The 55002-nt window shown below is 72.2% G+C and carries 52 protein-coding genes and 5 pseudogenes (1 of these 57 only partly in view); 29 read left to right on the forward strand and 28 right to left on the reverse strand.

The window, feature by feature from the left end:
• Positions 1-151, reverse strand: a pseudogene (locus ABZ570_RS08315) (ABC transporter ATP-binding protein); the annotation flags it as partial.
• Between the two features lie 237 nt (positions 152-388).
• On the opposite strand from ABZ570_RS08315, the gene ABZ570_RS08320 reads away from it, so the two are divergent.
• The 6 genes from ABZ570_RS08320 to ABZ570_RS08345 all read left to right on the forward strand — a co-directional run bounded on the left by ABZ570_RS08320 (position 389) and on the right by ABZ570_RS08345 (position 7916).
• Entirely contained in the window at positions 389-937 is a 549-nt protein-coding gene (locus ABZ570_RS08320; RefSeq protein WP_358058813.1) for a Uma2 family endonuclease, read from the forward strand.
• A gap of 59 nt (positions 938-996) precedes the next feature.
• Positions 997-2427, forward strand: coding sequence for a TldD/PmbA family protein (locus ABZ570_RS08325; RefSeq protein WP_358058816.1), 1431 nt, complete (start codon positions 997-999; stop codon positions 2425-2427).
• Positions 2424-3851 carry a metallopeptidase TldD-related protein gene (locus ABZ570_RS08330; protein ID WP_358058819.1) on the forward strand — a complete coding sequence of 476 codons (1428 nt, stop codon included), beginning with the start codon at positions 2424-2426 and terminating at the stop codon, positions 3849-3851. The genes ABZ570_RS08325 and ABZ570_RS08330 overlap by 4 nt, the downstream gene beginning before the upstream one ends.
• 265 nt (positions 3852-4116) lie before the next feature.
• A complete protein-coding gene (locus ABZ570_RS08335) occupies positions 4117-4923 on the forward strand; it encodes a hypothetical protein (protein ID WP_358058822.1) in 807 nt (268 codons plus the stop codon).
• 12 nt (positions 4924-4935) lie between these two features.
• Positions 4936-6849, forward strand: coding sequence for a fumarate reductase/succinate dehydrogenase flavoprotein subunit (locus ABZ570_RS08340; RefSeq protein WP_358058825.1), 1914 nt, complete (start codon positions 4936-4938; stop codon positions 6847-6849).
• Positions 6849-7916, forward strand: coding sequence for a succinate dehydrogenase/fumarate reductase iron-sulfur subunit (locus ABZ570_RS08345; protein WP_358058828.1), 1068 nt, complete (start codon positions 6849-6851; stop codon positions 7914-7916). Before ABZ570_RS08340 ends, ABZ570_RS08345 begins: the two co-directional genes overlap by 1 nt.
• A 78-nt stretch (positions 7917-7994) precedes the next feature.
• Here ABZ570_RS08345 and ABZ570_RS08350 read toward each other — a convergent pair whose 3' ends face one another.
• Positions 7995-8435 carry a (deoxy)nucleoside triphosphate pyrophosphohydrolase gene (locus tag ABZ570_RS08350; RefSeq protein ID WP_358058831.1) on the reverse strand — a complete coding sequence of 147 codons (441 nt, stop codon included), beginning with the start codon at positions 8433-8435 and terminating at the stop codon, positions 7995-7997.
• Between the two features lie 184 nt (positions 8436-8619).
• Between ABZ570_RS08350 and ABZ570_RS08355 the strand changes: the two genes are divergently transcribed.
• From ABZ570_RS08355 to ABZ570_RS08375, 5 genes are all read left to right on the forward strand, one after another.
• Positions 8620-8928 (forward strand): 4a-hydroxytetrahydrobiopterin dehydratase, encoded by a 309-nt coding sequence (locus tag ABZ570_RS08355; RefSeq protein WP_358058834.1) that lies wholly within the window; start codon positions 8620-8622, stop codon positions 8926-8928.
• Between the two features lie 34 nt (positions 8929-8962).
• Entirely contained in the window at positions 8963-9325 is a 363-nt protein-coding gene (locus ABZ570_RS08360) for a PH domain-containing protein (RefSeq protein ID WP_358058837.1), read from the forward strand.
• An 18-nt stretch (positions 9326-9343) separates the two neighbouring features.
• A complete protein-coding gene (locus ABZ570_RS08365; protein WP_358058840.1) occupies positions 9344-9721 on the forward strand; it encodes a DUF1801 domain-containing protein in 378 nt (125 codons plus the stop codon).
• A 5-nt stretch (positions 9722-9726) separates the two neighbouring features.
• A complete protein-coding gene (locus tag ABZ570_RS08370) occupies positions 9727-10452 on the forward strand; it encodes a methyltransferase domain-containing protein (protein WP_358058843.1) in 726 nt (241 codons plus the stop codon).
• A 102-nt stretch (positions 10453-10554) separates the two neighbouring features.
• Positions 10555-11256, forward strand: coding sequence for an ElyC/SanA/YdcF family protein (locus ABZ570_RS08375; RefSeq protein ID WP_358058846.1), 702 nt, complete (start codon positions 10555-10557; stop codon positions 11254-11256).
• A gap of 20 nt (positions 11257-11276) precedes the next feature.
• On the opposite strand, the gene ABZ570_RS08380 is transcribed toward ABZ570_RS08375, so the two are convergent.
• Positions 11277-11534, reverse strand: coding sequence for a hypothetical protein (locus ABZ570_RS08380; RefSeq protein ID WP_358058849.1), 258 nt, complete (start codon positions 11532-11534; stop codon positions 11277-11279).
• Positions 11534-11851 carry a DivIVA domain-containing protein gene (locus ABZ570_RS08385; protein ID WP_358058852.1) on the reverse strand — a complete coding sequence of 106 codons (318 nt, stop codon included), beginning with the start codon at positions 11849-11851 and terminating at the stop codon, positions 11534-11536. The genes ABZ570_RS08380 and ABZ570_RS08385 overlap by 1 nt, the downstream gene beginning before the upstream one ends.
• A gap of 263 nt (positions 11852-12114) precedes the next feature.
• Here ABZ570_RS08385 and ABZ570_RS08390 point away from each other — a divergent pair, with 263 nt between their 5' ends.
• Positions 12115-12531 carry a winged helix-turn-helix domain-containing protein gene (locus tag ABZ570_RS08390; RefSeq protein WP_358058855.1) on the forward strand — a complete coding sequence of 139 codons (417 nt, stop codon included), beginning with the start codon at positions 12115-12117 and terminating at the stop codon, positions 12529-12531.
• Positions 12532-12689: 158 nt separating this feature from the next.
• Here ABZ570_RS08390 and ABZ570_RS08395 read toward each other — a convergent pair.
• Both ABZ570_RS08395 and ABZ570_RS08400 read right to left on the reverse strand, forming a co-directional pair.
• A pseudogene (locus ABZ570_RS08395) lies at positions 12690-12953 on the reverse strand (glyoxalase/bleomycin resistance/dioxygenase family protein); the annotation flags it as partial.
• 28 nt (positions 12954-12981) lie between these two features.
• Entirely contained in the window at positions 12982-13422 is a 441-nt protein-coding gene (locus tag ABZ570_RS08400; RefSeq protein WP_358058857.1) for a nucleotidyltransferase domain-containing protein, read from the reverse strand.
• 116 nt (positions 13423-13538) lie between these two features.
• Here ABZ570_RS08400 and ABZ570_RS08405 point away from each other — a divergent pair, with 116 nt between their 5' ends.
• Positions 13539-13721 (forward strand): hypothetical protein, encoded by a 183-nt coding sequence (locus ABZ570_RS08405; RefSeq protein WP_358058860.1) that lies wholly within the window; start codon positions 13539-13541, stop codon positions 13719-13721.
• A gap of 18 nt (positions 13722-13739) precedes the next feature.
• On the opposite strand, the gene ABZ570_RS08410 is transcribed toward ABZ570_RS08405, so the two are convergent.
• The 4 genes from ABZ570_RS08410 to ABZ570_RS08425 form a co-directional block, all read right to left on the reverse strand.
• Positions 13740-14531, reverse strand: a complete 792-nt coding sequence (locus ABZ570_RS08410; protein ID WP_358058863.1) for an alpha/beta hydrolase — start codon at positions 14529-14531, stop codon at positions 13740-13742.
• A gap of 134 nt (positions 14532-14665) precedes the next feature.
• Positions 14666-15751 carry a redox-regulated ATPase YchF gene (gene ychF / locus ABZ570_RS08415; protein WP_358058866.1) on the reverse strand — a complete coding sequence of 362 codons (1086 nt, stop codon included), beginning with the start codon at positions 15749-15751 and terminating at the stop codon, positions 14666-14668.
• Between the two features lie 103 nt (positions 15752-15854).
• Positions 15855-16601: a peptidase E gene (locus ABZ570_RS08420; protein ID WP_358058869.1), complete on the reverse strand. Its 747-nt coding sequence runs from the start codon at positions 16599-16601 to the stop codon at positions 15855-15857.
• A 30-nt stretch (positions 16602-16631) separates the two neighbouring features.
• Positions 16632-17144, reverse strand: coding sequence for a MarR family transcriptional regulator (locus tag ABZ570_RS08425; protein WP_358058872.1), 513 nt, complete (start codon positions 17142-17144; stop codon positions 16632-16634).
• 92 nt (positions 17145-17236) lie between these two features.
• Between ABZ570_RS08425 and ABZ570_RS08430 the strand changes: the two genes are divergently transcribed.
• Positions 17237-18217, forward strand: coding sequence for an EamA family transporter (locus ABZ570_RS08430; RefSeq protein WP_358058875.1), 981 nt, complete (start codon positions 17237-17239; stop codon positions 18215-18217).
• Here the strand turns inward: ABZ570_RS08430 and ABZ570_RS08435 are convergent.
• On the reverse strand, positions 18120-18575 hold the full coding sequence (locus ABZ570_RS08435; RefSeq protein ID WP_358058878.1) for a hypothetical protein: 456 nt from the start codon (positions 18573-18575) through the stop codon (positions 18120-18122). The genes ABZ570_RS08430 and ABZ570_RS08435 overlap by 98 nt on opposite strands.
• Positions 18576-18932: 357 nt before the next feature.
• Between ABZ570_RS08435 and ABZ570_RS08440 the strand changes: the two genes are divergently transcribed.
• The 3 genes from ABZ570_RS08440 (at position 18933) to valS (ending at position 23572) form a co-directional block, all read left to right on the forward strand.
• Positions 18933-20423, forward strand: a complete 1491-nt coding sequence (locus ABZ570_RS08440; RefSeq protein WP_358058881.1) for an AlkA N-terminal domain-containing protein — start codon at positions 18933-18935, stop codon at positions 20421-20423.
• Complete coding sequence (locus ABZ570_RS08445) at positions 20420-20929, forward strand: methylated-DNA--[protein]-cysteine S-methyltransferase (RefSeq protein ID WP_358058884.1); 510 nt, start codon at positions 20420-20422, stop codon at positions 20927-20929. The genes ABZ570_RS08440 and ABZ570_RS08445 overlap by 4 nt, the downstream gene beginning before the upstream one ends.
• A 72-nt stretch (positions 20930-21001) precedes the next feature.
• A complete protein-coding gene (gene valS, locus ABZ570_RS08450; RefSeq protein WP_358058887.1) occupies positions 21002-23572 on the forward strand; it encodes a valine--tRNA ligase in 2571 nt (856 codons plus the stop codon).
• A gap of 246 nt (positions 23573-23818) precedes the next feature.
• Here valS and ABZ570_RS08455 read toward each other — a convergent pair whose 3' ends face one another.
• The 4 genes from ABZ570_RS08455 to ABZ570_RS08470 are packed head-to-tail and all read right to left on the reverse strand — an operon-like array spanning position 23819 to position 27269.
• Positions 23819-24529, reverse strand: coding sequence for an ABC transporter permease (locus tag ABZ570_RS08455; RefSeq protein ID WP_358058890.1), 711 nt, complete (start codon positions 24527-24529; stop codon positions 23819-23821).
• A gap of 1 nt (position 24530) precedes the next feature.
• Complete coding sequence (locus ABZ570_RS08460) at positions 24531-25484, reverse strand: ABC transporter ATP-binding protein (protein ID WP_358058893.1); 954 nt, start codon at positions 25482-25484, stop codon at positions 24531-24533.
• Positions 25481-26362, reverse strand: a complete 882-nt coding sequence (locus ABZ570_RS08465; protein ID WP_358058896.1) for an ABC transporter permease — start codon at positions 26360-26362, stop codon at positions 25481-25483. The genes ABZ570_RS08460 and ABZ570_RS08465 overlap by 4 nt, the downstream gene beginning before the upstream one ends.
• On the reverse strand, positions 26355-27269 hold the full coding sequence (locus ABZ570_RS08470) for an ABC transporter ATP-binding protein (RefSeq protein WP_358058899.1): 915 nt from the start codon (positions 27267-27269) through the stop codon (positions 26355-26357). The genes ABZ570_RS08465 and ABZ570_RS08470 overlap by 8 nt, the downstream gene beginning before the upstream one ends.
• A gap of 472 nt (positions 27270-27741) precedes the next feature.
• Here ABZ570_RS08470 and cysC point away from each other — a divergent pair, with 472 nt between their 5' ends.
• The 3 genes from cysC to galT all read left to right on the forward strand — a co-directional run bounded on the left by cysC (position 27742) and on the right by galT (position 31318).
• Positions 27742-29271, forward strand: coding sequence for an adenylyl-sulfate kinase (cysC, locus tag ABZ570_RS08475; protein WP_358058902.1), 1530 nt, complete (start codon positions 27742-27744; stop codon positions 29269-29271).
• A 185-nt stretch (positions 29272-29456) separates the two neighbouring features.
• Positions 29457-30248, forward strand: a complete 792-nt coding sequence (locus ABZ570_RS08480; RefSeq protein ID WP_358058905.1) for a DeoR/GlpR family DNA-binding transcription regulator — start codon at positions 29457-29459, stop codon at positions 30246-30248.
• Positions 30245-31318, forward strand: coding sequence for a galactose-1-phosphate uridylyltransferase (gene galT / locus ABZ570_RS08485; protein WP_358058908.1), 1074 nt, complete (start codon positions 30245-30247; stop codon positions 31316-31318). The genes ABZ570_RS08480 and galT overlap by 4 nt, the downstream gene beginning before the upstream one ends.
• Before the next feature lie 337 nt (positions 31319-31655).
• Here galT and ABZ570_RS08490 read toward each other — a convergent pair whose 3' ends face one another.
• Positions 31656-32873 carry an NADP-dependent isocitrate dehydrogenase gene (locus ABZ570_RS08490; RefSeq protein ID WP_358058911.1) on the reverse strand — a complete coding sequence of 406 codons (1218 nt, stop codon included), beginning with the start codon at positions 32871-32873 and terminating at the stop codon, positions 31656-31658.
• Positions 32874-33090: 217 nt separating this feature from the next.
• Positions 33091-33324 (reverse strand): annotated as a pseudogene (locus tag ABZ570_RS08495) (VOC family protein); the annotation flags it as partial.
• Here ABZ570_RS08495 and ABZ570_RS08500 point away from each other — a divergent pair.
• Positions 33301-33957 (forward strand): annotated as a pseudogene (locus tag ABZ570_RS08500) (TetR/AcrR family transcriptional regulator); the annotation flags it as partial. The pseudogenes ABZ570_RS08495 and ABZ570_RS08500 overlap by 24 nt on opposite strands.
• A gap of 104 nt (positions 33958-34061) precedes the next feature.
• Here ABZ570_RS08500 and mdh read toward each other — a convergent pair.
• A complete protein-coding gene (gene mdh, locus ABZ570_RS08505) occupies positions 34062-35012 on the reverse strand; it encodes a malate dehydrogenase (RefSeq protein ID WP_358058914.1) in 951 nt (316 codons plus the stop codon).
• Positions 35013-35112: 100 nt separating this feature from the next.
• Complete coding sequence (locus ABZ570_RS08510; RefSeq protein ID WP_358058917.1) at positions 35113-35976, reverse strand: bifunctional methylenetetrahydrofolate dehydrogenase/methenyltetrahydrofolate cyclohydrolase; 864 nt, start codon at positions 35974-35976, stop codon at positions 35113-35115.
• 416 nt (positions 35977-36392) lie between these two features.
• On the opposite strand from ABZ570_RS08510, the pseudogene ABZ570_RS08515 reads away from it, so the two are divergent.
• The 5 genes and pseudogenes from ABZ570_RS08515 (at position 36393) to ABZ570_RS08535 (ending at position 41955) form a co-directional block, all read left to right on the forward strand.
• A pseudogene (locus ABZ570_RS08515) lies at positions 36393-37993 on the forward strand (ABC transporter substrate-binding protein).
• 91 nt (positions 37994-38084) lie between these two features.
• On the forward strand, positions 38085-39023 hold the full coding sequence (locus ABZ570_RS08520) for an ABC transporter permease (RefSeq protein ID WP_358058920.1): 939 nt from the start codon (positions 38085-38087) through the stop codon (positions 39021-39023).
• Positions 39016-39900 carry an ABC transporter permease gene (locus tag ABZ570_RS08525; RefSeq protein ID WP_358058923.1) on the forward strand — a complete coding sequence of 295 codons (885 nt, stop codon included), beginning with the start codon at positions 39016-39018 and terminating at the stop codon, positions 39898-39900. The genes ABZ570_RS08520 and ABZ570_RS08525 overlap by 8 nt, the downstream gene beginning before the upstream one ends.
• Before the next feature lie 5 nt (positions 39901-39905).
• Positions 39906-40943, forward strand: coding sequence for an ABC transporter ATP-binding protein (locus tag ABZ570_RS08530; RefSeq protein WP_358058926.1), 1038 nt, complete (start codon positions 39906-39908; stop codon positions 40941-40943).
• Positions 40927-41955 carry a dipeptide ABC transporter ATP-binding protein gene (locus ABZ570_RS08535; protein ID WP_358058929.1) on the forward strand — a complete coding sequence of 343 codons (1029 nt, stop codon included), beginning with the start codon at positions 40927-40929 and terminating at the stop codon, positions 41953-41955. The genes ABZ570_RS08530 and ABZ570_RS08535 overlap by 17 nt, the downstream gene beginning before the upstream one ends.
• Before the next feature lie 99 nt (positions 41956-42054).
• Here ABZ570_RS08535 and ABZ570_RS08540 read toward each other — a convergent pair whose 3' ends face one another.
• The 4 genes from ABZ570_RS08540 to purN all read right to left on the reverse strand — a co-directional run bounded on the left by ABZ570_RS08540 (position 42055) and on the right by purN (position 47783).
• Complete coding sequence (locus ABZ570_RS08540) at positions 42055-44688, reverse strand: glycosyl hydrolase (protein WP_358058932.1); 2634 nt, start codon at positions 44686-44688, stop codon at positions 42055-42057.
• Between the two features lie 177 nt (positions 44689-44865).
• Positions 44866-45333 carry a hypothetical protein gene (locus ABZ570_RS08545; protein ID WP_358058935.1) on the reverse strand — a complete coding sequence of 156 codons (468 nt, stop codon included), beginning with the start codon at positions 45331-45333 and terminating at the stop codon, positions 44866-44868.
• Positions 45334-45594: 261 nt separating this feature from the next.
• Positions 45595-47166 (reverse strand): bifunctional phosphoribosylaminoimidazolecarboxamide formyltransferase/IMP cyclohydrolase, encoded by a 1572-nt coding sequence (gene purH, locus ABZ570_RS08550; RefSeq protein WP_358058938.1) that lies wholly within the window; start codon positions 47164-47166, stop codon positions 45595-45597.
• Entirely contained in the window at positions 47163-47783 is a 621-nt protein-coding gene (purN, locus tag ABZ570_RS08555; protein WP_358058941.1) for a phosphoribosylglycinamide formyltransferase, read from the reverse strand. The genes purH and purN overlap by 4 nt, the downstream gene beginning before the upstream one ends.
• Before the next feature lie 241 nt (positions 47784-48024).
• On the opposite strand from purN, the gene ABZ570_RS08560 reads away from it, so the two are divergent.
• Positions 48025-48492: a hypothetical protein gene (locus tag ABZ570_RS08560; RefSeq protein ID WP_358058944.1), complete on the forward strand. Its 468-nt coding sequence runs from the start codon at positions 48025-48027 to the stop codon at positions 48490-48492.
• Between the two features lie 12 nt (positions 48493-48504).
• Here the strand turns inward: ABZ570_RS08560 and ABZ570_RS08565 are convergent, their stop codons facing one another.
• Positions 48505-49851, reverse strand: a complete 1347-nt coding sequence (locus tag ABZ570_RS08565; protein WP_358058947.1) for a DUF6350 family protein — start codon at positions 49849-49851, stop codon at positions 48505-48507.
• A 157-nt stretch (positions 49852-50008) separates the two neighbouring features.
• Here ABZ570_RS08565 and ABZ570_RS08570 point away from each other — a divergent pair, with 157 nt between their 5' ends.
• Positions 50009-50275 carry a DUF4190 domain-containing protein gene (locus ABZ570_RS08570; protein ID WP_358058950.1) on the forward strand — a complete coding sequence of 89 codons (267 nt, stop codon included), beginning with the start codon at positions 50009-50011 and terminating at the stop codon, positions 50273-50275.
• A gap of 57 nt (positions 50276-50332) precedes the next feature.
• Here ABZ570_RS08570 and sucD read toward each other — a convergent pair whose 3' ends face one another.
• The 4 genes from sucD to ABZ570_RS08590 all read right to left on the reverse strand — a co-directional run bounded on the left by sucD (position 50333) and on the right by ABZ570_RS08590 (position 54438).
• Positions 50333-51220 carry a succinate--CoA ligase subunit alpha gene (gene sucD, locus ABZ570_RS08575; RefSeq protein ID WP_358058953.1) on the reverse strand — a complete coding sequence of 296 codons (888 nt, stop codon included), beginning with the start codon at positions 51218-51220 and terminating at the stop codon, positions 50333-50335.
• A 2-nt stretch (positions 51221-51222) separates the two neighbouring features.
• Positions 51223-52401 (reverse strand): ADP-forming succinate--CoA ligase subunit beta, encoded by a 1179-nt coding sequence (gene sucC, locus ABZ570_RS08580; RefSeq protein WP_358058956.1) that lies wholly within the window; start codon positions 52399-52401, stop codon positions 51223-51225.
• A 181-nt stretch (positions 52402-52582) separates the two neighbouring features.
• Positions 52583-53464: a hypothetical protein gene (locus ABZ570_RS08585; protein WP_358058959.1), complete on the reverse strand. Its 882-nt coding sequence runs from the start codon at positions 53462-53464 to the stop codon at positions 52583-52585.
• 569 nt (positions 53465-54033) lie between these two features.
• Positions 54034-54438 carry a cobalamin B12-binding domain-containing protein gene (locus ABZ570_RS08590; RefSeq protein WP_358058962.1) on the reverse strand — a complete coding sequence of 135 codons (405 nt, stop codon included), beginning with the start codon at positions 54436-54438 and terminating at the stop codon, positions 54034-54036.
• A gap of 386 nt (positions 54439-54824) precedes the next feature.
• On the opposite strand from ABZ570_RS08590, the gene ABZ570_RS08595 reads away from it, so the two are divergent.
• Positions 54825-55002, forward strand: the beginning of a protein-coding gene (locus ABZ570_RS08595) for a M23 family metallopeptidase (protein WP_358058965.1). Its footprint extends 536 nt past the window's final position; the window shows 178 of its 714 coding nt (coding positions 1-178); its start codon is at positions 54825-54827; its stop codon lies off the right edge, out of view.

Consider the following 55002-nt stretch of genomic DNA (forward strand, 5'->3'; position numbering starts at 1 on the left):
ACACCCCGTCCACCGCCCGGACCACACCGTCCTCGGTGTCAAACCGCACCCGCAGGTCCTTCACCCGCAGATAGGGGCCCTCACCGGAGCGTTGCTCCGGGACCACGGGGCGGTCCGGTTCCCCGGACGGCGCCGACTCCGACCTGCCCACGACCGCCTCCCTCAGTGACGAAGAGAACTTACAGCAAAGTTCTGGAGGCGAAAATAAGCTACAAAACGTGGGATGTCAGCGGGCTGAGCGTAACGAGTGGGTTTCGAGCTTGGCCAGCCCCTCAGCAGGAGATTCACGTCCACGACTCGACGTCTGCGTACCGTGATCGCACGGCGGGTGCGACGATGGACGCGCCAGCCACGTGAAGATTCCCGCCGGCACGAGGTGGAGGTGACCATGACCGCGGCGGTGTTCGACCACGACGGACCGTGGACCGAAGAGGAGTACCTCGCGCTCGGCGAGACGCAGCAACGCGTCGAACTCTTCGACGGGAGCCTCCACGTGACCCCTGCGCCCACCCCCCGACACCAGAACATCTCCGGCGAACTGCGGGTAGCTCTCCGCATCCCGGCGCGCGAGGCGGGGCTACACGTTCTCGAAGCCGTCAACGTTCGCCTCAGGCCCGGTCGAATTCCTATCCCCGACCTAGTGATCACCGGTCCCATCGACTTCGACGAGGTCAATGTCGAGGCGAGCGAGGTCCGGCTGGTCTGCGAGATCATCTCGCCGAGCAACGCGGCCACCGACAAGGTGCTCAAGATGCACTACTACGCCGCCGCCGGGATTGAGTGGTACCTGCTGGTCGAACAGGAGAACGGCACACTGCACCTGTACCGACGGCAGGGCCGGCACTACCGGGAACTGTCGGTGACCAAGCCGGGCGAGGCGCTGGAGTTGACCGAGCCAGTGCGCGCCACGATCCGGCCGGAGGATCTCGTCCCCTGACGGACGGCGGTCGGTTCACCTAGGGTCGGGCGCATGAGCGAGCGCACCGGAGTGCCGGCATGACCGAGTTCGACGCGGCGACCGACGCCGTCCAGGCCGCCCTCGACGCGGGGGCGCGGTACGCGGACGCCCGGGTGATGCACCGCCGCTACGAGTCGATGTCGGCTCGCAACGGGGACATCGAGGAGCTGACCCAGGACGAGAGCGTCGGGCTGGGGGTCCGGGCGCTGGTCGGGTCGAGCTGGGGCTTCCACGCCGTACCGGATCTGTCGGACGCGCGCGAGGCCGGCCGGCGCGCCGCGGCGATCGCCGCCGCGAGCGCGCGGGTGCCCGGCCCGCCGATCGATCTGGTCCCGGTCGAGGCGACCGTCGCGAGCTGGGCCTCCGGCTGCGAGGTCGACCCGCTCGGCGTCCCCCTCTCCGACAAGGGCGACCTGCTGGTCCGCGCCACCGAGACGATGCGGGCGCACGGCGCCGACCTGGCCGAGGGGCTCTACCAGATCTGGGACACCGCCAAGTGGTTCGTCTCCAGCGAGGGGCACCGGATCGACCAGCGCATCCGCGAGTGCGGCGGCGGCATCTCGGCCACCTCGATCGGCGACGGCGAGACCCAGCGCCGGTCCTACCCCAGCTACCGCGGCCAGTACGGCACCACCGGCTGGGAGCTGGTCACCTCACTCGACCTGACCGCGCACGCCGCCCGGATCGCCGAGGAGTCCCGGGAGCTGCTCACCGCGCCCGAGTGCCCGTCCGGCGAGACCGACCTGATCCTCGGCGGCGAACAGCTCGCCCTGCAGATCCACGAGTCGGTCGGGCACGCCATCGAGCTGGACCGGATCCTCGGCTGGGAGGCCGCCTTCGCTGGGACGTCCTGGCTGGACCTGAGCCAGCTCGGCAGCCTGCGCTACGGCTCCGAGCTGATGAACGTCACCATCGACCCGACCATCCCCGGCGCGCTGGGCAGCTTCGGCTTCGACGACGAGGGCTCACCGGCGGTCAAGCGGGATGCGGTCCGCGCGGGCCACTGGGTGGGGGTGCTCGCCGGCCGGGACTCGGCCGCCGTGGCCGGCCTTCGGTACGGCGGCAGCGTACGGGCGGACGGCTGGGCCCGGCTGCCGATGGTGCGGATGACCAACGTGGGCCTGGAACCGGGCCCGCACACGCTCGACGAGATCATCGCGGCCACCGACGACGGGGTGCTCATGGACATCAACCGTTCCTGGTCGATCGACGACAAGCGGCTCAACTTCCAGTTCGGCTGCGAGGTCGGCTGGGAGGTGAAGAAGGGCCGGCGGGGGCGGATGCTGCGCAACCCCACCTACACCGGGATCGGGCCGGTCTTCTGGCGCTCGATGGACATGCTCTCCTCGGAGATCGTCCCCTGGGGCACGCCGAACTGCGGCAAGGGGCAGCCCGGCCAGGTCGGGCACACCGGCCACCCGGCGGCCCCGGCCCGCTTCCGCAACGTCCGGGTGGGGGTACGGGCATGACCGAGTTGGACGTCGCCGGCCAGGTCGTCGAGTTGGTCCGCCGACTCGCCGGGCCGGACGCGCAGGCCGAGGTCACGGTGACCCGCACCGACCTGGCGCTGACCCGGTTCGCGAACTCGTTCATCCATCAGAACGTCGCCGAGTCGGGCACCGCGGTGCGGCTGCGGCTGCACGTCGACGGGCGGACGGCCGCCGGCACCGGCAGCCTGCTCGACCCCGAAGGGCTGGCCGCGTTGGTCGAGCGGACCCTGGCGGCGGCCCGGCTCGTCCCGACCGACCCGGCCTGGCCGGGGCTGGCCCCGCCGTCGCCGGTCCCGCCGGGCACGGTCTTCGACGAGGCCACCGCGTACGCGTCGCCCGACGAGCGGGCCGCCCGGGTACGCGCCTTCGTGGACGCTGCCGGTGGGCTGGAGACGGCCGGCTTCTGCCGGACGGCGTACCGGTCGGGGGCGTTCGCCAACTCGGCCGGGCACTCGACGGTGGGGCGTACCGCCGAGGCGGCGATGGACGGCATCGCGCGTAGCGGCGGGGCCGACGGGGTGGCCCGGCGCTGCGCCGACCGGCTCGGCGACCTGGACGGGGCGGCGCTCGGCGCCCGGGCGGCGGCGAAGGCGCGGGCGGCGGCGGACCCGGTCGAGCTGCCTCCGGGCCGGTACGAGGTGGTGCTCGAACCGGCCGCCGTCGCCGACCTGCTGCAGAATCTCGCCTGGTACGGCTTCAACGGCAAGCGGTACGCCGAGCGGCAGTCCTTCGCCGAGCTCGGCACCGTCCAGTTCGATCCCGCGGTGACCCTGGTCGACGACCCGCTGCACGCCTCCGCCCTGCCGTACGACATGGAGGGCACGCCCCGGCACGCGCTGACCCTGGTCGACGCCGGCACCACGACGGCGGTGGCGCACGACCGGCGCAGCGGCGCCGAGGCGGCGGCCGCCTCCACCGGTCACGGGATGCCCGGGGCCGCCACCTTCGGCCCGATCCCGCACAACCTCCGCCTGCTTCCCGCCGCCGCCCGCGCGGTCGGTGGGGACAGCCCGTCGCCCGTCGGCGGGACACCCGGTGGCACGCCCGGCGGTGGCGCACCGCCCGGTGCGGTGGCCGATGCGGACACCGGGGCGCTGGTCGCCGGGGTGGAGCGCGGGCTGCTGGTCAGCGACTTCTGGTACACCCGGGTGCTCGACCCGAAGCGGCTGGTCATCACCGGGCTGACCCGCAACGGGGTCTGGCTGGTCGAGGACGGGGTGCCCACCCGGCCGGTCCGCGACTTCCGCTTCACCGAGTCGTACCCCCGGGCGCTGGGACCGGGCCAGGTGCTCGGCCTGGGCCGGCAGCCGGTCCGCCAGCCGGACCGGGTCGACGGCTCCTGGTGGGAGGCGCCGCCGCTGCGGCTGGCGTCGTGGAACTTCACCGGCGGCGCGTCGGGCTGACCACACCTTCCTTTTCGGGACTGACCGGGAGCCTCTTCAGATATTGATCATGGCTCAGGTCTTTCCAACCTGCGGGACACACGGGACACTGCGATGCGCGGCCACGCCGCGAAGATCGGCGTAACGTGTGTCATTTAGCTACGCCGGTTCGTCGGCGTGGTCGCACGCGTGCGCAAGACGTGGCAGTGGACGCGGTCTCACCGGTCCGCTGGCCGGTAACGGAAGGTGATCCGCCGCCCGCGAGGGCGCCGTCAGGGAGACTCGAATGACATCAACGGCAACGAGGCCGCTCGGGGCGCGGGCGCGCGCCGCGATCGCGGCGAAGACGTTGCGAACCGACCGCTGGTGGTTCGCGCCACTGATCACCGTCGTCGGCCTCAGCGCCTGGGTCATCTACGCGACGGTCCGGGTCTTCATGCACGACTGGTTCTGGGTCGAGAAGTACCACTACCTGACGCCGTTCTACTCGCCCTGCCTGACCGAGCGGTGCGGTGCGGGCTCCGCGCACATGGGCACCTTCCTGCCGGACTGGTGGATCATCCCGGACGCGGCGCTGACCCTGCCGTTCCTGCTGCTGTTCCGGCTGACCTGCTACTACTACCGCAAGGCCTACTACCGGTCGTTCTGGCTCTCGCCGCCGGCCTGCGCCGTCCCCGACGGGCACGCCGCGTACGGCGGGGAGACCCGGTTCCCGCTGCTCGGGCAGAACCTGCACCGCTACTTCTTCTACGCCGCGGCGATCATCTCGGCGATCAACACGTACGACGTCTTCTACGCGTTCCACTCCCCCAAGGGCTTCGGCTTCGGGCTGGGCAACCTGATCCTGATCGGCAACGTGGTGATGCTCTGGGCGTACACCATCTCCTGCCACTCCTGCCGGCACATCATCGGCGGCCGGCTCAAGCACTTCTCGAAGCACCCGGTGCGCTACAAGGCCTGGACCTTCGTCTCCTGGCTGAACGTCCGACACATGCAGCTCGCCTGGATCACCCTCGGCACCCTGGCGCTGACCGACTTCTACGTCATGGCGATCGCGGCCGAGTGGTTCCCCGACCTGCGGTTCATCAACTAGAGGCCCTTGGACATGACTGAGACGCGAATCGAACGACACCACTACGACGTCGTCGTGATCGGGGCCGGTGGCGCCGGCCTGCGCGCGGCGATCGAGGCCCGGCTGGCCGGCAAGAAGACCGCGATCATCTCGAAGTCGCTGTTCGGCAAGGCGCACACGGTGATGGCCGAGGGCGGCGCCGCCGCCGCGATGGGGAACGTGAACCCCCGGGACAACTGGCAGGTGCACTTCCGCGACACCATGCGCGGCGGCAAGTTCCTCAACAACTTCCGGATGGCCGAGCTGCACGCGAAGGAGTCGCCGCAGCGGATCTGGGAGCTGGAGACGTACGGTGCGCTCTTCGACCGCACGAAGGACGGGAAGATCTCCCAGCGCAACTTCGGCGGCCACGAGTACCCCCGGCTGGCGCACGTCGGCGACCGGACCGGGCTGGAGCTGATCCGTACCCTCCAGCAGAAGATCGTCTCCCTCCAGCAGGAGGACAAGCAGGAGTTCGGCAGCTACGAGGCGCGGATCAAGGTCTTCGCCGAGACCACCATCACCGAGCTGCTGCTCGACGGCGACCGGATCGCCGGCGCGTTCGGCTACTACCGGGAGTCCGGCGAGTTCGTCCTCTTCGAGGCGCCGGCCGTGGTGCTGGCCACCGGCGGCGTGGGGCGCTCCTACAAGGTCACCTCGAACTCCTGGGAGTACACCGGGGACGGCCACGCGCTGGCGCTGCGCGCCGGGGCGACGCTGATCAACATGGAGTTCCTCCAGTTCCACCCGACCGGCATGGTCTGGCCGCCCTCGGTGAAGGGCATCCTGGTCACCGAGTCGGTCCGCGGTGACGGCGGGGTGCTGAAGAACTCCGAGGGCAAGCGGTTCATGTTCGACTACGTGCCGGACGTGTTCCGCAAGCAGTACGCGGACAACGAGGCGGAGGCCGACCGCTGGTACACCGACCCGGACAACAACCGGCGTCCGCCCGAGCTGCTGCCCCGCGACGAGGTCGCCCGCGCGATCAACAGCGAGGTCAAGGCCGGTCGGGGTACGCCGGCCGGCGGCGTCTACCTGGACATCGCCTCCCGGCTGCCGGCCGAGGAGATCCGCCGCCGCCTGCCGTCGATGTACCACCAGTTCAAGGAGCTGGCCGACGTCGACATCACCAAGGAGCCGATGGAGGTCGGCCCGACCTGTCACTACGTGATGGGCGGCGTCGAGGTGGACCCGGACTCCGGCGCGGCGGCGGGCACGGTCCAGGGGCTGTTCGCCGCCGGCGAGGTCTCCGGCGGGATGCACGGTTCCAACCGGCTCGGCGGCAACTCCCTGTCCGACCTGCTGGTCTTCGGCAAGCGGGCGGGCGGCCACGCCGCCTCGTACACCGATCAGCTCACCGCGCGCCCGACGGTCTCGGTGGCGGCGGTGGAGGCCGCGGTGGAGACGGCCCTCGCGCCGCTGCAGCGGGACACCGGCGAGAGCCCGTACACCCTCCAGCAGGACCTCCAGGCCGTGATGGGGGATCTGGTCGGGATCATCCGGCGGGAAGGCGAGCTGGTGGACGCGCTGGGCCGGCTGGCCGAGCTGCGGGAGCGGGTGGCCAAGGTGAGCGCGGCCGGCGGCCGGCGCTACAACCCGGGCTGGCACCTGGCGCTGGACCTGCGCAACATGCTGGTGGTCTCGGAGTGCACGGCGAAGGCCGCGCTGGAGCGGCAGGAGTCGCGCGGCGGGCACACCCGGGAGGACTTCCCGACGATGGACGCGAAGTGGCGCCGGGTGAACCTGGTCTGCTCGCTGGACGGCGACCAGGTCCGCCTGGCGCACAAGCCGCTGCCGAAGATGCGCTCGCAGCTGCTCGCCCTCTTCGACCGGGCGGAGCTGGCCAAGTACCTGACCGACGAGGAACTCGCCGAGTTCGACGCCCTCACCGAGGAGGCGGGCAAGTAATGGGGACCAAGCGACAGTTCCGCATCTGGCGGGGCGACGAGACCGGCGGCGACCTGCAGGACTACACGGTCGAGGTCAACGAGGGCGAGGTGGTCCTCGACGTCATCCACCGGCTGCAGAACACGGAAGCGCCGGACCTGGCCTGCCGGTGGAACTGCAAGGCCGGCAAGTGCGGCTCCTGCTCCATGGAGATCAACGGCAAGCCCCGGCTGAGCTGCATGACCCGGATGTCGACGTTCGAGGAGGACGAGACCGTCACGGTCACCCCGCTGCGGACGTTCCCGATCATCCGGGACCTGGTCACCGACGTCTCGTTCAACTACGAGAAGGCTCGGGAGACCCCGGCGTTCGCGCCGCCGGCCGGCGTGGCGCCCGGCGAGTACCGGATGCAGCAGGTGGACGTCGAGCGCTCGCAGGAGTTCCGCAAGTGCATCGAGTGCTTCCTGTGCCAGAACGTCTGCCACGTGATCCGCGACCACGAGGAGAACAAGTCGGCGTTCTCCGGTCCCCGGTACTTCATCCGGGCCGCCGAGCTGGACATGCACCCGCTCGACGCGAAGACCGACCGCAAGGAGTACGCGCAGTCCGAGATGGGACTCGGCTACTGCAACATCACCAAGTGCTGCACCGAGGTCTGCCCGGAGCACATCAAGATCACGGACAACGGGATCATCCCCATGAAGGAGCGGGTCGTCGACCGCAGGTACGATCCCCTCGTGTGGCTTGGTAGCAAGATCTTCCGGAGGGGTCAGGTGCCTCAGACCAGCGTGACCAGCGGGCATCACAGCGGCGCCGCGACGGCGGGCAACGACCCGGCGGTGCACTCGCACGCCGGCGGCTCGCACGACACGCGGTCCGAGGTGCAGGCGCAGCAGGGCGTCAACTGGCACCGCGAGGTGCCGCACCCGACGGCACCCGCCGTCGACGCCAACGGCCGGCTGCCGCTGACCGAACTGACCTTCGACAAGGCCGCCGCGCCGTCGCCGTTCGGCGACGACGTGCGGTTCCCGCTGCCGCCCCAGCACCTCAACTTCGCTCACCCGCAGCAGGACGAGCCGAAGCACTGAGGACGAGCGGACGATGACGGGGGTCGCGGCAGATGCCGGCGGCCCCCGTCCCGTTTCCGACCCGGTGTCCGGTCCCGCTCAGGACTCGGCGAGCAGCGGGCGGAGGGCGGCGACGATCGGCGCGTCGGCGGGCAGCCAGGGGACGCTGTCGAGTTCGGCCGCGGAGAGCCAGCGCAGCTCCGAGTGCTCCAGGGCCTTCGGCTGGTCACCGTGGAGCAGGCGCGCCGTGTACACCCGGAGGACCGAGCGGCCGTGGGCCATCCGGACGTCGCGGCCGACCCGCGTGCCGATCTCCACGCGTACGCCGAGTTCCTCGGCGCACTCGCGGACCAGCGCGGCGGTCTCGGCCTCCCCCGGCTCGACCTTGCCGCCCGGGAACTCCCAGCGGCCGGCCACCTCGGGGGGCGCGGAGCGGGCGCAGGCGAGCACCCTGTCGTCCGCGATGATGGCCGCCCCGACGATCACCTTCGGCTCACGCCGATCACTCTGCCCGCTGCCGCTAGCCCGTTCGGTCCACACGGCCGTCCAGGGTGCCAGATCAATCGGCGGTTCGGGTAGCTGAGCTCGCCGTCAGGTCAGCAGAACCCGGAAGTGTGGGCGTGGACACCCCACCCACGCGGCGACAGACTAGAGTGCGTCGACTAGGACACGGGACGGCGACGATTTGGCCACAAGCCGGCAACGACGCGTGGGAGGTGCGGTGATGCGTGTGCTGTTCAGCAGCCGGGCCAAGCAGGACTATCTCACCGACGCTCTCACCCTGCTGTCCGGGTGGACCCGCGAGGGCGAGCAGATCCGTCGCACACTCGTCCTGGACGACACCCAGCACGCCGCGTTGACCGAGCGGGTCAAGGTCGTCGCCGACGCGCTGCGCCTGCGGCCCGAGATCAGCCGCCGCGCCGACCGTACGCAGATCAAGGTGGGCCACGGCGACGGCGAGCCGCTGACCGAGGGTGAGGTCCTGCTCGCCGCCCGCATCGAGGACGCGGTCCGCGCCGTCACGCAGCCCTGAGCCGACTGGCACGCCCCGCCTACCGTCGTAGGGCATGACCACCCCGACGTACGACCGCAAGGAGCAGTTCCAGCAGATCCAGAGCGGGCTGCTGGCCGGTGAACAGATCATCGCCGTCTACGACGCGGTCGGGGCCGGCACCGGCTTCATCGGCCTGACCGACCGCCGCGTGATCATCCAGGACCGCTCCTTCATCGGCAAGCGGTACGCCATCACCAGCATCCCGTACTCGAAGATCACAAGCGTCAGCGTGGTGAGCAACAAGTCGTGGGGCGGTTCGTTCTTCTCCACCGGGGCGATCGCGATCCACGTCGGCTCACAGACCTACGAGGTCGAGTTCCGGGGCGCGCAGAAGAGCCACCACGTGCACAACGTGATCCTCCACCACATCTCCTGACCCCTATCCTGATCAGTCATGGCGGATCTGCACGCACACCGGCCGGCCGACGTCGACCGGTTCCTGGCCGAGCTGGACCATCCGTTCAAGGCCGAGGTGGTCGCGCTGCGGGCGATCATCACCGGGGTCGACGAGCGGATCACCGAACAGATCAAGTGGAGGGCGCCGTCGTTCAGCCGGGGCGACTACATCGCCACCTTCAACCTCCGGGACCGCAAGCGGGTGCACCTGGTCTTCCACAATCCGCACCTGGCCACCATCGGCAGCCCGTTGCTCGAGGGCGCGTGGCCGGACCGCCGGATGGCGTACTTCGCCGACCTGGCGGACGTCGAGGCCAAGCGGGTCGAACTGGAACGGGTGGTCACCGAGATCATCCGGCGCAACGACGCGGCGTGACGCCGGTGGATCCCCGTTTGCCCGTCCTCTACGACGCGGAGAACGCGTGGGGGCGGGACGACGACTTCTTCCTGGGCACCGTCGCCGAGACCCCCGGGGCCCGGGTGCTCGATCTGGGCTGCGGGACCGGCCGGCTCGCCCTGGCGTTGGCCGCCGCCGGCCACACCGTGACCGGGGTCGAGCCGCAGCGGGCGTCCCTCGACGCGGCCCGCGCCAAGCCGGGCGCGGGCCGCGTCACCTGGATCCGGGGCACCTCCGCCGGCCTGCCCGATGCCGCGTACGACGTGGCCCTGCTGACCAGCCACGTGGCGCAGGAGATCCGGGATGACGACGAGTGGGCGCGTACCCTCGCCGACCTGCGGCGCGCGCTGGTCGACGGCGGCTGGCTGGCCTTCGACTCGCGCGACCCGGCGGCCCGCCGCTGGGAGCGCTGGACCCCGGACGCGTCCCGCCGCCGGCTCGCCCTGCCCGACGGCACGACGGTGGACGCCTGGACCGAGTTGACCGAGGTACGCGACGGCCGGGTCAGCTTCCTGCACCACTACGCCCTCCCCGGCGGCGAGGAGCTCCGCAGCCCGGGCTCGCTCCGGTTCCGGACCGAGGCGGAGCTGCGGGCATCCCTCGCCGCCGCCGGCTTCACCGTCGAGCGAATGTACGGCGGCTGGGCCGGCGAGCCGGTCGGCGCGAGCGACGACGGTGAGCTGATCGTCGTCGCCCGGGCGGCGGCCTGAGCTGAGCCAGCTGACCCCGGCCAGGGCCGGCGGCTCCGGTCCGGCAGCGGCCCGCGTGACGGGCGGCCCCCACGGATGCGCCCGCCTGAGATACTCGTCCACATGCGGGGATGGTTGGCAGTCGTCAAACAGTGGTGCACCGCTCGCCGGTTGCGCTGGGCACTGGTCGCGGTCGCCGTCGGCACGGTGCTGGCGACCGGGGCCGGCGCGGCCAGCGTGGCCTGGATCCGCGGTGGCGCCGAGGGCCACATCTTCAGCGAGGCCACCGTGCCGGAGGCGCCGGTCGCCCTCGTGCTGGGTGCCAAGGTGGAGGCGGACGGCAACCCCTCGCCGTACCTCGCCGCCCGGCTGGAACTCGCGCAGCGGCTGTTCGACGCCGGCAAGGTCCGGGCGATCCTGGTGTCCGGCGACAACATGCACGCCGACTATAACGAGCCCGAGGCGATGCGGCGCTGGCTGGTCGAGCGGGGCGTGCCGACCGGCAAGGTGGTGCTGGACTACGCCGGATTCGACACGTACGACTCGTGTGCGCGGGCCAAGCGGATCTTCGGGGTGGACCGCCTCACGGTGGTGACCCAGTCCTTCCACCTGCCGCGCGCCGTCTCGCTGTGCCGGCACCTCGGCATCGAGGCCAACGGCGTGGGCGACGACACCGTCCGGCAGTACACCCGCCAGTGGCGGATCAGCTCGACCCGCGAGTACGGCGCCTGCGTGAAGGCGGTGGTGGACGTGGTCTCCGGCCGGGATCCGGTCCACCTCGGCCGCCACGAGCCCGGGGTCGAGGAAGCCCTCCGCGCCGCCTGACCGCCCGGGGTGGCGGGCGGTCAGCGGGTGAGCCGGCGGGCGCACGGTCCATCGTGGTCGGCCCGGAGCAGGCAGCGCCGGCCGCCCGGCAGCCGCAAATCGCAGAAGACCCGATGGCGTACGCACTGCTCGTCCTCGGCGGAGACGGTGGTCTCGCCCGGGTCGGCCGCGGAGAGCAGGCCGGCCCAGCGGGCAACCACCCGGGCCAGGCGCACCGCGCCGGCCAGGTCCGTGGCGACCACCGGCAGGTGGACGACGAAGCGCTCCCGCTCGGCCATCAGCGGTACTGCCCGGCGGCGTTGGCCCGTTGCGCCTGCTCGGACTGCCAGCGCCGCAGCGCGTCCTTGATCCGGGCCGTCTCCTCCCGGCTGGTACCCAGCGCGTCGTAGACGACGGCCAGGTCGTCGGCCACCCGGTCGAGGAACTCGTGCACCTCCTGCGGGTCGAGCCCACGCCGGCCGAACCGGCTCGGCCGGAACCGCCGCTCCCGCACCTGCGACGGGCGCAGCGGCGGACAGGCCGCCGACCGGTAGTAGCCGGGCTTGTTGTTCTGGCTGGTCCGTTCCTGCCGACCGGTACGCCGGAAGAAGCGCACGACGTGTCCCACCTTTCCGTTGACGAGGGCTTGCCCATTGGAAGGGTGGTCCGCCCGCCCGCCACGAACGGGCGGCCCACCCTGGCCCTGCCACCGCAGCCCAGCTCGGCAGTACGGCAGCAGAGCAGCTCACCGACGAGTGATAGCGCGGCTGTCATCGCCCGATCACTTGCTGTGGCTGTCACCCTAGCCCGTACGGGCGTATGGCCACAAGGCCATTCGGCCAAAGGCTCCCTTACCCATGAGGCGTCAACGCTGGAGGCATGCCCATCGATCCGCGATCGCACACACCCGTCTATGTGCAGCTCGCCGACCTGCTCCGAGCCCGGATCGAGTCCGGCGAGCTACCACCCGGTGCGCCAATCGGTAGCGAGGCGCGGCTGAGCCAGGAATACGGGATCGGCAGGGACGCTGTACGCGAGGCCATCTGGGTCCTGCGCTACGAGGGATTGGTCAGCACCAGTCGGGGCCAAAGCACGACTGTGCGACAACGGCCGGAGCGCCAGCGGGTCGAGCTACCGCTGGGCGCCTCCGTGATCGCCCGGATGCCAACCAGCAACGAGCGCCGCTCCCTCGACATCGACGAGGGTGTGCCGATCCTCGAAGTCCGCGATGCCCAGGGCAGTGTGAAGGTTCTGCCGGGCGACGAGGTCGAGCTCATCCGCCCCAAATCGGAGTGAACCGGCCAACCATGACGATCCGGCCGATCGACGGATTCGACACCATCTTGTCGCGACCGGCCGTGGCGGGCGTCCGCTGGAGTGGGCTGTCTCCTGTTGAGCGATATGCCTCTCGGTCATATTTATGACTCAGAGGCATATCGCTTTCACCACGACCATCACCCCCGTGAATGACGACACGCCGTAATGTGGCGGTGCGTCGGTGAGGCGCCCCAGCCGCTCCAGGGTGCTTCTGCCGTCGCGGTGCAGCAGGCGCTCTCGGTGGCCTTCTCCAGTTGGGCGAGTCGGCCTTCACGGTGTAGCCCTCCCACGGCTCGTTGCCGGGCCCACGTACCAAACCTTGTCGGGGAGGGCGTAACAGCACTCGGTGTCGTCTCCTCGAGGGTGATCAGGCCGGCGTCGGTGAGCCGCCGAGTCGCCGAGGGCCGCCGGCCTGCCCGACGCCAAGCCTCACGAAGCGGGATGGAGCGGCCCTGCGCAGGCGGCCGACAACGCGGCCAGCACGCGGACCGGGTCGTACTCGATTCTGTGTCCGTCTCCGACGACGCGGCGGGTACCAGGATCGACCGGGTCGGTGTCCGCCCAGCTCACCGGAACGACGCCCAGCTCGACCTCAAGCCCCGACGAGCGCCGCACCCGGACTTCCCTGAGCGGCCCCCACTCGCCCAGCCGGACGACCTCGCCACCGAGCAGGCCGGTCCAGCCGCCCGGCTGCGCGTATCGCGGGTTGTCGGTGAGGACCACGATGTCGACGTCGGAGTCCATCCGCGCGGCCCCGCGCGCCCAGGAGCCGACGACCAGCACCCCATTGACGTCCCCCCGCTCAACCGCCCAACCGGTGACCAGGTCGACCACCGATCGAACCTCCCGGGACCGCTCCTCCGTCACCACAGGCCGAGTCTGGCACGTACCAGGGGCGGCGAGTGCCCCCAGGCGCTGCCGCCGCACCGGGACCTAACCTGCGGTATGGACGGTCAACCTCCGAGGACGGCGTTCGACTTCGAGCGATGAGCCTCGGCAGCCAGCAGGGCAACGCCCATCTGCACTGGCACCTCGCGCCGCTACCCCCGGGCGTGCCCTACGACCAGCAGCAGTTCCACGCAGTCATGGCCGAGAACGGCGTGCTCGCGGTCGACGACCAGGCCCAGGCAGCCCTGGCCCGGGAGATCCGCACCCACGTTCGCGAGTAGCTGGGCAGGAGGATCAGATCAGGAGAAGAACTTCGCCAGAATCGTCGCCAGCGCCGCCGGCCGCTGCAGCACCGCGTGGTCCTCGCCGGCCATCACCACCAGCTCGGCGCCCGGCACGGTCTCCGCGACCGCCCTAGTCGCCGCCGCCAGGCCCGGCGCGGTCTGGTCACCGTAGACGGCCAGCACCGGAACGCCGATCCCGGCGATCCGGTCGAACGGCATCAGCTGCCAGGGCGTGCTGAGCAGCACGTCGTACGGGAGACTCGGCGCCTTGTCGACCAGGAACGGCCATGTCTCGCTGGCCTTCATCCCGGCGACCGCGCCGCCCGGGACGCCGACCACCTCGCCGAGGAACAGCTCCACCGCGCCGTCGCGGTCCCCGGCGGCGACCAGCGCCCTGAGCCGGTCGTAGACGTCGGCCGGAGGCATCGGCAACTTCTCGTCGGCGCAGTACGACGGCTCGTACACGGCGACCCGGTCGATCGGAAGCCGGTGCATCGCCCCCTCAAGGACGAGCACCGCACCGGAGGAGTGCCCGAACACCGAGGCCCGGCCGCCGACGTGCGCGATGACCGCCGCCAGGTCGTCGACCTCGTTGGCGACCGCGTAGTCCCCGCTCTTGTCGTCGCTGGCGCCCCGGCGGCGCCGGTCGTAGGTCACCACCGTGAACCCCGACGCGAGTTCGGCGCCGAGCCCGGCCACCGTCGAGCGGTCGTTGAACGCGCCGCCGACGAGGATCACCGGCGCGCCCTGGCCGATCGTGTCGACGACGAGGGTCGTGCCGTCCCTGGACGTGATGGTTTCAGTCATGACGGGTCAGCCTTCCTGGGATGCGCAGTTCACCCTACGCAGCTTCCAGGACCGGTCGGGGCGGATCAAGCTACGGCCGGCGGCGGGCGAAGAGGACCACCGGGGGGTAGCTGACCTGCCGGAACGTGCCGGATTCAGACGTTGAAGCGGAACTCCACGACGTCGCCGTCCTGCATGACGTACTCCTTGCCCTCGATCCGGACCTTGCCGGCAGCCTTGGCCGCCGCCATCGATCCGGCCTCGACCAGGTCGGCGTAGGAGACCACCTCGGCCTTGATGAACCCGCGCTGGAAGTCGCTGTGGATGACCCCGGCGGCCTCCGGCGCGGTCGCGCCGACCGGGACGGTCCAGGCCCGCGCCTCCTTCGGACCGGCCGTCAGGTACGTCTGGAGCCCGAGGGTACGGAAGCCGACCCGGACGAGCTGGTCCAGCCCCGGCTCGGACTGCCCGATCGACTCCAGTAGCTCGCGGGCCTCCTCCTCGGGCAGGTCCACCAGCTCGGACTCGATCTTGGCGTCCATGAAGACCGCCTCGGCCGGGGCGACGAGCGCGCGCAGCTCGTCGAGGAACTCGGCGTTGCCCAGCTCCGCCTCGTCGACGTTGAAGACGTAGAGGAACGGCTTGGTGGTGAGCAGGTGCAGCTCACGCAGGTGTTCCAGCTCGACCTTGGCTGCCGCCGCGCCCGCGTACAGGGTGGTGCCGCTGTCGAGGAGGTCGACGGCCTTCTTGGCGGCCTCGACCGCGGCGGCCCGGTCCTTGCGGAGCTTGGCCTCCTTCTCCAGCCGGGGTAGCGCCTTCTCCAGGGTCTGGAGGTCGGCCAGGATCAGCTCGGTGTTGATCGTCTCGATGTCGTCGGCCGGGGAGACCTTGCCGTCGACGTGCACCACGTTCGGGTCGGAGAAGGCGCGTACCACCTGGCAGATCGCGGTGGCGTCGCGGATGTTGGCCAGGAACGCGTTGCCCCGGCCCTGGCCCTTCGAGGCGCCCCGGACCAGGCCGGCGATGTCGACGAACGAGACCGGCGCCGGCAGCACCTTCTGCGAGGAGAAGATCTCGGCGAGCTTGTTCAGCCGATCGTCGGGCAGGCCGACCACGCCGACGTTCGGCTCGATGGTGGCGAACGGGTAGTTCGCGGCGAGCACGTCGTTCTTGGTCAGCGCGTTGAACAGGGTGCTCTTGCCCACGTTGGGCAGGCCGACGATGCCGATGGTGAGACTCACGACGAGCCAGCTTACGCGGTTCGCCGCGACGGCCGGGCAGGCAGGCCCCGCGCCGGCCGGGAAGAGGGACGGCGGTCACCCGCGCCTGCCCGGCACCCCGGGCTCAGGAGTGCTGCGCGGCCAGCAGCCGGGGTTCGATCCGGGTCTCCTGGACGCTGCCGTCCGCTTCCCGGGTCACCCGGTACGCGGCGACGCCCTCCCGGTCCGCCACCGCCTCGGCCAGCCGGGTGCCCCGGTAGACCAGCCCCACCCCGTCGTCGGTGCAGTAGCTGGTCGGCAGCGTGCCGTCGGCGACCAGCCGGTGCATCAGCGGCCGGCGCTGCTCCTCGCCGTCGTAGTGCACGCCGTTGCCGTACGGGAGCCAGCCCAGCCCCTCGGTGAACGGCCGCAGGGTCGGGCCGAAGCTGTCCGTGGCACCGCCCAGGTGCCAGCAGATCGACCCGGCGGAGACCCCGCCCAGCACCACGCCGGCCTGCCAGCACTCGTGCAGGATGTCCTGGAGGCCGTGCACCCGCCACACCGCGCAGAGGTTGGCGACGCTGCCGCCGCCGACCCAGACGATGTCCTGGGCGAGCAGGTGGGCCCGGATGTCCTCGACGTTGGGCATCGGGAACAGGGCCAGGTGGGACGGGCGGAACCGGGTGCCGGCGAACGCTCCGTAGAACACGGTGTACGAGGTGGGCTGGTCACCCACGGCCTGGTTCAGGTAGCAGATCTTCGGCGCGTCGCCGGCCTCCGCCAGCTCGGCCATCAGCTCGAAGACCGGCCCGGGCTGCGCGTCCCACGGCCCGCGGCGGCGGCTGCTGAAGCCCGTGCTGGTGGCGACAATGGTCGGTTCGCTGGCGGGCATGGCCATCCTTCCGGTCGGTGGCGATCAAAATCATCCTGCCCGATCGGCCTCGCCCGCCTCGGCAGCGGCGAGCAACGCCCGCAGCAGGTCGGCCAGGCGTTCCTGGTCGTCGGGGGAAAGCGCGTCGAGGATCCGGCGTTGGACGGCCAGCCCGGCGTCGACGGACTCCTCGACCACCCGCCGGCCCTCGTCGGTGAGGCTGACCCGCAGGCCGCGGCGATCCGCGGGGTCGGGGGCGCGCCGGACCAGCCCGGCCCGCTCCAGCCGATCCAGCCGGCCGGTCATCCCGCCGGAGGTGAGCATCAGCGAGGCGGCGAGCGCCTTCGGCGCCAGGGTGTACGGGTCGCCGGCGCGGCGCAGCGCGGCCAGCACGTCGAACTCTCCCCGGCTGATCCCCCAGCCGGCGTACACCTTCTCCTGGCTGTCGCCGACCAGTCGGGCCAGGCGGTAGATGCGGCCGAAGACGGCCATCGGTTCGGGCCGCATGCCGGCCCGCTCGCGGCGCCACTGCTCGACGATCACGTCCACGTCGTCCGTTGCCACGCACGGATTGTGCCGCACCTCGCACTTCCCCCCTTCACTCGAGGCTGATTAGCTTAGCACTAAGCTACTTAGCTACGAGGAAAGTGGTCACCATGCATCGTCGCTCGATCGATGTCGCGCTCACCGCCGCCGCCCCGATCATCTGGGGCACCACCTACCTGGTCACCGCCGAACTGCTGCCGGCCGACCGGCCGCTCTGGTCCGGCGCGTACCGGGCCCTGCCGGCCGGGCTGCTGCTGCTCGCCCTGACCCGCCGGCGACCGCGAGGCGCCTGGTGGTGGCGGGCCGCCCTGCTCGGCGCGCTCAACATCGGCGCCTTCTTCCCGCTGCTCTTCGTCGCCGCGTACCGGCTCCCCGGCGGGACCGCGGCCGTGCTGGGCGCGGCCCAACCCCTCCTGGTCGCCGCGCTCACCGTGGCCGTCCTCCGCGAGCGGCCCGGCCGGCCGGCGCTGTTCGCCGCGCTGGTCGCACCGCTGGGCGTGGCACTGGTGGTGCTGCGGCCCGGCGCCGGCCTGGACCCGCTCGGCGTGGCGGCCGGACTCGCCGGCACCGCCGCGATGGCCACCGGATTGGTGCTCACCCGCCGCTGGGGACGGCCGGCCGGCGTCGGCACCCTCGCCGGGACGAGCTGGCAGCTCGTCGCCGGGGGTCTGCTGATCCTGCCGGTCGCCGTCGCCGTCGAGGGCGCGCCGCCCGCGCCGGACGGGCCCGCCCTGCTCGGATACGCCTGGCTCGGGCTGATCGGCACCGCCCTGGCGTACGCGCTCTGGTTCCGGGGCGCGGCGCGGCTGCCGGTCACCCGGGTGTCGGTGCTCGGCGCGCTCAGCCCGCTGACCGCCGCCGCCCTCGGCTGGCTGGCGCTGGGGCAGGCGCTCAACCCGATCCAGCTCGTCGGCTTCGCGGTGGCGGTCACCGCGATGGTGCTCGGCCAACTGCCGGGCCGGCCCAGCGGCGATCCGGCGACCGGGCCGACGCTCACCCGGCGAGCAGGCGTGGCCACTCCGGCGCCTCGTCGCCCCGATCCGGCAGCGCCCCGGGCGGCAGCTCGGCCGCGGCGGCGAGCGGCAACGTGAACCGGTGCGGGGCGGCAGCGCCGGCCGCGTACGACTGGTCGAGCATCCAGCGCACCTCGTCGACCGTCCAGCCCAGCCCGCTCCGTCGGGCGATCTCCTGGATGAGCCGCAGGCCGACCCGGGTGTCGTCGTCGTAGAAGCGCATGCACCAGTGGTGCGCCCACATGCCGAGCGCCCGCAGCGCCGCCGCGTCGAGCGAGCCGGCGAGCCGGCCGCAGGCGGTCTCGGTGAAGGCGCGCCCCGGGTCGTCGGCCCGGTCCCGCTCGATCGCGCCGTACGCGGCCGGCGCCACCACCCGCATCCGGTCGTAGAAGCCCTGCACCACCGCGCGGTCCAGCCGTATCCGCCCCGACCGCATCAGCGGGCACCTCGCCCGGCCACGCTCGCCATTCCCCGCACCTTTTCTTGAGTTGGTTGGCGGGACCGTACCGACCACTACCGACACTTCCGACGGCGGAAACCGTTGCCGCGTCAGGGATAGCGGGGTTGAGCTGCGGCGTCTGTATCGGTGACAAACAAGCGCGGGCGGGTGCGTGGCGGAGGACGACCGGGCCCGGCTGGCCGAGTTCGCGGCCAACCCCCTCGTTCAGCTCGGTTGATCATGAGGTTGAGGGCGAAGTGGATCTCCCGGACCACATGATCGACGCAGGAGGGCGTACGGCGAGGTCCGAATCCCGCCAGCCGAGGCGTGGACCTGCGAGGCAGTATCGATGGCGTGGAGTTGGACTTCGAACGGTGCTACCGGGCCGTCGACAGCCGTGACCAGCGCTTCGACGGCTGGTTCTACACCGGCGTGACGTCGACCGGGATCTACTGCCGGCCGTCCTGCCCGGCGATGACGCCGAAGCGGCAGAACGTCCGGTTCTTCCCCTCGGCCGCCGCCGCACAGGGCGCGGGACTGCGGGCCTGCCGCCGCTGCCGGCCGGACGCCGCCCCGGGTTCGCCGCAGTGGGACGTCCGGGCGGACGTCGTCGGGCGGGCGATGCGGCTGATCTCGGACGGGGTGGTCGACCGGGACGGCGTACCGGGGCTGGCGGCCCGACTCGGCTACACCGAGCGGCACCTGCACCGGATGCTCCGCGCCGAGCTGGGCGCCGGGCCGCTCGCGCTGGCCCGGGCGCAGCGCGCCCAGACCGCCCGGATCCTCATCGAGACCACCGGGCTCGGCCTGGCCGAGGTGGCGTTCGCCGCCGGCTTCGGCAGTGTCCGGCAGTTCAACGACACGGTCCGCGAGGTGTACGGGGCGACGCCGTCCGAGCTGCGGGTCGCCCGGGGCCGGCGGCCGGCGGCGAGCGGGGCGGGCACGATCACGCTGCGGCTGGCGTACCGGCCGCCGTTGCACGCGGCGGCGCTGCTGGACTTCCTCGCCCTGCGGGCCCTGCCCGGCGTGGAGGAGGTCCGCGACGGGACGTACCACCGGGCACTGCGGCTGCCGCACGGAGCCGGCACCGTCGCGCTGACCCCGGCCGACGGGCACGTCGCCGCCACGCTGCGCCTGGCCGACATGCGTGACCTGGCACCGGCGGTGGCGCGCTGCCGACGGCTGCTCGACCTCGACGCGGACCCGGTCGCGGTCGACGGCACGCTGGCCGCGGACCCGGCCCTCGCCCCGGCGGTGGCCGCCGAACCGGGCATCCGCCTCCCCCACGCCGTCGACGGCTTCGAGATGGCCGTCCGTGCGATCACCACCCAGCAGATCTCCCTCCGCTCCGCCCGCACCACCCTCACCCACCTCCTGTCGGCGACCGGCACCGCCTCGGTTGATCATGAGGTTGACGGCGAAGTCGATCTCTCAGGCCACCGCCAACCTCATGATCAGCAGCAGAAGCTGCGGGCGTTTCCCAGCGCGGAGGAGGTGTTGGCGGTGCCGGACTCGGGGCTTCGGATGCCGGGGGCGCGGCGGGAGACGATTCGGGCGGTCGCGCGGGCCGTCGCGGAGGGCTCGCTGGACCTGGCGCCGGGTGGGGACCGGGAGGAGGCGGTACGGCGGCTGACCGCGCTGCCCGGGATCGGGCCCTGGACCGCCGGCTACGTGGCCATGCGGGCCCTCGGCGACCCCGATGTCTTCCTCCCCACCGACCTGGGCGTACGGCGGGGCGCCGCGGCGCTCGGCCGACCCGACCACCCGAAGACCCTTGACGCGTACGCGGACCGCTGGCGCCCCTGGCGGTCCTACGCGGTGATCCGACTCTGGAGAGCGGCATGACCATCCTGGACAGCACCATCGTCGACACCCCCGCCGGGCCGTTGAGCGTGCTCGCCGCACCGGACGGGAGGGTCCGCGCGGCCGGCTTCACCGCCGAACCGGCCAGCCTGCTGCCGCTGATGCACCCGAGCCTGCGGGGCGACCTGCGGGATCGGGCGGACCTCGGCCCGGTCTCCGCCGCCGTCCGCGCCTATCTGGAGGGTGACCTGACCGCGATCGACAGCGTCCCGGTCGAGCAGCACACCGGCGGTGCCTTCCTGGCCGACGCCTGGCAGGTGCTGCGCGAGGTGAAACCGGGCGCGCCGGTGACGTACACCGGCTTCGCCGAACTGGCCGGCCGGCCGGCGGCGGTCCGCGCCGCCGCGGCGGCCTGTGCCCGCAACGCCATCGCCCTCTTCGTCCCGTGCCACCGGGTGCTGCGCACCGACGGCACGCTCGGCGGCTACCGCTGGGGCCTGGACGTGAAGCGGTGGCTTCTCGGTCATGAGGGCTCGGCGGCCAGCTGACCCGGACGGTCCGTGGCCGACGCGGCACGTAATGTCGTGGAGCGGCCCGGGCCGGCTGCCTACCATCGGCTGATGACCGACACGGAGAGGACGGCCCGCACCGGCGTCCCCGAGCGTCCGACGCTGGACGGCATCGAGGAGAGCTGGGCGCGCCGCTGGCAGGAGGACGGGACGTACGCGTTCGACCGCGCCCGCGCAGGGGAGCGCCAGCACGTGTACGCGATCGACACCCCGCCGCCGACCGTATCCGGCGAGCTGCACATGGGGCACGTCTTCTCCTACACGCACACCGACACGGTGGCCCGGTTCCAGCGGATGCGCGGCCGGACGGTCTTCTACCCGATGGGCTGGGACGACAACGGCCTGCCCACCGAGCGGCGGGTGCAGAACGTGTACGCGGTGCGCTGCGACCCGGCCCTGCCGTACGACCCCGACTGGCAGCCGCCGGCCACGCCGGTGAGCGAGGCGGCTCGCAAGGACCCGGCCCCGATCTCCCGGCGCAACTTCATCGAGCTGTGCGAACGGCTGACCGCGGCCGACGAGCAGGTCTTCGAGGCGCTGTGGCGGCGGCTCGGGCTGTCGGTGGACTGGTCGCTGACGTACACCACGATCGGGCGGGTGGCCCGGGCGACCAGCCAGCGGGCGTTCCTGCGCAACCTGGCCCGGGGCGAGGCGTACCAGGCGGAGGCGCCGACGCTCTGGGACGTCGGGTTCGCCACCGCCGTGGCGCAGGCCGAGTTGGAGGACCGGGAGCGGCCCGGCGCGTACCACCGGCTGCGGTTCCCCGGACCGGGTGGGCGTGCGGTGCTGATCGACACCACCCGGCCCGAGCTGCTGCCGGCCTGCGTGGCGCTGGTCTGCCACCCCGACGACGAGCGGTACGCGGACCTGGTCGGCGCGTCGGTGCGTACCCCGGTCTTCGGGGTCGAGGTGCCGGTGCGCGCGCATCCGCTGGCGGACCCGGCCAAGGGCACGGGCATCGCGATGGTCTGCACCTTCGGTGACCTGACCGACGTGACCTGGTGGCGGGAGCTGCAGCTCGACACCCGGGTGGTGATCGGCCGGGACGGGCGGCTGCTGCCCGAGCCGCCGGCCGGGGTGCCGACGGAGCCCTACGCCGCGCTGGCCGGGCAGACCGTGAACGGCGCCCGGCGGACCGTGGTCGAACTGCTGGCCGACGCCGGCGACCTGGTCGGCGAGCCGCGCCCGATCACCCACCCGGTGAAGTTCTACGAGCGCGGCGACCGCCCACTGGAGATCGTCTCGACCCGGCAGTGGTACCTGCGCAACGGCGGCCGGGACGCCGGGCTGCGGGACGAGCTGCTGGCCCGGGGCCGGGAGCTGCGCTGGTTGCCGGAGCACATGCGGCACCGCTACGAGCACTGGGTGGGCGGCCTGACCGGCGACTGGCTGGTCAGCCGGCAACGCTTCTTCGGTGTGCCGGTGCCGGTGTGGTACCGGCTCGACGACGCTGGCGAGCCGGACTGGTGCCACCCTCTCACACCGGACGAGTCGATGCTTCCGGTCGACCCGTCCAGCGAGCCGCCACCCGGCTACGACGAGGCGCAGCGGGGGCTGCCGGGCGGCTTCGTCGGCGACCCGGACGTGCTGGACACCTGGGCCACCTCCTCACTCACCCCGCAGATCGTGGGTGGTTGGGAGACCGACCCGGAGCTGTTCCGCCTGGTGTTCCCGATGGACCTGCGCCCGCAGGGGCACGACATCATCCGGACCTGGCTCTTCGCCACCCTGCTCCGGTCCCACCTGGAGTTCGGCGTGCTGCCCTGGCGGGACGTGGAACTCTCCGGCTGGATCCTCGACCCGGACCGGAAGAAGATGTCCAAGTCCAAGGGGAACGTGGTCACCCCGATGGCCCTGCTGCAGCAGCACGGCTCGGACGCGGTCCGCTACTGGGCCGCGAGCGGCAAGCCCGGGATGGACCTGGCGTTCGACCCGGCGCAGATCAAGGTGGGGCGGCGACTCGCCACCAAGCTGCTCAACGCCTCGAAGTTCGCCCTCGGGCTGGGCGCCGCCGACGCGTTGCGGGCCCCGGCGACCGAGCCGCTGGACACCGCCATGCTCGCCGAACTCTCCGGCGTGGTCGGGGTGGCGACGTCCGCGTTCGACGCGTACGACCACACGGCCGCGCTGATGGCGACGGAGGCGTTCTTCTGGCGGTTCTGCGACGACTACATCGAGTTGGTGAAGGAACGCGCCTACGGCTCCGGGCCGGGGGCGGACTCGGCGCGGGCCGCGCTGGCCACCGCGCTCTCGGTGCAGTTGCGGCTGTTCGCCCCGGTCCTGCCCTTCGTCACCGAGGAGGTCTGGTCCTGGTGGCGGTACGGCTCGGTGCACCGCGCCCCGTGGCCCACCACGTACGAGGTGGGCCGGGCGGTGCAGGCGCCGGGTGACCCGGAGCTGCTGCGGCTGGCCGCCGACGCGCTGGGCCAGGTGCGGCGGGCCAAATCCGAGCGAAAGCTGTCGATGAAGGCGGACGTGCCGCTGGCCGAGGCGCTCGGCCCGGCGGCCCTGCTCGACCAGCTCACCCTGGTCGCCGACGACCTCCGCGCGGCGGGCCGGATCACCAAGCTCGACCTCCTCCCCGACCGCACCCCCGAGCTGGTCGTCGCCTGCGCCTTCTGAGCCAGTCCGCCACGCGGCCGCGCCGGCTGGTGGCCGGGCGGAGGCGACCCGATGACAACGGAACGTAACGGCCAGTGCGGACGAGGAAGACTTTGAGCGATATGACGGTGAGGCATAAATATGCCTCACCGTCATATCACTCGCGAAGTGTCTCGCCATCCCACGCGACGCGCTCGGGTCGTGCCCGGCGGACGGGGCGAAGACGACGCCGGCCCGGCCGGCGCGCTCAGCTCCCGGCGCCGGCGGTCAGCTGGTCTCGCCGGCGACCGAGAAGGAGCGGAGGCGGTCGATGGCGAGGGCGGTGGAGCCGACCGCCACCAGGGCGGTCAGGATCGCCGCCACCGGAACCGAGACAGTGGTGCCGAGCAGCTCGGTGGGGGCCATCCGGTCGGCGAGGGCGATCACCCACTGCTGGATGGAGAGCACCCTGGTGCCGTCCACGAACCGGCCGAGCAGCCCCTCCCAGATCAGCACGTAGACCAGGCCGAGCAGCACGGGCCGCCGGGTCAGCAGGCTGAGCGCCAGGAACAGCGCCGAGTACGCCAGGGCGCCCAGCGCCGACGCGGCGGCGAGCCCCAGGCCGAGGCGTACCGAGTCGGCGAGCACCCCCGCGACGTAGAGCGGGACGGCGACGGTGGCCGCGCTGACCCCGGCCGCCACGGCGAGCTTGGGCAGCACGATCTGCCAGCGCGGCAGCGGCTTGGTGAGGATGTGCACCACCGTGCCGTCGTCGATCTCGGCACCGAGCACTCCGGTGCCGACGATCAGCGCGACCACCGGCAGCACCACGGCCAGCCCGAGCCCGACCAGCACCGGCGGCCCCCACTGGCTCGGGTGTACGCCCAACGACCGGGAGACGATCGCGAGCACCAGCAGCAGCGCGGGCAGCGGGAGCAGCAGCAGGAACCGGCGCCGGCCGAACAGCCCGCGTGCGGTGATCCAGGTAACGGTCGACATGTCAGCTCCCCACCAGATAGGAGAAGACGCTCTCCAGCGATTCGTCCTCGGGCGTCAGGGACCGGACCCGGACGCCCCGGGTCAGCGCGATCTTCGGCAGCGCCCGGGTGAAGGCGCCGTAGTCGCCGGCCCGGACGGTGAGCCCGTCCCGGCCCAGCTCCACCCCGGTCACCGAGGGCTCGGCGATCAGCGCGACCGCGAGGGCCCGGTCGTCGGTGGAGCGGATCGCGAAGACGTGCGGCCGGTTGGTCATCAGCCGCCGGATGGTCCGGTAGTCGCCGGAGGCGGCCAGCCGTCCGGCGACCATCACCTGGACGGTGCCGGAGACCTGCTCGACCTCCTCCAGGATGTGCGAGCTGAACAGGATGGTCCGGCCGGCGTCGCCGAGGCGGTGCAGCAGGGCCATCATGTGCAGCCGCTGCCGCGGGTCCATCCCGTTGAACGGCTCGTCGAGCAGCAGCACCTGCGGGTCGTGGACCAGCGCCGCGGCCACCCGGGTGCGCTGCCGCATCCCCTTGGAGTACGTGCCGATCCGCCGGTCCTGCGCGTCGGCCATCTCGACCAGGTCGATCGCCCGGCGGGCCGCGGCCTCCGGGTCGGGCAGCCGGTGCAGCTTCGCGCTGGCCAGCACGAACTCGTACGCGGAGAGGAAGGCGTGCACCGCCTCCCGCTCGCTGACCAGGCCGAGCCGCCGGTAGACGCCCGGGTTGCGCCAGGTCGGCTCCCCGTCGAGGGTGACCGCGCCCCGGGACGGGGCGAGGAAGCCGGCCATCATGTGCAGCAGGGTGGTCTTGCCGGCGCCGTTGGGCCCGAGCAGGCCGGTCACCCCGGGCCCGAGCCGCATGGTGACGTCGTTGACCGCCACCACGTTGCCGTACCAACGGGAGACGCCGGCGAGGTCGAGGGTGGAGGCGGGGGTGGCCGGGGCCGCCCGCTCCGCGCTGATCGTGGTCATCGGGCGGCCACCTTCCGGTATCGCAGCAGCAGCAGGGCGACGCAGCCGGCCACCAGTAGCACGGCGGCGGCCAGGTAGACCGGGCCGAAATCGCCGATCATCCGGTCCACCGCCGCGCCGGGCGCCAGCAGGTCGCCGAGGGTGTAGAGGCCGACGCCCTGCACCAGGGTGGACGGCGAGGCGAGCATGGCCAGCTCGTTGACCGCCCGGGACGGCATGATCGACAGGGTGCCGACGATCGGGGTGGTCATCAGGAACGCGGCCACGATGCCCCCGGCCGCGAACGCCCGCTTGCCGGTGAGTGAGGCGATGAGCAGCCCGACCGAGGCGAAGACCACCGCCCACAGGGCCGCGTAGAGCAGGCCGGGCAGCAGGTCACCGAGCTCGTTCCAGACCCCGCGCAGCCCGTCGTCGGTGGTGAACGCGGCGCCGAGGAACATCACCAGCTGAGGTGCGCCGAGCAGCAGCCAGAGCGCGGTGACCAGCGCGCCGAGCTTGGCCAGCGCGTAGTCGCCGCGGGGCAGCGGCCGGGAGAAGTAGAGCGGCAGCACGCCACTGCGTAGGTCGCGGGAGACCAGCTCCGGCCCGACCACCGCGACGAAGAAGATGACCAGCCAGCTCATCGCGTCGGCGAACTGGGCGTACGTCATGACCACCTGGCCGGTCTGGGTGCGTACCGCGGTCAGCCCGGCGGCGACCACCACCACGATGCCGAGCACCAGCCAGGGGAAGATCTTCGCCTTGGCGGACCGGCCGAGGCCGAACGCGGTCCGCAGGCCGTGCAGGTAGAGCGCGCCGAAGACGTGCCGGCGGCCCAGCCGGGGGCCGGTGTAGCGCTGGTAGCCGATGTCGTGGATGACGCCGGTCGGCTCAGACATGGCTGGGCTCCCTCGTGGCGAAGAGTTCGGCCACCCGGTGCCGCCGCTGGTCCAGCCGGTGCAGCGGCAGGTCCAGCTCGGCGACCGCGCCGAGGATCAGGTCGTAGGTGGCGTCGTCGGCGAGCGGCACGAGCAGCAGCCGCCCCTCCCGGGACACCGGCAGGTCGAGCGCGGCGAGCCGGGCGGCCAGGTCGTCCGTACCCTCGCTCACCTCCACCGCGAGCACGTCGGTGGCGGAGGTCATCGCGGCCACCCGGTCGGCGCGCAGCAGCCGCCCACCGTCGATCGCGACGAGCGTGTCGCAGATCCGCTCCACCTCGCCGAGCAGGTGCGAGCAGACCACGACCGAGATGCCGAACTCGGTGCCGATCCGGTGGATCAGGGCGAGCATGGCGTCCCGGCCGGCCGGGTCGAGGCCGTTGGTGGGCTCGTCGAGCAGCAGCAGGTCCGGGTCGTGGACCAGGGCCTGGGCGAGCTTCACCCGCTGCTTCATGCCGGTGGAGTAGCCACCGACGGCCCGGTGGCGCTCCTCGTGCAGGCCGACGTGGCGCAGCGCCTCGGAGGCCCGTTCCCGGGCGACCGTCCGCGGCAGGCCGCTGATCCGCCCCAGGTGGGTGACCAGTTCGGCGGCGGAGAGGTCGGGCGGGAGGGCGTCGTGTTCGGGCATGTAGCCGACCCGGGCGCGGACCGCCGCCGGGTCGGTGGTGGGGTCGAGGCCGAGCACGGAGACCCGGCCACTGGTCGGAGGGAGCAGGCCCAGCAGGATCTTGATCAGCGTGGACTTGCCCGCGCCGTTGGCGCCGACCAGTCCGATGATCCCCGGCTCGACCGACACCGTGAGGTCGGCCAGCGCGGTGACTCGACCTCCGTACGTCTTGGTCAGCGACTCGGTCGCGAGCAGTGTCACGACGACCAGCGTAGAAAGGGAAGCCCGCCGCGGGTATCAGGAAACGCTCGGGGATACCCCTGATTCCGCCCGGACGGGGGTCGGCACGCCCGGGTGCGGAGCGTCCGCCACGCCGGGCGGGAGGCCGGCCGATGCGGGCGGCGCGGACGGTCCGGATCTTCAGGTCGCGCTGGCCGGACGGCCGGTTCGCACCGGCCGTCCGGCCGGCCCGGCCGCGGCGGGCGGCCGTCCGGTGGGCACGCTCGGACGTGCGGCGCGGGCGCACCGGTTCCCGGGCCGGCTCGCGCGCAGCGGGCTGACCAGCGGCTTCGCCCGTTGCGTACGCTGGGAAGCGTCGTTCGGCGCCGTCCCGCCGCCGGCCGTCGGCGCATCGCGACCGGCGCCGCCCCGGCCGACGGGAGGTGGAGTGGCGCTCTCGACCGGAGGCCGGTGTGCTGAGAAACTGTGTGCCGGCCGGTGAGTTGGGGGTTTGATGAGCAACGGGTGGGTGCTGCCCGAGGACGTGTTGCGGGACGCGCCGGCGTACGCGCCTCGCACCGGCGAACTGGCCGATCTGGAGTTGCTGCTGACCGGGGCGTACGCCCCGCTGACCGGCTTCATGACCCGGGCCGACCTGGCCGCGTTGAACCGGCGCGGCAAGCTGGCCGACGGCACGCCGTGGCCGGTGCCGGTGACCCTGCACGTGCCGGCGACCCTCGCCGAGGCACTGGAGCTGGGCGACCCGCTGCGCCGAGCGCTGGTGCTCACCGACGGCGAGGGCGCCCCGGTGGCCGCGATGGACGTGGCCGACGTCTGGCCGGTCCGCGAGGGCACGGTGGGCGTCGGTGGCGCGGTCCGCCGGCTCGGCGACGGCGGCCACGGGCCGTTCCAGCGGCTGCGGCGCAGCCCCGAGGAGGTCAGGTCGCTGCTGCCGCCGGGCCGGGTGCTCGGCGTCTTCGCCGACCGGCCGTTGCACCGGCCGCAGCTCGCACAGATCGCGCACGCCGCCCGCACACTGGCCGCGCACCTGCTGGTGATGATCCCGGTGGGCGAGGAGGGCAACGGCGGGCTGCCGTCCGAGGCGCTGGTCCGCGCGGTGTTCGCCGCCCGCGACCGGATGCCCCCGGCCACCCTGGTGGCGGTGCCGCTGGTGAGGCGACGCGACGAGATCAGCGACGCCCTGCTCCGCGCCCGGGTCGCCGCCGCGTACGGCGTGACCCACCTGCTCTCCACCGAGGGGATGCTCTCCGGGGCCGGCCTGCGGGTGCTGGTGCCCCGGGAGTTGGCGTACGACAACCGGGACGGGCAGTGGCGCTGGCGGGAGGACATCCCGCCGCGCAACCGGCGGCAGGCGCTCAGCCAGGAGGAGATCGACGACCTGCTGGACCGCGGCTTCCCCCTGCCCGAGTGGCACACCCCGCCGGCGGTGGCGAAGGAGCTGGCCCGGGCCCGTCCGCCACGCCGGCACCGCGGCCTGGTGATCTTCCTGACCGGGCTGTCCGGCTCCGGCAAGTCGACCATCGCCCGCGGCCTGGCCGACGTGCTGCGCGAGGGCGGCGAGCGGAGCATCACCCTGCTCGACGGCGACGTGGTGCGCCGGGAGCTCTCCGCCGGGCTGGGCTTCAGCAAGGCCGACCGGGACGCCAACGTGCGTCGGATCGGCTGGGTGGCCGCCGAGATCGCCCGGCACCGGGGGGTCGGCATCTGCTGCCCGATCGCCCCGTACGCGGCGGCCCGGGCCACCGCCCGGGAGATGGCCCACGCCGCCGGGGCGGGTTTCCTGCTGGTCCACGTCGCCACTCCGCTGGAGGTGTGCGAGCAGCGTGACCGCAAGGGCCTGTACGCCCGCGCCCGGGCCGGCCTGCTCACCGGGATGACCGGCATCGACGACCCGTACGAGGAGCCGACCGACGCCGACCTGGTGGTGGACACCACCGACATGACCGTCGAGGAGGCGGTCCAGCGGGTGATGGACCACCTGACCGAGACCGGCTGGGTGGAGCCCCGCCTCCAGTCCGCCTGACCGGGGCCGGCCGGGTGTCGCCCCGCTTCCCTTGCGGCTGACCGTCGCGGGCCGTCGCCGCCGTCCGTGGGCGGTGGACCCGCCCCTTCCTTCCGCCGCGCCCCGCCTGCGCGCTAATGTTCGTCATTGTTGGAACGCGTGCGACCGCGTGGACACGTGGTCGCGAGGTCCGGAGGTGACGGCGGATGCTGGCGCGGCAGCGGCAGGCGGCCATCCTGGAACGGGTCCGCGCCGCCGGGGGCGCACGGGTCACCGAGCTGGCCGGCGAGTTCGGCGTCTCCGACATGACCATCCGCCGCGACCTGGAGGCGCTGCACGAGCGGGGCCTGCTGGCCAAGGTGCACGGCGGGGCGACCCTCGCCGGCCCCGGCTCGACCGACGAGCCCGGCTTCCGCGCCAAGTCGGTCCGGCAGTCGGCCGAGAAGGCGGCGATCGCCGGCCACGCCGCCCGGCTGGTCCGCCCCGGTGCCGCGATCGCCCTGTCCGCCGGCACGACCACCGCCGAGCTGGCCCGCCGCCTGGTCGAGGTGCCCGGGCTGACCGTGGTGACGAACTCGCTCCCGGTGGCCGAGATCCTGCACGTCGGCGGCCGGCCGGACCAGACCGTGGTGCTCACCGGCGGGGTGCGTACCCCCTCGGACGCGCTGGTCGGCCCGCTGGCCGTGGCGGCGCTCGGGACGCTCCACCTGGACCTGCTCTTCCTCGGCGTGCACGGGATCAGCGAGCGCGCCGGGTTCACCACCCCGAACCTGATGGAGGCGGACACGAACCGGGCCCTGGTGGCCGCGGCCGACCGGCTGGTGGTGCTCGCCGACCACACCAAGTGGGGCACGGTCGGCATCTCGTCGATCGTCGGGCTGGACGCCGCCGACGTGCTGGTCACCGACGACCGGTTGGCCGCGGACGCGCGCCGGGTACTCGAGGACAGGGTGGGCGAGCTGGTGGTCGTCGTCCCGGGCACCGAGAGGGCGGAATGAAGCGTACGCGGATCGAACTGGCCGACGGCCGGGAACTCATCTACTTCGACGAGCGGGACGACGCGGTCCGCGACCAGCCGGACCGGCGCGAGCTGCCCCCGCCGCCGCCGGCGTCGCAGCTCCGGTACGACCCGCTCACCGGCGAGTGGGTGGCGGTCGCGGTGCACCGGCAGACCCGCACCTTCCTCCCCCCGGCCGACCAGTGCCCCCTCTGCCCGTCCCGGGACGGCCGGCTCAGCGAGATCCCCGCCCGCGACTACGACGTGGCCGTCTTCGAGAACCGCTTCCCGTCGTTGAGCCAGCGGGTCGCCGAGGAGCCGGCCCGGATCACCCCGTTCACTCCCGTGCGCCCGGGGCGCGGCCGGTGCGAGGTGGTCTGCTTCACCGACGACCACCACGCCTCGTTCGCCGGCCTCTCCCCGCGGCGGGTGCGGACCGTGCTGGACGCGCTCGCCGACCGGACCACCGCGCTGGGCGAGCTGCCCGGGGTGGAGCAGGTCTTCCCGTTCGAGAACCGGGGCGTGGAGATCGGCGTGACGCTGCACCACCCGCACGGCCAGATCTACGCGTACCCCTTCGTGACGCCCCGCACCCGGGCGATGCTCGCCGCCGCCCGGCGGCACGCCGAGCGCACCGGCGGCAACCTGTACGCGGACGTGCTCGCCGCCGAGCGCGCCGCCGGGGACCGGGTGGTGGCGAGCAACGAGCACTGGACGGCGTACGTGCCGGCGGCCGCCCGGTGGCCGTTCGAGGTGCACGTGGCCCCGCACCGCGCGGTGCCGGACATCCCGGCGCTGGACGACGCCGAGCGGGACGGGTTCGGTCCGCTCTACCTGGACGTGCTGCGTCGCTTCGACAGGCTGTTCGATGCGCCGATGCCCTACATCTCCGCCTGGCACCAGGCCCCGGTGCACGTGGACCGGGACCTCGGCCATCTGCACCTGCAGCTGTTCAGCATCCGGCGGGCCGGGGACAAGCTGAAGTACCTGGCCGGCTCGGAGTCGGCGATGGGCGTGTTCATCAACGACATCGCCCCGGAGCGGGCCGCCGAACTGCTCCGGGCCGCGTGAAAGGAAGGGGCCCCGGTTAACGCCTCCGGTATAGGAAGGGGCCCCTCCTAACACCCGCACAACAGGGCGCGGGGGGCCCGGGACAGGGCCCCCCGCGAGGGAAGGGACGGCTGGCTGTGCGCGACAGCCGGGAAGGCTGGCTGATCGGCACTCTGCCGCGAGGCGACCGCGGTCAACCTTCCTGGATGGGACTCGCATCCCGTCCACCCAGTTCAACGAGGCGCGCCACCTGCGGTGACGCGACCGGCGCGGGGCCGGAGCGCGCCACACCGACCGGCGGAGACGACGGAGCCCGCCGGCAGCGGGCCGGCGGGCTCTGTCGTGACGCGTACGGGAATCAGGCCGCGAGCTTGCGGGCCAGGTTCTCGTCGAGCGCGTTCATGAACTCGTCGGTGGTCAGCCACGGGGCGTCGCGCGAGATCAGCAGCGCGAGGTCCTTGGTCATCTGGCCGCCCTCGACGGTGTCGACGATGACCTGCTCCAGGGTGTTGGCGAACTCGGTCACCGCCGGGGTGCCGTCCAGCTTGCCCCGGTGGGCCAGGCCCCGGGTCCAGGCGTAGATCGACGCGATCGGGTTGGTCGAGGTCTTCTCGCCCTTCTGCCACTGCCGGTAGTGCCGGGTGACCGTGCCGTGCGCGGCCTCGGCCTCGACCGTGCGGCCGTCCGGGGTCATCAGCACGGAGGTCATCAGGCCGAGGGAGCCGAAGCCCTGGGCCACGGTGTCGGACTGCACGTCACCGTCGTAGTTCTTGCAGGCCCAGACGAACCCGCCCTCCCACTTGAGCGCGGCGGCGACCATGTCGTCGATCAGCCGGTGCTCGTAGCTGATGCCGGCCTTCTCGAACTCCGACTTGAACTCGTTCTCGAACACCTCGGCGAAGATGTCCTTGAACCGGCCGTCGTACGCCTTGAGGATGGTGTTCTTGGTCGACAGGTAGACCGGGTAGCCGCGGTCCAGGCCGTAGCGCATCGAGGCGCGGGCGAAGTCCCGGATCGACTCGTCGAAGTTGTACATGCCCATGGCGACGCCGCCGCCGGGGAACTTGGCGACCTCCATCTCCATCGGTGCCCCGCCGTCGGCCGGGGTGTAGGTGATGGTCACCGTGCCCGGGCCGGGGACGACGAAGTCGGTGGCCTTGTACTGGTCGCCGTGCGCGTGCCGGCCGATGATGATCGGCTTGGTCCAGCCGGGGACGAGCCGCGGCACGTTCGACATGATGATCGGCTCGCGGAAGACGACGCCACCGAGGATGTTGCGGATGGTGCCGTTCGGCGACCGCCACATCTTCTTCAGGCCGAACTCCTCCACCCGGGCCTCGTCCGGGGTGATGGTGGCGCACTTGACGCCGACGCCGTGCTCCTTGATGGCGTTGGCGGCGTCGATGGTGACCTGGTCGTCGGTGGCGTCGCGGTGCTGGATCGACAGGTCGTAGTAGTGCAGGTCGACGTCGAGGTACGGCAGGATCAGCTGCTCCCGGATCTGCTTCCAGATGATCCGGGTCATCTCGTCGCCGTCGATTTCCACGACCGGGTTGTTTACCTTGATCTTCGCCATCGGCCGGCGCTCCTCTCGGGGGACACGTGCTCAAGCAGTACGAGCGTACTGGAAACTGACCGGGGCGCCCCAGCCGGCCTCACCAGGAGTGGAAAACGGGCTCCCCCGGGGCGGCCGCGGTGACATCCTTCCCGGATGCCGCTGGATCACACGATCGGGTCTATCACGGCCACCGTCCCGCCCGGCAGGACGGTGGCCGTTTCCAGTCGCGCGAGGCTCAGCCGGCCTCGCCCGGGGCGGACACCCACTGCACCAACTGGAGGATCACCCCGTTCGGGTCGGTGACCTGGAAGAACCGCTCCCCCCAGGGCTCGGTCTGGAGCGGCGTCGTGATCGCCACGCCGGCGGCGCGGAGCCGGGCGTACTCGGCGTCGATGTCGTCCACCACGAAGGCGACGATCAGGCCCGCGGCCCGCTGCCCGCGCAGGTGCTCCGGCTGGATGCTGGCCAGGGCCGCTCGCTGGACGACATCGTCACGGCCGCGATCGAACTGGCCGACGCGAACGGGCTCGACGCGGTGACCATGCGGGCGGTCGCCCAGGCGGTCGGCGTGGCCCCGATGACCCGCTACACCTACGTGCCCGGCAAGGCTGAGCTGCTCGACCTGATGCTGGACACGAGCTACGCCCGGATGCCCCGGCCGGACCGCTCCGGCGAACCGTGGCGGGCCCGGGTGGCCGCGCTCGCGCAGGACAACCGGCAGCTGTTCACCGCCCACCCCTGGGCCGCCGAGGTCGCCGCTGGCCGGCCGCCGCTCGGCCCCGGGATGATGGCCAAGTACGAGTACGAGCTGCGCGCCTTCGACGGCACCGGCCTGGACGACGTGCAACGGGACGCGGCGTTGACCTACGTCCTCGACTTCGTCCGGGCCGCCGCCCGCTCGGCGGCCGAGGTTCGGATCGCCCGCCAGGCGAGCGCGTGGAGCGACGAACAGTGGTGGGCGGCGAACGCCCCGCTGCTCGCCCGGGTCCTCGACGAGCAGCGGTACCCGACCGCCGTCCGGGTCGGCGCCGCGGCGGGGGCCGCGCAGAACGCCGCGTACAGCCCGGACCACGCGTACGAGTTCGGCCTGGCCCGGGTTCTCGACGGCCTGGGCGTCCTGATCGACGGCGCAGGCGACCGCAGCCGGCCCGGAACGCGAGAGCGCCCCGCGACCGGCGGTCGCGGGGCGCTCTCGTGCGGTTGGGGTCACATGTTGGCGACGTCGGCCTGCTTGGCGCGGACGGCCTCGGCGGCCTCCTTGAGGCTGGCCATCTCGTCGGCGTCCAGGTCGGTCTCGACGACCCGCTTGACGCCCTCGGCCCCGATCGCGGCCTCGACGCCCAGGTAGACGCCGGAGATGCCGTACTCGCCGTCGACCCAGGCGCAGACCGGCATGACCTCGCCGGAGTCCTCGGCCACGGCCTTGGCCATCCGGGCGGCGGCCGCCGACGGGGCGTAGTACGCGGAGCCGGTCTTCAGCAGCGCGACGACCTCGGCGCCCCCGTTGCGGGTCTTGACGACCAGCTCCTCGATCTGCTCGGCGGGCATGACGTCGCGCAGCGGCTTGCCGTCCACCGTGCTCTTGGAGGGGACCGGGACCATGGTGTCGCCGTGCGAGCCCAGGGTCAGGGTCTTCACCGACTTCACCGGCACGTTCAGCGCCTCGGCGACGAAGTTGGTGAACCGGGCGGTGTCCAGCATGCCGGCCTGGCCGAGCACCCGGTTCTTCGGGAACTGGGTGGCGATCTGGGCGAGCGCGGTCATCTCGTCGAGCGGGTTGGAGACCACGATGACGACGGCGTTCGGGGCGTACTTGGCGACGTTCTCGGAGACCTGGCGGACGATCTTGGCGTTGGTCTCCAGCAGATCCATCCGGCTCATGCCCGGCTTACGGGGCAGGCCGGCGGTGATGACGACGACGTCCGAGCCCTCGATGGCATCGTAGCCCTCGCCGTTCGGGCCGGTGGTGACGCCGACGACCTTGGTCTCGAAGCCCTCCACGGCGCGCGACTGGTTGAGGTCCAGCGCGAGACCGGCCGGCTTGCCCTCCACGATGTCGGTGATCACGACGGTGTCGAAGACGTCGTACTCGGCCAGGCGCTGCGCGGTGGTGGAGCCGTAGAAGCCGGCCCCGACGACAGTGACCTTCTTACCCATGGTCGTCCCACTCCCTGCTACCAGTCGGTTTTTCCGGACCGTATCAGCCATCCTGGCACCGGTCGGCCCAGGGGCGGACGGTTATGACGCGCTTGGGGGGTTACCCCTGCCGCTCGGCACGCTCCACCACGTTGGTCAGGAGCATGGCCCGGGTCATCGGCCCGACGCCGCCCGGCATCGGCACCAGCTTGCCGGCCACCTCCGCCACCTCCGGGTCGACGTCGCCGGTGTAGCGGCCCTTGCCGTCGGGGCCGATCACGCGGGTGATGCCGACGTCGACGACCGTCGCGCCGGGCGTGATCATTTCGGCCGTGAGCAGGCCCGGCACGCCGGCCGCGACGATGACGATGTCGGCGGCGCGGGTCTGTTCGGCCAGGTCCAGCGTGCCGGTGTGGCAGAGGGTCACGGTGGCGTTCTCGCTACGCCGGGTGAGCAACAGGCCGAGCGGCCGGCCAACGGTGTTGCCGCGCCCGACCACCGCGACCTTGGCACCGCGCAGCGCCACGTCGTGCCGGCGGAGCAGCTCGACGATGCCGCGCGGGGTGCAGGGCAGCGGGCCTTCGTAGCCGAGCACCAGCCGGCCGAGGTTGACCGGGTGCAGGCCGTCGGCGTCCTTGGCCGGGTCGATCATCTCCAGCGTCCGCTGGGTGTCGAGGTGGCCGGGGAGCGGCAGCTGGACGATGTAGCCGTGGCAGGCCGGGTCGGCGTTCAGCTCGGCGAGGACGGCGTCCAGCTGCTCCTGGCCGGCGTCGGCGGGCAGCTCGCGGCGGATGGATGCGATGCCCACCTCGGCGCAGTCGCGGTGCTTGCCGTTGACGTACGCCTGCGAGCCGGGGTCGGTGCCGACCAGGACCGTGCCGAGCCCAGGGATGGTGCCGCGCTCCGCCAGCGCCTTGACCCGGGTCCGCAACTCCTCCTTGATCTCCGCCGCGGTTGCCTTGCCGTCGAGGATCGTCGCCGTCACGTCTGGATCGTCTCACGTCGCGTCGCGACCCCGGCCGACGACAGCCAACCGTGACCCTCCGTTACGTGGGATTCGTCACTCCCCGTTACACACTGTGTATCGCGCCACATCGTGGGACGGACACCCGATGACAACCGGGGCAGAGCAGACGGCCGGTCGGGAAGCACCCGAGGAGCCCGGGAGCACGCTCCGGGCGCAACCCGGCGAGGCTGAAAAGCGGCAATGAGCAGTTCCTTTACCTCCTCCCCCCGTAGCAGAGGGCCACCCGGTCAGCAAACCCGAGGTTCGCAGTCCGTTACCACATCGCAACGCTCTCGTTGCCGAAACCGGCCGCGACGACCTACCGTTGCCGATCGTTGCGCAGCGTTACCCAGCGCCGGGCCTGACTGCGCAGCGTGAGGAGATGAGGAGACTCAATGCGTGTTCGTAGGCTCGCCGCCTGGACCGCTCTCCCGCTCGCGGTGACCCTGGGCCTGGTGGCCTGCGGCTCGGGCGGAGGCAGTGGCGGCAAGAGCGACCCCAACGCGTCGGTGCGGATCGAAATCGCCGAGCCGCAGCACCTGGTGCCGACCAACACCACCGAGACGAGCGGCTCGCAGGTGCTGTCCGCCCTGTTCAGCCCGCTGATCGACTACGACGAGGCGAACAAGCCGTACGAGGTGGCGGCCGACTCGGTGACGTCGTCGGACAACAAGGTCTGGACGATCAAGCTGAAGCCCGGCTACACCTTCCACAACGGCGAGTCGGTCACGGCCGACAACTACATCGACGCCTGGAACTACGGCGCGTACGCCCCCAACGGCCAGAACTCCAGCTACTTCTTCGAGAAGATCGCCGGCTACGACGACCTCCAGGGCGAGAAGCCGAAGGCCACGACGCTGAGCGGCCTGAAGAAGGTCGACGACCTGACCTTCACCGTGACGCTCGCCGAGCCGTACGTCGACTTCAAGAGCATGCTCGGCTACACGGCCTTCTACCCGCTGCCCAAGGCGGCCTTCTCCGCCCCGGGCGTGCTCGCCGAGGGCTACGAGCAGGCGCCGGTCGGCCAGGGCCCGTTCAAGATGAAGGGCACCTGGCAGCACGACGCCAAGGTCGAGGTCGAGAAGTACGACGCCTTCCCCGGCCAGCAGCCGAAGGTGGGCGGCGTCGAGTTCCGGATCTACCAGCAGCCGACCGCCGCGTACGCGGACGTGCTGTCGGACAACCTCGACGTGATCAAGACCATCCCGACCGAGAACCTGTCGACCGCCGCCGCCGACCTCGGCGACCGGTTCCAGCAGAGCCCGGCCTCCTCGCTCCAGGTGCTGGCCTTCCCGACCTTCCAGAAGGAGTTCAGCAACCCCGAGGTGCGCAAGGCCATCTCGATGGCGATCGACCGGGACGAGATCACCAGGTCGATCTTCAAGGGCTCGCAGCAGTCGGCCCGCTCGTTCGTCTCGCCGGTCGTCGCCGGCTACCGGGACAACACCCTCGGCGCGGCCGGTGAGTTCGACCCGGCCAAGGCCAAGGCCCGGTACGAGGCCGCGGGCGGCCCGAAGAAGATCGAGCTGTCCTACAACGGCGACGGCGGCCACAAGGACTGGATCGACGCCACCTGCAACCAGCTCAAGGCCAACCTGGGCGTGGACTGCGTGGGCACCGCCGAGCCGAAGTTCGCGGACCTGCTGACCAAGCTCAAGCAGAAGCAGCCGGTCGGCCTGTTCCGGATGGGCTGGGTCATGGACTACCCGTCCATGGAGAACTACCTCGGCCCGCTGTACAGCACCAACGGCTCGTCGAACTACTACGGCTACAGCAACCCCGAGTTCGACAAGCTGCTCGCCGAGGGCGCCGGCGCCCCGACGCAGGACGAGGCGATCAAGAAGTACCAGGCGGCGGAAGACCTCCTGGCCAAGGACATGCCGGTGATCCCGCTCCGGTTCGGCCAGAACAACTTCGGCCACTCGACCAAGGTCAAGAACGTCGAGGTGGACCTCTTCGACCGGTCAACCTGCTGAAGATCGAGGCCGTCAAGTAACACCCCCCGTGCGACGGGTCGGGCCGCCCACGCCGGGTGGCCCGACCCGCGCGAACGGCGTACCTTCCGCCCCTTCCAGAGAGACTTCAGGATGTTCCGCTTCATTCTGCGGCGACTGCTCCAGATGGTTCTCGCGTTCTTCGGGACCACGCTGATCGTCTACGCGCTGATGTTCGCCGGCCAGGGCGACCCCATCCAGGCGCTCGCGGGGGAACGACCCGTCACCGCGGCCCAGCGGGCATACCTGACCGAGAAGTACCACCTGGACGCCACCGGCGTCGGTGGCTTCTTCTACCGCTACTTCGACTACCTCAAGAACCTGCTCCAGGGCGACCTCGGGCAGTCGCTGACCGGACGGCAGATCGGCGACATCCTCGCCGCCGCCTGGCCGGTCACCGTCAAGCTGGCGCTGATCGCCATGGCCGTCACGGTCGTCTTCGGCGTGACCGCGGGCGTGATCGCCGGCATCCGGCGGGCCAGCATCTTCGACAACTCGACGCTGGTGCTCACCCTGCTGGTGCTCGGCATCCCGACCATCGTGCTGGCCCCGCTGGCCCAGTACCTGCTCGGCGTGAAGTGGCAGCTCTTCCCGCCGACCGCCGGCGCCGAGCCGAGCCTGTACGCGCTCCTGCTGCCCGGCATCGTGCTCGGCTCGCTCTCGCTGGCCACCGCGCTGCGGCTGACCCGCACCTCGGTGGCGGAGAACCTGCGCGCCGACTACGTCCGCACCGCGCGGTCGAAGGGCCTGGTCAAGCGCCGGATCGTCAGCGTGCACGTGCTACGCAACTCGCTCATCCCGGTGATCACCTTCCTCGGCGTCGAGCTGGGCAACCTGATGAGCGGCGCGATCATCACCGAGGGCGTGTTCAACATCCCCGGTGTCGGCTTCAACCTGTTCCGCGGCATCCGCACCGAGGACGGCCCCCTGGTGGTGGGCATCGTCAGCGTGCTGGTCGTGGTCTACCTCGTCTCCAACCTGGTGGTGGACGTCCTGTACGCCGTACTCGACCCGAGGATCCGCTATGAGTGAGCCAAGCGTGGCACCCCAGAAGCCGCGCAGCCTGGCCGGCGACGCCTGGCGCGACCTGCGTCGCAACCCGATCTTCTGGATCAGCCTGGTCCTGGTCGTGCTGGTCGCCGCGATGGCCGCCTTCCCGTCGCTGTTCACCGCCAACGACCCGCGCGACTGCGTGCTCGCCCGGCAGCACGCCGGGCCGTCCGGCGGGGCCATCTTCGGGTACGACTTCCAGGGCTGCGACACGTACTCCCGGGCGGTCTACGGAGCCCGCGCCTCCCTGCTGGTCGGCGCGCTCTCCGCGCTGGGCACCGGTCTCATCGCGCTGACCGTCGGGATGCTCGCCGGCTACTTCGGCGGCTGGGTCGACGCGGTGCTCTCCCGGGTGACCGACGTCGTGCTCGGCATCCCGCTGCTGCTCGCCGCGATCGTGCTGCTCAAGCGGGTCAACAGCGACAGCTCCACGGTCCGGATCGCCGCGGTGATCTTCGTGCTGGCGGCGCTGGGCTGGACCACCGCGGCCCGGGTGGTCCGCTCCTCGGTGCTCACCGCCAAGGAGCAGGACTACGTCGCCGCGGCCCGGATGCTCGGGGCCGGCAACGGCCGGATCATGTTCCGGCACATCCTGCCGAACGCGCTCGCCCCGGCGATCGTGGTCCTCACCATCGCGCTCGGCTCGTTCATCGCCGCCGAGGCGACGCTGAGCTTCCTCGGCATCGGCCTCAAGGCCCCGACCATCTCGTGGGGCATCGACGTCGACGCCGGCCGGGTGCACATGCGCGAGTCGGTGACCCCGCTGCTCGTGCCCTCCGCCTTCCTCGCGCTGACCGTGCTCGCCTTCATCATGCTGGGCGATGCGATCCGCGACGCCTTCGACCCGAAGCTGCGGTGATCCTCATGACGCAATCCGCTGTCCGGCCGGTGCCGGCCACCCCCACCCCGCCGGGTGGCCACCTGCTCGAGGTACGGGACCTGCAGATCGAGTTCCGCACCAACGAGGGCGTGGCCAAGGTGATCAACGGGGTGTCCTACCACCTCGACCCGGGCGAGACCCTCGCCGTGCTCGGCGAGTCCGGCTCCGGGAAGTCGGTGACCGCCCAGGCGATCATGGGCATCCTCGACACCCCGCCGGCGCACATCCGCTCCGGCCAGATCCTCTACCAGGGCCGGGACCTGCTGACCCGGTCCGAGGAGGAGCGCCGGCAGGTGCGCGGCAAGGAGATCGCGATGATCTTCCAGGACGCCCTCTCCGCGCTGAACCCGGTCTTCCCGGTCGGCTGGCAGATCGGCGAGACACTGCGCCAGCGCGAGGGGGTGTCCCGCACCGACGCGCGCCGGCGGGCGGTCGAGCTGATGGACCTGGTCAAGATCCCGGGCGCCGCGAAGCGGCTCGGCGACTACCCGCACCAGTTCTCCGGCGGCATGCGGCAGCGCGTCATGATCGCAATGGCGCTCGCCCTGAACCCGAAGGTGCTCATCGCCGACGAGCCGACCACCGCGCTGGACGTCACCGTGCAGGCCCAGATCATGGACCTGCTGGCCGACCTGCGCCGCGACCTCGACATGGCGATGATCCTGATCACCCACGACCTCGGCGTGGTCGCCGGGGTCGCGGACCGGATCGCCGTCATGTACGCCGGCCGGATCGTCGAGCACGCCGACGTGCGCTCGCTGTACCGGACGCCGGCCCACCCGTACACCAGGGGTCTGCTGGCGTCGATCCCGCGGCTGGACGTACGCGGCCAGGCGCTCTCGACGATCAGGGGGTTGCCGCCGAACCTGATGCGCATCCCCTCCGGCTGCCCGTTCCACCCCCGGTGCCCGTACGCGCAACAGGTCTGCGTGGACGAGGTGCCGCGGGACCTGGCCCTCGGCGAGGGCCGGACCAGCGCGTGCCACTTCGCCCAGGAGGTCCGTGATGACAGCGCCCGCTAGCCCGACCAAGGTCCGCGGCGAGACCATCCTCTCCGTCGACAACCTGGTCAAGCACTTCCCGATCACGCAGGGCGTGCTGTTCAAGAAGCAGGTCGGCGCGGTCAAGGCGGTCGACGGGGTCAGCTTCGAGCTGCGCCGGGGCGAGACGCTCGGCGTGGTCGGCGAGTCCGGCTGCGGCAAGTCCACCCTGGCCCGGCTGCTGATGCGGCTGGAGAAGCCGACCGCCGGCCGGGCCACCCTGGAGGGGAAGGACCTGTTCAGGTCCTCCGGGGCGGAGCTGCGCCGGCTGCGCCGCAACATGCAGATGGTGATGCAGGACCCGTACACCTCGCTGAACCCCCGGATGACGGTCGGCGACATCATCGGCGAGCCGTTCGAGATCCACCCGGAGGCGGCGCCGAAGGGTAGCAAGCGGCGGCGGGTGCAGGAGCTGCTGGACGTGGTGGGACTCAACCCCGAGCACGTCAACCGCTACCCGCACCAGTTCTCCGGCGGCCAGCGCCAGCGCATCGGCATCGCCCGGGCGCTCGCCCTGCGACCCGAGATCATCGTCTGCGACGAGCCGGTCTCCGCGCTGGACGTGTCGATCCAGGCCCAGGTGATCAACCTGTTGGAGCAGCTCCAGGACGAGTTCGGACTGTCGTACATCTTCATCGCGCACGACCTGTCGGTGGTCCGGCACATCTCCGACCGGGTCGCGGTGATGTACCTCGGCAAGATCGTGGAGATCGGCACCGAGCAGGAGATCTACGAGCGGGCCACCCACCCGTACACCCAGGCGCTGCTCTCGGCGGTGCCGGTGCCCGACCCGGACGCCCGCGACGACGGGAGGATCATCCGGCTCACCGGCGACGTGCCGAGCCCGGCCGACCCGCCGTCGGGCTGCCGGTTCCGGACCCGGTGCTGGAAGGCGCAGGACGTCTGCGCCACCCGGGAGCCGTTCGCGGTGCTCCGCGCCGCGGACCCGCACCCCTCGGCCTGCCACTTCGCCGAGGTACGCCCGGCCGCCTGACGTGGCGAGGCGGGCCCCGCCCCCGGAGGAATAGGGGGCGGGACCCGCGGTCGAGGCCGAGGGCCGGCCGGCTGCCAGGAACCGGCCGGCCTTCGGCGGTCAGAGCTGGGCGAGGTTGAACGCCCAGATGCCGCGGCCGTGGGTCGCGACGTAGACCGAGTTGTCGACCGGGTTGTACTCGACGTCCATGCCCACGGTCAGCGGCAGGCCGGAGCCGAGCCGCTGCCAGGTGGTGGCGCCGGGTGCGCGGTAGAAGGTGGCCAGGTCGGTGGCCAGCACCAGCGCGCCGTTGGCCAGTTCCTTGATCGAGCTGGCCGGCACGTCCGGCAGGTTCGCCGAGACGTCCTTCCAGGTCACGCCCGCGTCGGTGGTCTCGTAGACGTGGCCGTAGCCGGCACCCGGTCCCTCGGTGAACCGGCGGGAGAACCCGTTGATCGCGAGGAAGGCGTGCGCGGCGTTCGCCGGGTCGATCCCGACGCCCTGCACGAACCGGTTCGGGAAGTCACCCGGCAGGGTGAGCTGGTGCCAGCTCGACGGGTCGTCGATCTTGCCGACCGCGACGCCCCGGGCGAAGCCCGCGTTGTTGCACGGCCCGCACCAGCCGACGTACGCCGTGCCGCCGGAGACGGCGACCGAGGTGGCGGTGTGGCCGGCACCCAGGTCGAAGACGTTCGTCCAGCCCTTGCCGTCCCGGATCGCGTAGCCCTTGGTGTTCACCCAGACGTGCTGGCCGCCGGCGACCCAGACGTTCGCGTCGTGGTCGTCCGGCGCGAACGGCGCGATGAACCGCGCCGGCTCGTCCCCCGGTCGCGAGGTGTACGGCTGGATGTCCCGCGAGGTGGAGGTCGCCTCCGTGCCCGGGCCCGGGTTGGCGTTGCAGTTCTCGGTCACCCGCATGGCCAGGTTGGTGTACTCCTGGACCTGCCGGCAGCCGTTCGCCGGGTCGGCCAGCGAGTCGCCGCCGTCGCCGCCGAAGTTCGAGCCCATCACGGCGTCGCCGGCCCGCAGCACCGAGACGCCGTTGTCCTGCAGCCCACCGGAGACGACGGTGCCGGCCTTCGCCGGGTCCCTGCCGACCGAGACCGAGTAGTACTGGAGGGCGTCGATGGTGCCGTCGTTGAGGCTCTGCCAGTCGGTGGCGTGACCGGCCTTGTCGGTGCTGCCGTTGATCGGCCGGCGGTACACGCCGCCGTCGTTGCCGACGTACACGAACCCGTTGCCCACCGCCACCGAGTGCTGGTCGGAGTGGGTGGTCTTGTTGCACTTGTTCTGCGCGTCGTAGCTGCTCCAGCAGGAGAAGCCGAAGTTCCAGTACGGCCCGACGGTCTTCCAGGTGGCACCCGCGTCGGTCGACTCGTAGACCTCCTCCAGGCCCGCCCACAGGTGGTTCGGGTTGGCCGGGTCCACCGCGAGGAACTGGTTGTACCAGGCCTGGATGCCCGGGCCGTAGCCCTTGCCGATCACGGTCTGCTTGAGCGCGGAGCCGGAGTTGCCCAGCTTCGACGAGTCGGCGATCTTGTTCCACGGGCCGGCCGGGTTGCCGGTGTTGGAGACGTAGATGCCGTCCAGGTAGCTGTTCACGTTGCCGGCCGGCTTGTTGAGCAGCCGCGGCGACTGGTTGATCGCGTACAGCTTGCCGCCGTCGGCGGAGAAGGCGAACGTCACGTAGCCGATGTCGTCGGCCGGCATGGCGCCGGTCGGGTTGACCTTCGTCCAGCCACCGGCGGTGTAGTCGCGGGTCTCGTAGAAGCCGTTGTACGCGTCGCCGGAGCGCCAGGCCGAGGCGACCACCACGTGCTTCGGGTTACGCGGGTCCTGGGCCACGTCGTTGACGATGTTCTTGTACGCGGCGTTCGCGTCACCCGCGTTCGCCCCGCCGGGCAGGTAGCTCGGGTTCGGGGTGAACTCCAGCTTCCAGGCGCCGGAGGTGCTGCTCATCGCGTGCGAGAACAGGCCCCGGTTGGTGGCGACCCAGACCTTGCCGTCGAAGAAGCGCAGCTTGTTGATGACCGTGCTCTCCAGCTCGGTCCCGCCGACCCGGTCGGTCGCCTTGAACGTGCCGGACTTCGGGTTGGCCAGCCGGTAGACGCCGGCACCGACGTACGAGGTGCCGCCGGTGTTCGCCTCGCCCGTGGCGTACCAGAGCGAACCGTCCCCGGCGAGCACGATGTCGCCGCTGGACAGGGTGGGCAGCGCGTCCGTGATCGGCGTCCAGCTCCCGCCGCCGGTCGAGGAGCGCCACACGCCGCCGTCCGCGCCGGCCGCGTACACATAACCGCTGTTGTCCGCGGCCAGGCCCGTGATCCGGCCGGTGACCAGGCCGGCACCCCCGGAAGAGTTGGACGCGTAGTCGCGGTAGCGCGGGTCGTCGCCGTCGTACTTGATGTTGGTGACCTCGCGCCAGCCGCCCTTCGTGGTGGGCAGCGCGTTGAGCTGGCTCAACGCGTTCGAGTACGCGCCCGGCGAGACGATGCCCGGCGCGTAGCGGGCCTGGGCGAACTGCTCGGCGATGATGCGCGCCTCGAAGGCCTCCTCGCCGGCCTCCTCACTCGACTCCCCGGCCGCCAGCTCCATGAACTCCCGCGGATGCCAGGGCAGGTTGGCGCCGGGCTCCTCGGCCAGGCCCAGCTTCTCGCGCACCTCGTGGTTGGTGGCGACGACGCCACCGAGCGCGGCGGCCAGCACCAGTGCCCCCGCGATGGTCGCCGGCTTGCGCCAGCGGAACTTGGACATGTGAATCCTCCGGATTCAAGGGGTCCCGGGCGGATGGCCCGGGCGGGAAACCATGGCGGCGGATGGCCGCCACGGCAGGCGTTCGGGATCGGACGCGCAGCGTCCAGGTAGGGCACTCGTATCCACGCGGCTCCAGCAGCGACGGGTGGGTCACCGTCGGCGGGCCAGCGGGTCGGGTCAGGCGGCCGGCGGGGCCCGGGGAGGCAGGGTGCCGCGCGGCGGCAGCGGTACGGCCGGTGCCCGGTACCGGGTCGCGGCGACGACCCGCTCGGGCGTGCCGTCGACGCGCACGGGCGCGGCCGGGAGGAGATCGTCCGGTCCGTCGGTGAGCACGACGCCGGCGCGGTGGTCACCACGGCTTCCGCCGGAGAACCCCGTCCGCGCGTCCGACGGAGCGCCGGGGTGCGCCGCGGCGGCTCGGGGGTCGTCGGTGGGAGGGGCGGGACGGTCCGGCGTGGCGACCGGAGCGGCAACGGGCCGTCCGTCCGGTGGCGGAACGGACGGCGCGTCGTGGACGATCGACTGGTGCGCGGCGGCGACCACCGCGCCGGGCTCGGGGGTCTCCCCGCGGACGGGCACACCGAGGCCGACCAGGATGAACGCCAGCGCGACGACGGCTGTGGTCAACCGGTCGAGCACGCGCATGGGCGGACCTGTCGCTAGGAGGAGAGCCGCTCCGGCGGGCGGCGCGCGGGCCGCCGGCGGAAGCGGGTCGCGGGAGAACGGAAAGGATCGATCGCTTGCTGCCAGGGCCACGCTAGCAACAGGATTTGCGGGCCGGCAATGGGCGAGTGTCGTACTTACGGCTGGTCAGCCACCACCGCATGACAGCACCCGCGGTCGCCGGTGCCGGTACGTGCAACGCCGGGCCCGGCCGGTCGGCCGCGCCCGGCGTGGTGGCCGTGCTCAGTGGAAGAAGTGCCGGGTGCCGGTGAGGTACATCGTCACGCCGGCCTCCTTGCAGGCGGCGATGGTCTCGTCGTCGCGGATCGACCCACCCGGCTGGACGATCGCCCGGACCGCGGACTCGATGAGGATCCTCGGCCCGTCGGCGAACGGGAAGAAGGCGTCCGAGGCACAGACCGACCCACGGGCCCGGTCGGCGCCGGCCCGGCTGACCGCGAGCCGCGCCGAGTCGACCCGGTTCACCTGGCCCATCCCGACGCCGACGGTGGCGCCGTCCTTCGCCAGCAGGATCGCGTTGCTCTTCACCGCGCGGACCGCACGCCAGGCGAACGCGAGGTCGCGCAGGGTGGCCTCGTCGGCGGCCTCGCCGGTGGCCAGTCGCCAGTGCGCCGGGTCGTCGCCCTCGGCGTCGATCCGGTCCCGCAGCTGCACCAGAACACCGCCGGTCACCTGCCGCCACTCGGCCGGCAGCGGGTTGAACTCCGGGGCGCGCAGCAGCCGGATGTTCTTCTTCGCCTGGAGGATCTCGACGGCGCCGGCCTCGAAGCCCGGGGCCACCAGCACCTCGGTGAAGATCTCCGCGACCTGCCGGGCCAGCTCGACGCTCACCGGCCGGTTCACCGCGATCACGCCCCCGTACGCCGACACCGGGTCGCAGGCGTGCGCCTTGCGGTGCGCCTCGGCCACGTCCGCGCCGACCGCGATGCCGCACGGGTTGGCGTGCTTGATGATCGCCACCGCCGGCTGCTCCGGGAAGTCGTTCGCGGCCCGCCAGGCGGCGTCCGCGTCGACGTAGTTGTTGTACGACATCTCCTTGCCGTGCAGCTGCTCCGCCTGGGCCAGCCCGGCCGGGCTGGCCGGGTCGGCGTACAGGGCCGCCGCCTGGTGCGGGTTCTCGCCGTAGCGCAGCACCGCCTGCCGGCGCAGCGCCAGGCCGGCGAACTCCGGCCACCCGTCCGCGGCCGGCGCCAGGCTGGCCGCGAACCACTCGGCGACGGCCACGTCGTAGTCGGCGATGTCGGCGAACGCCCGGGCGGCGAGCGCCCGCCGCTGGGCCAGCGTGAATCCGCCCTCGGCCAGCGCCGCCAACAGCGCCGGGTACGCCGCCGGGTCGGTCACCACGGCGACCGAGGCGTGGTTCTTGGCCGCCGCCCGGACCATCGCCGGGCCGCCGATGTCGATCTGCTCGACGCACTCGTCCTGGCTCGCGCCGGAGGCGACCGTGGCCTGGAACGGGTAGAGGTTGGAGACCAGCAGGTCGATGCCGGCGATGCCGTGCTCGTCCAGCTGGGCGGCGTGCGCGTCCTTGCGCAGATCGGCGAGGAGGCCACCGTGGATCTTCGGGTGCAGGGTCTTGACCCGGCCGTCGAGGATCTCCGGGAAGCCGGTCACCTGGTCGACCGGGGTCACCGGCACGCCCGCGCCGGAGATCGTGGACGCGGTGCTGCCGGTCGAGACGATCTCCACCCCGGCCCGGTGCAGGGCCTGGGCCAGCTCGACCAGCCCGGTCTTGTCGTAGACGCTGACCAGCGCCCGCCGGATCGGGCGGCGCGCGTCCTCACTGGTGCTCACGGAACAGTGACCTTTCTGCCGGTGATCGTCCAACCTTCACGGACCAGCCGACCGACCTGCTCCACGAGCTGGCGCCGCTCGGCCTCCTTGATGCGCTCGGTGAGCGTCTCCTCGTCGTCGTCGTCCAGCACGGGCACGGCGACCTGGGCGACGATCGGGCCGGTGTCCATCCCGGCGTCGACGAAGAACAGCGTGGCCCCGGTGATCTTCACGCCGTAGGCGAGGGCGTCCCGGGGCCCGTGGATGCCGGGGAACGCCGGCAGCAGGGTGTTGTGGGTGTTCAGGTAGCGGTCGCCGAACGCGGCCAGGAAGTGCGGGCCGACCAGCTTGAGGAAACCGGCGCTGATCACCAGGTCCGGCCGGTACTCGGCGACCCGGGCGGTCAGGGCCCGGTCCCAGTCCTCGCGGGTCGGATGGTCCGTCAGCTTCGCCACGAAGGTCGGCACGCCGGCAGCGGCGGCCCGGTCCAGGCCCGCGATCCCGTCGCGGTCGGCGCCGACGGCCACCACCCGCGCTCCGTAACCGGGGTCGACGGCGGCATCCAGCAGCGCCTGGAGGTTGCTGCCGGAGCCGGAGACGAGGACGACGAGACGGGCGGCGGACGCGGGCTCGGTCACCGGGCCACCCTATCGGGCGGGCCCGGACGTCCATTCCTCGGGCGGCGGCGTCACGCGGGTGATCTCGGGATGGCGCCGGCACGATACGCTGCCGTCGCCCGGTGCTGGCGTACGCCCGGCCCCGGCGTCGGCATCGTGACCTTGGTTCCGGGCCCGTGTGCCGCGGCGTACCGGTGCTGGGGGGAGTGATGAACGGCGACACCGACCAGACCGTCGACCCCAGTTTGAGGAGCACCCCGTAATGCAGCCCGGCTACCCCGGTCAGGACCCGAACAACCCGCAGCAGCCCCACGACCCGTACGGCCAGCCGCCCGCGGCGCCGCAGTACGGGCAGCAGCCCACCTCGGGCCAGCCGTACGGACAGCCCCCGCAGGACCCCTACGGGCAGCAGCAGCCGTACGGCGCGCCGACGTACCCGAACGCCGGCTACCCGCAGCCGCAGGGCCAGCAGAACACGCTGGGCCTGGTGTCGATGATCCTCGGTATCGCGTCGATCCCGCTGATCTGCTGCTTCTACCTCGGCATCCCGGTCGGCATCGCCGCCGCGGTCACCGGCCACCTCGGCCGGCAGAAGGCCGCGCAGGGGCTGGCCAACAACGAGGGCCAGGCGAAGGCCGGCTTCATCTGCGGCCTCGTCGGCGCCGGCCTGGGCATCCTGCTGCTCGTCCTGGCGCTGGTGGCGAACTTCAGCCTGCCGACCGCTCCCTGATCCACCGGCGTCTCAGGGGCGCTCCGGAGCATCCGGGGCGCCCCTCGCCGTGCCTACCCCCGGCCGCGCCCGGCCTCCCGCGGCGGAATCGCGGGTGAGGAGCCGGGTGGCGACGGCCCCGAGCAGCGCACCGGCCGCGACGACCGCCGTGGCCACCCCGGCCACCTGCCACCACACCGGACCGATCTCGGCCAGCCGGCCGCCACCGAGCGGCCCACCGGAGATCGCGGCGGCCACGCCGAGCAGCACCCCGGCGACCGGGCCGGCGAGCGCCGCCGGCCCGAGCAGCGCCGCCCAGCCGACCGTGGCCCGCTCCTGCGCCGCGAGCCGCGCCAGCCGCCGGGCCAGCAGCCAGCCGGCGGCCATCCCGGCCAGCACCGGCACCGCGAGCAGCCCCGCGCCGAGCCCGTCCATCGGCCCGCTCGGCAACCCGGCCAGCAACGGTACGGCCGGCAGCGCGCCGAGGGACACCTCGCTGGTGCGTACGGCCGTGTCGGTGCCGACGGCGAACCCGGGCCCGAGCAGGTAACTGGCCGACCAGACGGTGGCGTTCGGGGCGTACGCGAGGCTCACCAGGGTGATGCCCGCCTGACCGGCCACCCCGGTCCGGTACGCCCCGATCATGTCGGCCGCGTCGCCGCCCCCGGTCGCCACGGCGAGCCCGGCCGCTCCGGCGCCCGCGCCGAGCAACAGCAGCCCGGCGACCAGCCCGGTCCGCACCCCGTCCCGCAGCGGCGCCGGCGACCGCCGGGCCAGCAGCACCGACACGCCGGTGGTACGTACCGCGCCGACCAGGGCGGCGAGCGCGCCCACGAGCGCGAAGGTCAGCCCGGCCCGGACCGGCGACACCCGCAGCCCGCCGGTGCCGGCCACGACCGCGGCGAGGGCACCGAGCAGCGCGTACCCGAGGCCGACGGCGACCGCGGCGGTGAGCGCCTGCCCGGGCGAGCGCCCGCCGCGGGTGCCGATGGCCCGACTGACGTGGACGCCGGCCCGGGTGAGTCGCCAGACGGCGAGCGCGGTCAGGGCGAGCGGCGCCAGGCCGAGCGGCCCGGCGCCGGTCTGCAGTGGCACACCGTGGCCGAGCAACCAGCCGGCCAGGCCGGCGCGCAGCGCGCCCGGCAGCGAGCCGGCGTCCTCGCTGAGCTGGGCTAGCCCGAGCACCAGGGTCACCGGCAGCCAGGACGTCACGGCGGCCCAGCCGGCCGCCACCCCGGCGGCGACGGGCAGCGGGGCCCGACCGCGCGGCGCCTCCGCCGACCGGGGCGCGGGCACCCGGGGCCCGGCACGGCCGGTCGGCCGGGCGTCGGCGACACCGGCGGCGGGACGGCGTGGCTGGTCAGGGGTGACGGGTGACATTGGCTCTACTCTGGCATGCCGCGCCAGCGGTGGCAGTCCGATACCGCCCCCGGGCCGCGGCGAGTTCCGTGATCCACCGGTCGGCGGTCCCGATCCGGATTAGCCTCAGCGCAGGACGCGAACCGCCAGCCGCGGCGCCGACCGCTGGGAGGAAGCCGTGAACGCTCCGTACCCACCGCCACCACCGTCGGCCGTCGGCCGGGACCGGACCACCCTCTGGGGCGTCCTGGGGATCATCTTCGGCCTGTTCTGCTGCGGCATCCTCGGCATCGTCTTCGGCTACCTGTCGATCCGGGACGCGCGGCGCTTCCGGCGCTCCCAGCTGCTCGGCTGGCTGGCGATCACGTTCGGCGTCATCAACATCATCGTCAGCGCGATCGTCCGGGCCCGAGGCGCCTACTACCATCCGTACTGGTACCGCTGACACGGCGAGGGGGCCGACCGGCTTCCGGTCGACCCCCTCGACACGTCACGCGACCGCTCAGCGGCCGGACATGATCTCCCGCATCAGCTTGGCGGTCTCGGTCGGGGTCTTGCCGACCTTGACGCCGACCGCCTCCAGCGCCATCTTCTTCGCCTCGGCGGTGCCCGCCGAGCCGGAGATGATCGCGCCGGCGTGGCCCATGGTCTTGCCGGGCGGGGCGGTGAAGCCGGCGATGTAGCCGACCACCGGCTTGGTGACGTTGGCCTTGATGAACTCGGCCGCCCGCTCCTCGGCGTCGCCGCCGATCTCGCCGATCATCACGATGGCGTCGGTCTCCGGGTCCGCCTCGAACGCGGCCAGGGCGTCGATGTGGGTGGTGCCGATGATCGGGTCACCACCGATGCCGACGCAGGTCGAGAAGCCGATGTCCCGCAGCTCGTACATCATCTGGTAGGTCAGCGTGCCGCTCTTGCTGACCAGGCCGATCCGGCCGCTGCCGGTGATGTCGGCCGGGATGATGCCGGCGTTGGAGGCGCCCGGCGAGGCGATGCCCGGGCAGTTCGGGCCGATGATCCGGGTCCGCTCGCCCTTGGCCACGTTGTACGCCCAGAACGCGGCGGTGTCGTGCACCGGCACGCCCTCGGTGATCACCACGGCCAGGTCGATGCCGGCGTCGATCGCCTCGACCACCGCGGCCCTGGTGAACTGCGGCGGCACGAAGATGACCGTGACGTCCGCCCCGGTCTCCTTCATGGCGTCCGCCACGGTGGCGAAGACCGGCAGCTCGGTGCCGTCGAAGTCGACCTTCTGGCCCGCCTTGCGCGGGTTGACGCCGCCGACGATGTTGGTGCCGGCGGCGAGCATCCGCCGGGTGTGCTTGGAACCCTCGGAGCCGGTCATCCCCTGCACGATGACCTTGGAGTCCTTGGTCAGCCAGATTGCCATGATCAGACCCCCGCCGCGGCCAGCTCGGCGGCCCGCTCGGCCGCGCCATCCATGGTGTCGACCCGCTCGATCAGCGGGTTGTTCGCGCCGTCGAGGATCGCCCGGCCGGCCTCGGCGTTGTTGCCGTCGAGCCGGACGACCAGCGGCTTGGTGACCTGCTCGCCGCGCTGCTCGAGCAGCGCCAGCGCCTGCACGATCCCGTTGGCGACCGCGTCGCAGGCGGTGATGCCGCCGAAGACGTTGACGAATACGCTCTTGACCGAGGGGTCGGAGAGCACGATCTCCAGGCCGTTCGCCATCACCGCGGCGCTCGCGCCGCCACCGATGTCGAGGAAGTTGGCCGGCTTGACGCCGCCGTGCCGCTCGCCCGCGTACGCCACCACGTCGAGGGTGGACATGACCAGGCCCGCGCCGTTGCCGATGATGCCGACCTCGCCGTCGAGCTTGACGTAGTTGAGGTCCTTCTCCTTGGCGGCCTGCTCCAGCGGGTCGACCGACGCCTGGTCGACCAGAGCCTCGTGGTCCGGGTGCCGGAAGCCGGCGTTCTCGTCCAGGCTGACCTTGGCGTCCAGCAGCAGCAGCCTGCCGTCCTTGGTCTTGGCCAGCGGGTTCACCTCGACCAGCGTGGCGTCCTCGGCGACGAACGCCTGCCACAGCTTGACCGCGACCTCGACGACCTGGTCGGCCACCTCGGCCGGGAAACCGGCCGCGGTCACGATCTCGCGCGCCTTCGCCTCGTCCACCCCGACGTTGGCGTCGATCGGGGCCTTGACCACCTTCTCCGGGGTCTCGGCGGCGACCTGCTCGATGTCCATGCCGCCGGCCACGCTGGCGATGCAGAGGAAGGTGCGGTTCGCCCGGTCGAGCAGGTACGAGAAGTAGTACTCCTCGGCCACGTCCGCGGTCACGGTGATCATGACCTTGTGGACCGTGTGGCCCTTGATGTCCATCCCGAGGATGTCGGTGGCCCGGGCCACCGTCTCCTCCGCGCCCTCGGCCAGCTTCACGCCGCCGGCCTTGCCACGGCCGCCGACCTTCACCTGCGCCTTGACGACCACCCGGCCGCCGAGGCGTTCGGCGATCGCGCGGGCCTCCTCCGGGGTAGTGGCGACGCCGCCGGCGAGCACGGGCAACCCGTGCCGCTCGAACAGGTCCCGCCCCTGGTACTCGTACAGGTCCACGTTTGCGCGTCCCGTCCCGTCTCCGCGGCGCGCCGTCGCGCCGCCACCAGCGTTGGAAAATCAGTTTGACGCCTGTCATCAGATGAGACAGGCCATTTGCCGCAGCCTAACGAGATGGGGACCGCCGGCAACCGAGCGGGTGCGCGGTGTGTGGAACTGCACAGCGTCCCGCCATGGCGGCTCAGCCCACCCGGCAGCGGCCGGCCGCGTACCCGACGACGGCCCGCATGATCTCCTCCTCGGAGCGGTCTGCGAAGTTGACCGTCGCCGTGAAACCCGTGCCGAAGAACGCCTGCTGCAGCCCGGAGTCCAAGGCGGTGAAGGCGCCCAGCCCGGTGCCGGCGCGCGGGTCACGCGGCTTGACGCAGAGCATCTTCTCCAGCGCCCAGCGCCGCAGGTAGATCCGGTCGATCGCCTCCCACGGCAGCCAGATGGCCTGCCCCCGGGTGGGGCGGGTCTTGATCCAGAGCCCGGCCGGTCCGACGGCGAGCACCGGTCCGCCGGAGGTGATCAGCCAGAACTGGAGGCCCACCGGCAGCGCGACGAACAGCATGATCACCGGGATGACGAACAGGAGTCCGGCATCGCCCTCGCCAGCCGACGCGGCCATGCCGATCGGGCAGGCCATCAGCAGGCCGATGAAGAGGATCAGCAGGCCGAAGGGCAGCGCCCGCTTGCGCAGGCTCGGCCGCGCCACGAACGGCTGGTCCTCCGGGATCCGCTTCGTCGTGGGCGTGGCCGGCGGCTGCCACGGCGGTGGCAGTTGCGCCGGCCCGACCCCGCCGGGGTACGCCTGGTGCGCGGCCGGCCAGCCCGGCGCGGGTTGATACGGGGCGGGTTGGTGCGCGGCCGGCCAGCCCGGCGCGGGTTGCTGCGCGGCGGGTTGGTGCGCCGCCGGCCAGCCCGGCGCGGGTTGCTGCGCGGCGGGTTGGTGCGCCGCCGGCCAGCCCGGCGTGGGTTGCTGCGCGGCGGGTTGGTGCGCCGCCGGCCAGCCGGGGTGCGGTGGGGGCGGCGGGGGCCAGCCGCCGGCGGGGTCGGGCTGCGGGTACGACGGCTGGGTCACGGTGGCTCCCGAGGGTGGTCGAGCGCGGGGCGCGGTCCGGGCAGGCACACGATACGGCGCGCACTGCGGCCACACCGTCCCCCGAACCCCGCACCAGGCCGCCGGCCCGCACACCGGGACCCGGCGTCGGGCAGCCGTTCAGCCGTCCGAGGGATGTCGGGAAAGAGGCGTAACCCCCCGTCGGGGGCGTCGTTGAGTCTGATGTCGGAGCGCTGGTCAGGCGCGACGGCGGGAGCGGCCGATGCCCTGTCGGTCGAGGGGTGGCGGCGGGGCATCGTGCATAGAAGGGCCGGACGTGTGAGGGGTGCGTCCGGCCCTTCCCCCTGTCCGGGTGCCGCCGAGCGCCCCCGGGACGACGCCCCCACCCGCTGCAGCCCTGATGTCGCGAACGACTCACGCCACGGGGACGCCGCCGTCCCGAGCTGCTGGTGGCATCGGCTCCGGACGCTGCGTGCCGGCCCCGGTCATTCGGTCCGGTCCGATCCGGTCCGGCAACGACATCACGTTCGTCGCGGCGAATCCGACCACGCCCGGCCGCAGCGCCTGCCATCGGCCGGTGGCGGCAACGGTCAACCGACCGGCTGGGCGACGTTCCCCCGGACCCACTCGACGATGGACTGGGTGGTGGCACCCGGGGTGAAGATCTTCGCGACGCCGAGCTGCTCCAGCTCCGGGATGTCGGCGTCCGGGATGATGCCGCCGCCGAAGACGACGATGTCGGTCGCGTCGCGCTCGGCGAGCAGCTCCAGCACCCGCTTGAAGAGGGTCATGTGCGCGCCGGACAGCACGGAGAGGCCGACCGCGTCGGCGTCCTCCTGGATCGCGGTCTCCACGATCTGCTCCGGGGTCTGGTGCAGGCCCGTGTAGATGACCTCCATGCCGGCGTCCCGCAGGGCACGCGCGACGACCTTCGCGCCCCGGTCGTGGCCGTCCAGGCCGGGCTTCGCGACGACGACCCGGATACGAGAGCTCATCAGCGCACACCTTTCACCGGCTCCGGCACCTCACCTGAACGAACGGTAACCCGGCCGACCGGCCGCCGGAAACCCGGGCCGGCCTACTACCGCCCGACCACGTGCATCAGAAGCCGGACACCTCCGCCGAACGGTCACTCTGCGCTACGAACGGCCAGTAGGCAGGCCAGCCGACCGGCGACACGAGCCATGACAAGACCGGATGTAAACGGACAGAATGAAACGCCATTTCGGCGCTTTGGCTTGTGACAGGAGTGGCGGTTGGCTAACGTGGCCACGGTTGTCATCAGGTCCACGGACGGGTGACGACGCGGTCACCGGACGTTCGACGGAGCTTCACCGAACGGTCGGCGGTCGCATCGGATCCCCGACAACGGAGGGTGTGCGTGCGCCAGCGCCTGTCGTCTGAGCCCGATAGATATCGCGGCCGCCGCCGCGTACCCACCCCGCCACGGAGCCGCTACGCAGCGGTCGTCACCACCGCCTTCGTGGGAGCTGGCATCGTCGCCCTCGGCGCGAACGCCTTCCCGGACGCCAAGAGCGTCAGCCCGTCGGTCCTCGACG

Source organism: Micromonospora sp. NPDC007271 (genome assembly GCF_040634005.1).
Classification (GTDB): domain Bacteria; phylum Actinomycetota; class Actinomycetes; order Mycobacteriales; family Micromonosporaceae; genus Micromonospora.

What these genes read in the sequence shown, in the direction of transcription:
- ABZ570_RS08480 (WP_358058905.1), top strand. Translation starts at nt 29,457, where the DNA reads ATGCTGGCGCGGCAGCGGCAGGCGGCCATCCTGGAACGGGTCCGCGCC.
- ABZ570_RS08540 (WP_358058932.1), bottom strand. Translation starts at nt 44,688, where the DNA reads ATGTCCAAGTTCCGCTGGCGCAAGCCGGCGACCATCGCGGGGGCACTG.
- ABZ570_RS08490 (WP_358058911.1), bottom strand. Translation starts at nt 32,873, where the DNA reads ATGGCGAAGATCAAGGTAAACAACCCGGTCGTGGAAATCGACGGCGAC.
- ABZ570_RS08520 (WP_358058920.1), top strand. Translation starts at nt 38,085, where the DNA reads ATGTTCCGCTTCATTCTGCGGCGACTGCTCCAGATGGTTCTCGCGTTC.
- ABZ570_RS08590 (WP_358058962.1), bottom strand. Translation starts at nt 54,438, where the DNA reads ATGAGCTCTCGTATCCGGGTCGTCGTCGCGAAGCCCGGCCTGGACGGC.
- ABZ570_RS08345 (WP_358058828.1), top strand. Translation starts at nt 6,849, where the DNA reads ATGGGGACCAAGCGACAGTTCCGCATCTGGCGGGGCGACGAGACCGGC.
- ABZ570_RS08330 (WP_358058819.1), top strand. Translation starts at nt 2,424, where the DNA reads ATGACCGAGTTGGACGTCGCCGGCCAGGTCGTCGAGTTGGTCCGCCGA.
- ABZ570_RS08565 (WP_358058947.1), bottom strand. Translation starts at nt 49,851, where the DNA reads ATGTCACCCGTCACCCCTGACCAGCCACGCCGTCCCGCCGCCGGTGTC.
- galT (WP_358058908.1), top strand. Translation starts at nt 30,245, where the DNA reads ATGAAGCGTACGCGGATCGAACTGGCCGACGGCCGGGAACTCATCTAC.
- ABZ570_RS08405 (WP_358058860.1), top strand. Translation starts at nt 13,539, where the DNA reads ATGAGCCTCGGCAGCCAGCAGGGCAACGCCCATCTGCACTGGCACCTC.
- ABZ570_RS08465 (WP_358058896.1), bottom strand. Translation starts at nt 26,362, where the DNA reads ATGTCTGAGCCGACCGGCGTCATCCACGACATCGGCTACCAGCGCTAC.
- ABZ570_RS08355 (WP_358058834.1), top strand. Translation starts at nt 8,620, where the DNA reads ATGCGTGTGCTGTTCAGCAGCCGGGCCAAGCAGGACTATCTCACCGAC.
- ABZ570_RS08430 (WP_358058875.1), top strand. Translation starts at nt 17,237, where the DNA reads ATGCATCGTCGCTCGATCGATGTCGCGCTCACCGCCGCCGCCCCGATC.
- ABZ570_RS08560 (WP_358058944.1), top strand. Translation starts at nt 48,025, where the DNA reads ATGCAGCCCGGCTACCCCGGTCAGGACCCGAACAACCCGCAGCAGCCC.
- ABZ570_RS08435 (WP_358058878.1), bottom strand. Translation starts at nt 18,575, where the DNA reads ATGCGGTCGGGGCGGATACGGCTGGACCGCGCGGTGGTGCAGGGCTTC.
- sucD (WP_358058953.1), bottom strand. Translation starts at nt 51,220, where the DNA reads ATGGCAATCTGGCTGACCAAGGACTCCAAGGTCATCGTGCAGGGGATG.
- ABZ570_RS08530 (WP_358058926.1), top strand. Translation starts at nt 39,906, where the DNA reads ATGACGCAATCCGCTGTCCGGCCGGTGCCGGCCACCCCCACCCCGCCG.
- ABZ570_RS08320 (WP_358058813.1), top strand. Translation starts at nt 389, where the DNA reads ATGACCGCGGCGGTGTTCGACCACGACGGACCGTGGACCGAAGAGGAG.
- ABZ570_RS08375 (WP_358058846.1), top strand. Translation starts at nt 10,555, where the DNA reads ATGCGGGGATGGTTGGCAGTCGTCAAACAGTGGTGCACCGCTCGCCGG.
- ABZ570_RS08340 (WP_358058825.1), top strand. Translation starts at nt 4,936, where the DNA reads ATGACTGAGACGCGAATCGAACGACACCACTACGACGTCGTCGTGATC.
- ABZ570_RS08365 (WP_358058840.1), top strand. Translation starts at nt 9,344, where the DNA reads ATGGCGGATCTGCACGCACACCGGCCGGCCGACGTCGACCGGTTCCTG.
- cysC (WP_358058902.1), top strand. Translation starts at nt 27,742, where the DNA reads ATGAGCAACGGGTGGGTGCTGCCCGAGGACGTGTTGCGGGACGCGCCG.
- ABZ570_RS08535 (WP_358058929.1), top strand. Translation starts at nt 40,927, where the DNA reads ATGACAGCGCCCGCTAGCCCGACCAAGGTCCGCGGCGAGACCATCCTC.
- valS (WP_358058887.1), top strand. Translation starts at nt 21,002, where the DNA reads ATGACCGACACGGAGAGGACGGCCCGCACCGGCGTCCCCGAGCGTCCG.
- ABZ570_RS08525 (WP_358058923.1), top strand. Translation starts at nt 39,016, where the DNA reads ATGAGTGAGCCAAGCGTGGCACCCCAGAAGCCGCGCAGCCTGGCCGGC.
- ABZ570_RS08420 (WP_358058869.1), bottom strand. Translation starts at nt 16,601, where the DNA reads ATGCCCGCCAGCGAACCGACCATTGTCGCCACCAGCACGGGCTTCAGC.
- mdh (WP_358058914.1), bottom strand. Translation starts at nt 35,012, where the DNA reads ATGGGTAAGAAGGTCACTGTCGTCGGGGCCGGCTTCTACGGCTCCACC.
- ABZ570_RS08325 (WP_358058816.1), top strand. Translation starts at nt 997, where the DNA reads ATGACCGAGTTCGACGCGGCGACCGACGCCGTCCAGGCCGCCCTCGAC.
- ABZ570_RS08335 (WP_358058822.1), top strand. Translation starts at nt 4,117, where the DNA reads ATGACATCAACGGCAACGAGGCCGCTCGGGGCGCGGGCGCGCGCCGCG.
- ABZ570_RS08380 (WP_358058849.1), bottom strand. Translation starts at nt 11,534, where the DNA reads ATGGCCGAGCGGGAGCGCTTCGTCGTCCACCTGCCGGTGGTCGCCACG.
- ABZ570_RS08390 (WP_358058855.1), top strand. Translation starts at nt 12,115, where the DNA reads ATGCCCATCGATCCGCGATCGCACACACCCGTCTATGTGCAGCTCGCC.
- ABZ570_RS08455 (WP_358058890.1), bottom strand. Translation starts at nt 24,529, where the DNA reads ATGTCGACCGTTACCTGGATCACCGCACGCGGGCTGTTCGGCCGGCGC.
- ABZ570_RS08410 (WP_358058863.1), bottom strand. Translation starts at nt 14,531, where the DNA reads ATGACTGAAACCATCACGTCCAGGGACGGCACGACCCTCGTCGTCGAC.
- ABZ570_RS08445 (WP_358058884.1), top strand. Translation starts at nt 20,420, where the DNA reads ATGACCATCCTGGACAGCACCATCGTCGACACCCCCGCCGGGCCGTTG.
- ABZ570_RS08360 (WP_358058837.1), top strand. Translation starts at nt 8,963, where the DNA reads ATGACCACCCCGACGTACGACCGCAAGGAGCAGTTCCAGCAGATCCAG.
- ABZ570_RS08545 (WP_358058935.1), bottom strand. Translation starts at nt 45,333, where the DNA reads ATGCGCGTGCTCGACCGGTTGACCACAGCCGTCGTCGCGCTGGCGTTC.
- ABZ570_RS08460 (WP_358058893.1), bottom strand. Translation starts at nt 25,484, where the DNA reads ATGACCACGATCAGCGCGGAGCGGGCGGCCCCGGCCACCCCCGCCTCC.